Below are 57671 nucleotides of genomic sequence, written 5' to 3'. Positions count from 1 at the left end.
CGCCTATGTGGACAATGGCAATCAGACCGGCAGCACTGGGCATTATTTTGCTGCCACCGGGTGCCGCCGCGTGGCCGATCCCGCGCCCGGCGATCTTGAGGATTTCGCCTATGAGGAAATGACCCCCGCAGAGATTAACGCCGCGATGAAGGCCGGCCAGTTCAGCGTGATTCATCACGTCGCCGCCTGGGGGCTGTGGGGGCTCTATAGGCCCTGACTGTTTCGCGCGCGAAACAGGGCCTAATTTGGGGAATAGAGTCTATTTTTGCGCGGAACGCTCGGCCAGCCAGGCGATCAGATCGTCGGCCAGGTTCTCATCCACCGCCGCGCCCTTGATCGTCAGCCGTCCGCCCTTGGGATTGGTGATGTCATGGCGCACCACATGCAGGCCCGCGTGGATCTGACGGGTAAAATTCGTCTCTGATCCGCGTTTTTGGGTCTGATTTTTAACCTTTGTCTCCGCCTTGGCAGCGGCCGCGATCTCGGACAGGGCGGCGTTGATCCGGTCCAGCTCGTCCAGCGGGGTCTGAGGCGGATCGGCCTGGATATGCGCCGCGATCCGGCGGGCAATCGCGGGGGCTTGATCCAGCTCGCGGGCCAGGATCAGACCGGCGCGTTCACCGATGGATTCAGGGAAATGCAGCACGCCATCCAGATGTTTGACCAACGTCAGAAAGCTGCCGATTTTTGACCGTTTGGCGCGACTTGCGGCATGATAGAGACTGCGTAGCGCGCTGCGCTCGTCGGGGTAAACGCCTTGTTCCACCGCGCGAGCGGCGATGCGGGCGCGTTCATAATAGCTCAGCCCGACACGGATTTCGTTTTCCTCGACCATGGCCAGATAGGCATCGGACGCCTGTTCGGGCTGGCGCAAAAAGGCCAGGATCTGCGGCTGCGCCTCGCCGGTTTCAGCCAGGCGGGTGATCGCGCGCAGACGCCGCCACCCCGAGATCAGCCCATAGCGGCCACCTGGCAGAGGGGCGACCTCGATCGGAGTTTGCTGCCCACGTTGACGGATCGAGGCGATCAGCACCTCCATCTCACCCTCATCCACATTGATCCGGTCGCGCACCAGATAATCGGTGACGATCTGATCCAGCGGCAGCTCCAGCGCCATGCGGCCCTCTTCGCGGGCGCGGCGCAGGGTGTCGGACATTTCCTCGAGCGCGGCGGTGGTGCTGGCATGGCCCGCGACATCGGCAATGGGGGGCGCGCGACGCGGCGGTTCGGGTAGGATCGCAGAGGGCGCCGGCGTATCCAGATAATCGGTTTTCGGGGGCGCAAGGCGTTTGCGTTTGGCCATGGCTCAGGTCTCCTGTCGTGTGCGGGGCAGGGTGGGGCGGTCTGATAAACAGGGCCTAACCCGGCCGAACGCTGCTGTTTCGCGCGCGAAACATTTGAGGCGGGGCTCACTCGGCCGCCTGTTGTTGGGCCAGCTCATCGCGCCGCCAGGCTCCGATCAGCAGGGATTTGAACGCGGCATAGGTGGCATCGAAGGTCTCGCGCCCGCGGGCATAGGTTTCGCGGTTAAAGTCGCGGTAATCGGCCTCGTAGATGCCTTGCACCTGCTCGCCCGCCTGGCCGATCAGAGCGGTGAAATCCTGACGATGCGGAGACAGGGTGGGCCCCAGATAGGCCTGCATCAGCGCGGCCAGCTCGGCCTGTTGGCTGCCATCATAACGCGTGATCACCGCGCGCACCGCGTCCCATTCGAAATTCAGCTCGTCCCGGCCCAGGGCGCGGGCGGCCAGGTTCTCGCCGTCCTCGATGGATTGAAAGGTGGTGTGCAGCATGTCGAAAAACCGGCCCGTGGAATCGAATTCCAGAAACGAGGCCCCCAGCGGCACCAGCAGAATATCGCTGGCCGCCAGCCCGTTGATCGTCAGATAGCCCAGGGCGGGGGGGGTATCGACGAAAATCACGTCATACTGATCCAGAATGCCGTCGGCCTCCAGACTGTCGGTCAGCGCATCCCACAGTTTCCAGCCGCGCCCCTGCATCCGCCAAACGGGGATCTGGAACTCGGCCCAATACAGATTCAGCTGCGCGCCGATCAGATCAATATTGGGCCAATGGGTGGGCTGGATCAGCGACCGGGCGGTGACATCCAAAGCGGCGCTCAGCGTGTCGTCCAGCGGAATGGGGGGCTCGCCCCGGTCCAGCCGGCGCTGATTATCGCTGCGCAGATAGCTGGCGTAATGACGCGCCAGAAGGGGGAAAACGGTCTGCCATTCATCCTCGACCCGCCCGCCGAAAATGGACGTCATGGACCCCTGACTGTCCAGATCAATCACCAGCACCTTATAGCCGTCCAACGCGGCGGACATGGCCAGATGCGCGGCGGTCGAGGTCTTGCCGACCCCGCCCTTGAAATTGGCCACGGCGACCATTTTGGCGGGCTGGCCCTTGGGGCGATAGGGCAGGTAGTTTTTCGCCTTGGACCCTTCGGCGGCGAAATGGGCGCGCAGGCGCAGCACCTCGTCCAGAGTGAACCATTTCGCCCCCCCGGCGGTTTCCGAACGCCCCTGTGGCAGATCGGGCTTCTGTTTCAGCACGCGGCGGAAATGGCCCTGGGCGACGGGGATCAGATAGCGGGTGATCTCCCATGTGGAAAACAGGCGCAGATGGCGGTCGCCGTCGTCCTCTAATCCGCGGCTGGCCAGATCCGAACGCCCGCGGGCACAGGCCTGAGAAATGGCGGCAAACCCTTCGGTGCCGGTAGGATTGCCCAAAGCGGACAAGGCCTGGTCGGGATCAATGTTGAAGTAGGGGGGCAGGGCGGATGTCACTGCGGATGTCATGGCTCGGGCCTCATGTGCGCTCTTTTCCTTAACATACGGGAAAACGTCACACATGGAAGCAAAACCCTCACCTCCCTTGGCTATTTCTTAGCATAATTGCCCCGGTTTTTGCAGGAAAATCAGGCTGGATAGGGGGGAAGAGCAAAAATTTCCTGTTAGGATTCTGTTAGTTTATAGTTACAGGTAAGATGAGATTTGCTTAAGGCCCTGATTTCCAAGATGTTTTGGATTTGATTTTGGCCCGGTGCGACTCTGAAACCCCGAAAAGGCGACTCTGATCCGACGCAGGTGCGACTCTGATCCCCCGATGCGAGGGGCGCTGAGGGCTGGACGCGTTCTGTGGATAACTTTAGGGTGTCACTGAAACCCCGAAAAACGGGGACACGAGCAGAGCAGATAAAATGCGACAGGACAGGCACGCATGACAGGGGCCATGACAGCAGGGCAGGGGGGGCTTTTGCCCGACCGCCACCCAACGGGCGACATGTTCGTCTGCGATATTTTCGAGGCCAGCCCCAAGGACGATCTGGGCTCGATGGAGCATCCGATTTTCTCACTGTCCACGCGGCCGGACCGGCGCATTCTGAACTATGCCCATAATGGGGTGCAGGTGCAGGTCACGCCCTCGGTGCGGGGGCGGGCGACGATCCACGATAAGGACATCCTGATCTATTGCATCAGCCAGCTGGTGGCGGCGCTGAATGCAGGGCGCGAAATCTCTCGGACGCTGCAACTGAAGGCGCATGATCTGCTGGTGGCCACCAATCGCGACACCGGCGGCGACAGCTATGCCCGCCTGCGCGAGGCCTTTGAACGCCTGGCCGGCACGCGCATCACCACCAATCTGGAAACCGGCGGGCAAGAGGTGACCAGCGGTTTCGGCCTGATCGAGCGCTGGGAAATCATCCGCAAATCGCGCGGGGGGCGGATGGTCAGCGTCTCGGTTACCCTGTCGGAATGGCTGTACCGGGCGGTGCTGTCGAAATCGGTGCTGACGCTGAACCGCGCCTATTTCCGCCTGCGCAAACCGCTGGAGCGGCGAATCTACGAATTGGCGCGCAAACATTGCGGCCGCCAGCCCGAATGGCAGGTCAGCCTGGCGACTTTGCACAAGAAGGCCGGATCCACCGCGCCTTTGCGGGTGTTTCGCGCGGCGGTGCGCAAGATCATCGCCGCCGGCACCCTGCCCGATTACGACATGGCCGAGGAACCGGGCGATCTGATCGCCTTTACCCGGCAGGGGCATGTGGTGTCCGGGGCCGGCCCCGCCGAGGGCCCGCAGCTGAGCCCCGCCGCGCTGGAGCGCGCGCGGCAGATGGCGCCGGGCGCGGATGTCTATGCGCTGGAGGCCGAATGGCGCGCCTTCTGGGCCAGCGCCGGGCGGGTGCGCCTGCACGCGCCGGATAAGGCTTTTCTGGCCTGGCTGACCAGCCGCCTCGCGCGTGGGTTGTAAGGCGGGCCCGCCCCGGCTGCACCAAGGTATGGTTTCCCCGACTTTGCCCAACTTTGAAAGACTTGTGCGTTGATAAGGCGGGCAAAGACCTGATAAGATTCGCCTTAGGGGGAATGGGGGTAACGATGCGCAGACACCGTCACAGGATTGACTGCCGCCAAATAAACCGCCGCGCTATCGTGGCTGGCCTGTGTACCAGCATGGCCCTGACAGGAGGAGCCCTGATGACCGATCCCGCCCTGGCCCAGAGCCAACGGCTGCGCCCCGTGTTCGAACTGTCCTGCCCGGACGGGGACAGCGCGATGCAGCAGGCTCTGTGCGGTGCGCTGCAACAGGCGCTGCAACAGGCCGTCCCCCATGCCGTGATCCGGATGGGCGACAGCGTGGCCCCCGTGGCGGGCAGCCTGGCCATCCGGCTGCTGCCCGAACGCGAGACCCGGCACGCCATGGCCGCCCGCCTGTCGTGGAAAACCGATCAGGCCGCAGATTGGGTGATGGGCCCGGATGTGGCGCTGGATTCCGCCGATGTGGCGCTGCGCCCGCATATGATGGAGCAACTGGCCCAGGGGCTGCTGAAAGTTAGCAAACTGCCGCTTCCCGCCGTTTAGGCGGGGGGATCGCGCCGGGGGCTGCATCGCCGTTGCATTTCCCTGGCCTCAATAGAATTAAGACGGAACATCTTACGGAGATTCTCACATGTGTTTCATTTGCGCACAATTGCACCCGACGGACCCGGAATGCTCGTTGACGCCGGATCCCAACGGGGCCACCATTTTTGAAGTCGCCGATGCCATCGCGGGCACCGGCACGGGATATACGATCGGCGTCGGCGATACTTTCTCGGGGAACCTGGGCGCGTCGGGGGATCGCGACTGGGTGGCCGTGACCCTGACGGCCGGCCAGACCTATGAGGTTGCCCTGACCGGGGTCTCTCTGTCTGATCCCTATCTGCGGATCTATGACGATACCGGCACGCTGATCTATTCCAATGATGACGGGGGCGTGGGCTATAACTCGTTCCTGGCCTTCACCGCCAGCTATACCGGCACCTTCTATCTGGCCGCGGGCGCCTATGCGGATGGCTACTCGGGCACCTATGACATGACGATCGTCGAAAGCGTGCCGCCCGCACCGGGCACCCTGGACGAGCTGGCCGACTTCCTGACCGATGGCTACTGGAACGCCAATGGTGCCAGCGGCCGGGCGTTTGACACGTCGGGCTCGAACCAGATCACGGTGAACCTGACCGCCCTGACCGCCGATGGCCAGCAGCTGGCCCGCTGGGCGCTGGAGGCCTGGGAAATGGTCGCCGATATCGAGTTTGTCGAGGTGACCTCGGGCGGCGATATCACCTTTGATGACAATAACAGCGGGGCCTATTCCACCTCGACCCTGTCGGGCGGCACCATCGTGTCCTCGCATGTGAACGTGTCCACGGCCTGGATCGCCGCCTATGGCACCACGATGGACAGCTATTCCTTCCAGACCTATATCCACGAGATCGGCCATGCGCTGGGTCTGGGCCACCAGGGCGGCTATAACGGTGCGGCCACCTATGGCGTGGACGAGGACTTCAGCAATGACAGCTGGCAGATCTCGATCATGTCCTATTTCAGCCAGACCGAGAACACCACGACCAACGCCAACTTTGCCTGGCTGCTGACCACGATGATGGCCGATATCGTGGCGATCCAGAACCTGTATGGCGCGCCGGGGGCCAGCAGCGCCACCGCAGGCGATACCATCTGGGGGGCGAACACCAACCTGGGCAACTATCTGGGCCTGCTGCTGGACAGCGTGATCAGCGGCAACACCTCGGGGATCTACGATGGTGAGGACGTGGCGCTGACCATCTATGACCAGGGCGGCACCGATACGCTGGACCTGACCCCCTCGACCACCAATGACACGGTCCGCATGACCGATGAGCAATTCTCGGACATCCTGGGCGGCACCGGCAACCTGGGGATCGCCCGCGGCACCATCATTGAAAACCTGCTGGCCGGGTCGGGCAACGATCTGATCTTCGGCAACATGGTGGCCAATAATATCTCGGGGAACAATGGCAGCGATACCATCTGGGCCGCGGGCGGCAATGACACCGTTGCAGGCGGCGCCGGCGCGGACGAGCTGGGCGGCGGCGGCGGCGATGACCGCCTGTGGGGCGGCGGCGACAATGACACCCTGTGGGGCGGTCGCGGCAATGACATCCTGGGCGGTGACGCCGGGAACGATTCCATGGGCGCCAATGCCGACAATGACACGCTTTATGGCGGCACCGGCGATGACACCCTGCTGGGCGGCGGCGGCCGTGACCTGATCTTCGGCGATGACGACAATGACAGCCTGTCCGGGTCCTGGGGCCGTGACACGATCAATGGCGGCGCGGGCAATGACTTCCTGGGCGGCGATGAAGGCGCGGACGAGCTGTATGGCGGCACCGGCAACGATACGCTGGGCGGCGGTCTGGCGGGTGACGCGCTCTATGGTGGCGGCGACAATGACGAGATGTACGGCGGCGACGGCGATGACACGCTGGGCGGCGGCAGCGGCTCGGACACGCTGTATGGCGGGGCGGATAACGACCTGCTGATCGGCGGCACCGGCAATGACACGCTGACCGGCGGCGCCGGCGCGGATACCTTTGTCTTTGGCGTGGGCGACGGGCTGGACCTGGTCACCGATTTCGATGCGGGCGAGAACGACCGCCTGCAACTGGACGATGCGCTGTGGGGCGGCGGGCTGACCGCGGCTCAGGTGATTGCCACTTACGGGACCACCACGGCATCGGGCACGGTGTTCGATTTTGGCGGCGGCCAGATCTTCACGGTGCAGGGGGCCAATGACGCAGGCGTTCTGGCCGGGCTGCTGGATATCGTCTAAGCGGCTTTGCAACAGTGAAAACAAGTTGAACCCGGCCCCCGCAAAGGGCCGGGTTTTCCTAAGCGGGACGAGGTGTTATTGGGACATGCGGGGATTTGCGTGACCTGTTGGATCCCTCTGCCGCATGGGCAGGTTTGCAAGATGGCTCTGGTGTTTGCAGAGCCCAAAAACAAAAGGAGCAGGGATGCAGCACCCCTATATCATCCTGACGATGCGCCGCACCGGCGGCACGTCGCTGATGAGCTTTATGAGCGCGATCTCATCCTTTCCGACCCGGCAGCACGAACCTTTGAACGTGGATCGGGTCTGGGGGCAGATCACCCGTGATTTCACCGCCACCCAGGATCAGGCCGCCGCGCGCGCGGCCCTGGCCGAACAGCTGGCGGACCGGCCCAATATCAAACATTGCTTTGAGATCATCCCCGCGCATCTGAATCGCATCCTGATCGAGGAATGCGCCGCCCGCGGCTATCGGTTTTTCGTGCTGACCCGCCGGAACGAGGCCAGCCGGCTGCGCTCGTTGTTTCTGGCGCTGGCCACGCAGGCCTGGGGTCCGGAACAGGCGGCCAGGATCTACCCCGAGATTCGCGCCGGCCGGCAAAAGGCGCAGGCCGTGTCCGTGGAACAGGGCCGCAAGGCGGTGCATCAGGCCGCGATTTCCCTGGGGCAGGTGCTGACGGTGCTGCGCAACCGGCGGATTGATCATGACTGGCTGGTCTTCGAAGAAATCTACAAGGGCGAGACCTCGATTCAGGATCATGCGATCCGTATTGCGGCCCAGCTGGGGGTGCAGGTGGGCCCCGATGACGGCCGATTGCAGGCTTTTGCGTCCGGAGAGGGGCAGAACTCGGGGGCGATCGAGGGATTCGTGCCCGGTATGCCCGACCTGATGAACATGCTGGAGGATCTGGTGCTGGCCTGACCCTGGGCCTGCTTTCCGGATCTGAGGGAGTCAAAAAGGCCGCCCCTGACGGGGCGGCCTTTTGCTATGAAATAGCAAACGCGCGGATCAGATGTTCGGCGCTGCGTTCACCACCCCAAAGACCGAGCCGATCAGCCCCAGGATCGTGCGCGTCGCGCTGAGCGGGCTTTCGGTGGCGATCACGGTATCCTGCGGCTGGATCTGGAATTTGCGCGCAGCAAACAGCCCCTCGGCCGAGGTCAGATCGAAGGTGAACACCATCTGATCCGAGCTGGGCCCGGTGCCGTTATAGCGCACCGCCTTGGCCGGGTATTCGCGCAGCACCAGCACGCCCTTAAGATTGGCCTGGTAATCGGTCAGACCGCCGATCATCGACAGCGATTCCAGCGCGGTGATGGTTTCCTTTTCGAAATAGACCAGCTCTTCGTTGCGGGCGGCGCCCATGGCGGTGAAGTAGCGGTCATCCTCTTCGACGATGATCTTGTCATTGCCGCGCAGGGGAATGTTCTTGCGCGGGTCCTCGAACAGATCTCCGGCGCGGATCTCATAGCTGCGCCCGCCGCGTTGCAGACGCACGATCGGGTTGCGCATGTTCTTGTTGATGCCGCCGCCCTGGGCGATCAGGCTGAGGATCGTATAATTGCGGTCGGGCAGGGGATAGGTGCCGGGGCTTTCGACGCCGGACACCAGATCAACCGAGTTCTGCTTGCCCGCATTCAGCGTCAGCTGCACCTGGGCCTGGGGCACGATCGGCTCCAGCGCGTCCTGGATTTTCTGGCGGGCCTGGCCGGGGGTTTTGCCGCGGACCTGGACCTCGTCCAGATAGGGGACAAAGATGGTGCCGGTGTTGGACACGGTCAGCCCGGTCATGTTCACCGATTTTTCCTGCGCCGAGGCCAGCAGCGAGTTTTCCTGGTTGTCCCAGATCACCAGGTTGATCTGGTCTCCGGTGCGGATGACGGCGCTTTCGGGCCCGCGCGAGGGGCCGATCCAGTGGTAGTGCCCCGCCCAGCCGGTGCTGGGCCATTGTTGCAGCGCCTTGATATTGGCGCGGGTCACGGGCACCACGGCAAAACCGGGGTTGGGCGCATCCTGTTCCTTGAGAATTTCGCTGGTCAGCGCCACACCGCGGGGCGAGCTACAGGCCGAGGGCAGGGCAAGGGCCAGAATAATGGCCGTAAGTTTGAAAAAACGCGTCACGTCTGGGAATCCCGAATGCTTGATCTGAGCACGGTTGTACCCAAGAGCCCGGCCGAAATCAGCCCCGTTTTTTCCCTACACGCCAAAACGCGCCGCTTATCGGGGATTATTGCCTTGGCTGCGGCAAGTGGGGCACAGGTGAATCTTATAACTTAGATTATGGTAATTATTAGATGAACACAAAGTCCGCAGCCCCCAGATCGGACAGGCTTAGCCCTTCCAGCACGATGGTGCCGTCACCCGTGTCGATCAACACGCCGCCGGTGGTGGCGCTAAGGGTCAGGTCGTCGAAATCCCCGGCCGTGCCCAACAGGCGCAGGCGGTCCGTGCCGGGGGTGAAATCGGTGATCCGGTCGGTGCCGTGGTCTGTTTCAAAGAGGAACACATCCGGATTGCTGCCCCCGGTCAGAAGATCATCGCCCGCGCCGCCGCTGAGCGTATCCGCCCCCGCGCCGCCCGACAGGCTGTCATCGCCCAGATCGCCCGACAGGCTGTCATTGCCATTGCCGCCCCAGACCTCGTCCGCGCCGCCCTCGCCCATCAGGCTGTCATCGCCGTAGCCGCCATAGAGCGTATCCCAGCCGTCCCCGCCCCAGATCGTGTCCATCCCGCTACCGCCGCCGATCAGATCCGCGCCGGTCTCGCCATAGGCCAGATCGTGGCCCGCGCCGCCCCAGATCGTGTCATTGCCATCGCCGCCCCACAAGCTGTCACGCCCATTGCCCGCGCCGCCGCCGATTTCATCATCCTGGGCACCCGCCCGGATCAGATCATTGCCGCGCCCGCCCCAGATCGTGTCCTGCCCGCCGTTGCCTTCCAGGGAATCGTCTCCGCTGCTGGCATAGATCGTGTCACTGCCCGCGCCACCCAGAATGATGTCATTGCCCGCGCCGCCGCCCAGAAGATCGGCATCCTCGCCGCCGCTGATCGTGTCATTGCCATCGCCGCCCCAGATCTCGTCGTTGTTTTCGCCGCCCCACAGGCTGTCATTGCCGGCCCCGCCCAGCAGAGTGTCATCGCCCCCCGCCGCATCCACCGTGTCATGCCCGTCGCCCGCGGAGACATGATCGTGGCCCCACCCGGCCTGAATGGAATCGTCGCCGGCGCGCGCGTCGATCTGATCATGCCCGCCGCCCGCGTCGATCGTGTCATTGCCGTCATCGCCGGTCAGCAGGTCATTCTCGCGCGAGCCGGTCAGCGTCTGCCCCCCCGGCGTGCCCAGGATCAGCACCCGGTCGGGACTGCTGAAATAAGAGCCTATATTGGCCAAAGGCTGCCCCGAGGCGGTATAAATCGTCAGGCTATTGTCATGATAGGTGATCACCGCGCCCCAGCGCGTGGGGGTGATCGTCAGCTGGCCCGGATCGCGCAGCATTGGCCAGGCGGACAGGTCCAGCCGGTCATTGTTCGGGTCGAAATCGGTGATCGTGGCGTGATGCCCGCCCGAGGCCAGCACGAACAGATCCGCTCCGCTGCCTCCTGTCATCACGGTATCGCCCCAGCCGGCCACCAGAATATCATCGCCCGCGCGGCCCAGGATCGTGTCATCGCCAGTGGACACCAGCAGATCGTTCCCTGCCCCGCCGCTGCTGCCATCGGTGCGGGTGACGCCCAGGTTATCCAGGGAAATGGTGAATTGAGACAGGCCGGCGGCCTCCTCCGAGGCCACAAAGATCTGGATCTCATCGCCCACCCGCTGCGCGGCGATTTCGCTGACATCCATCAGCTGGTTTGCGCCCCAATGCGCGATGGTCTGCACATGGGCCAGACGGCCATCGGGCAACAGGGTAAAGAGGCTCAGCCCGTCATCGGCCCCGCCAGCGACGATGAAGACCTGCCCCTCGGTTTCCACAACGGCCAGGGACTGCACCCCGCCGAACCGGGTGTGCAGCGTGTCGATGACATGATCGGTGGCGATCAGCTCTCCGGTGCCGGTCACGCGCATAACGCTGAGCGAGCTGCTCTCGGCGCCAGCCAGGATCACCCAGGTGGCGCCATGGACCTGGACCACCTCCATTGCGGTGGGCACGGAAATCCCCAGCCCGTTATTGGCGCCCATCGTATCGGCCGAGGTCAGCGCGCCGGTCTGGGGATTGATGCGAAAGCTGGACACCCCCTGCACGCCCTGATCGGCAGCCAGCAAAAACGTGTTGCCCGAAACGGTGACGGTGGTCATGGCCACGGTGCCTTGCAGCCCTGGCACCGCGCCGCCGGCCTGCTGCACCAGATCGTTGCCATCCGCGGCATAGGTGGTCAGCGCGCCCGTGCCGTCATCGGCGACATAGACGGCCATGCCGGTTTCCAAAGTGACGGCGGCCACGGCGCAGATTGCCTCGGTGCCGCCTGTCATGGTGCCGGTCTGAACACGGGTTTCGATCTGCCCATCGGCGCCCAGACGGACGGCCTGCAAGGTGCCCGCGCCGCCAAAGACCAGAAGATCCTCGGGCCCCGAGCCCAGAAACGCCAAAGACCCGGAAATCAAATCCGGGGCAATTGCGCCATAATAGAGACTATCCTGCCAATCGGCCAGCGCGCCTTCGTCCAGGCCATAGCCCGTCAGCCCGCCGCCCGCGCCCGTTGTCGCATAAAGATAGATGCCAGTGTCCAGCGTCACGATTTGCAGATCTCGCAGATCGCCATCCAGTATCTGTTGTCCCGTTCCCACACGGCCCTGAAATTGCAAAAACATCACCCAACCCCAGTTTAACCACCGGGATCAGGGTGCTTTGGCGGTCAGGCGTGGGCGGTGCGGGAATGGGACGAAACCGAGGCTCTTACGGACAATCCGATTTCAAACTGGCCCGAATTTTAAGAGCCTGCCGCCAGGGCCTGGGCAAATGCGGCCTGCAGATCCAGGGCGGCGGGATCCTCTGAGATTTCAAGTTGGGCGCTGATCGCGCGTTCCGCAGCAAAACAGGCGCGCACATGGGCGCTGACCTGGGTGGCCATGTCCAGCAGGGAAACGGGGGAAAACTCGGTCCAGCCCTGCAGGGTTTTCCAGGGCATCGGATCGGTGATCAATCCGGCCTGCACCCCCATCGCGGCATTGGCGATCTGGGACTGGCTTTCGCGGGTGGTGGCAATGTGCTGACCATCCGCGAGTATCAGACCGGCGGTTTCATGCTGCCAGCGCAATTGGGCCAGGGCATCCCGCGCGCTCAGACGATTGCTTTCCTGTTTCTGGGTGGCGGTAATCAGGGCCGAGAGGTCTATCTGGCTCATTCCTGGGGCTCCTCGCTTGGGGTGGGAAGAACAATGGGGCCGTCATCCTCTACGGTGATTGCCGCGGGAAACAGGGCCTCTTGCGGGGCATCCGGGCCGTGCGGCAGGATCAGCGTAAGATGCAAACGCCCGTCGATGCGCTCGATATCCGAGGCCAGCCAGTCACAGGTTACCGCCTCTTGTGGCAGGGTGGCCCCTTCGGGGATGATGGACAGATCGAAGGCGATGTCATTGATGATCAGGGTATCGCCGGACTTGGCCAGAGTCAGGCTCTGATCATGGCGCATGGGGGTGAAGCGGATCTGCATGGGGATCTCCTTAGAACCAGCGGCCGATGGCCAGGATGTTGACCAGGACATTGCCGGAATGCGCGTCCGAAGACAGGCGTTGGACGGTCAGATAGCTCCAGCCTGTGTTCAGCGGGGCGATTGCAGGCGTCAGCATCAAGGCCCGTGACTTCGGATTCACCACGTTATCAGACATGCGCACATGAGCGGTGCAGTGCGGGACCTGGCTGAAGGCCGATGGCCAGGTCACCGAGAACGTATCCGTACGGTACAAATCCGTGAACTGACCGGCCCCGGCAAATGTGGCAGAGCCCGCGTCGAAATCCTGAACCAGGCAAATCTGCGTGCCATCGGCCAGACGAATATAGCTGCCATTGGCGTTCGAGCCGCTTTCGATCACGGCGCCGGTGGGCTGCCCTCCGGTTTGGCTGACACTGCCCAGTAGATTGCCCAGATGCAGGGCGGTGTGCCCGGCCACCTCCAGCCCGGTTTGGGCTGAGACAGAGCCTGTTGTAGGGTCTACTTCCAGGGCCGAAGTCCAGCTGCTGCCATCGGGGCTGACCTTGACGGAAAACCCGGTATCCCCTGCCAGACCCATCTCTGCGTGGCCGGTCCAGCCGCTTTGGAATAGCAAAGAGGCGGTGTCCGTATCGCTGGCCTTGTTGATGGTCAGCCGATGGTCGCTGCCTTCGTGGGTCAGCAGGCTGGCCGGGGCCGCAACCGCCAGCCGGTTGGTGGGGTCCGAGGTGGTATTCACCCCCAGCCCGGTCAGGTTCTGGGTTTGCCCGCTGGCCCCCACCCAGGCCGATCCGGTCCAGATCCGCAGGTCCGTGCTGCCGGCCAGGGTCGCGCTCCAGCCCGGTTGCGGGGCCAGGAAATGCCAGCCGGATTCTTCACGCAGGGCCAGCATACCGGCCTGTCCGGCCCAGTCTCCGGTGGGCGCGGCCCCCAGCGCGAAAACCTGCCCCGTCACGGGCAGCGCGGGGGGCGTGTTTTCATCGAATGCTTCGACGCTTAGCTGTACCAGCATGTCCAGGCTGCGCAGGGCTTCGTTATGGGTGACGTGTTTTTGGGCCTGGGCGGGCTCCAGATAGGGCAACTCTAGCCGGGGCGAGAGGGGCATGGCGCACTCCTTTGATTGGATTGCGGCAGGTGTAGCGCGCCGGTCCTTCCCGGACGCTGAACAGCGCGCGCGCAAAGCCTGCCCAAGGATAAAGCCACCGCACGTTGCATTGCGTTTCGCGGGCGGCTCTGACAGAACGGGGCGAAGTTTCGAGCGCTGGTCACCAAAGGTGTGAAAATGGCAATTCTGATCGTGGGCGCGGGCCTGTCCGGGGCCGTCATCGGCCGGCAACTGGCCGAGGCCGGGCAGCCCGTCACCATCGTGGATGCGCGCGATCATGTGGGCGGCAATTGCCACACGCAGCGCGATGCGGATACCGGCGTGATGGTCCATGTCTACGGGCCGCATATTTTCCATACCGACGATGCGGGCGTGTGGGACTATGTGAACCGCTTTGCCACGTTCGAGCCCTATAAGAACCGGGTGAAATCCACCGTGGGCGGGCAGGTCTATTCGCTGCCCGTGAACCTGCACACGATCAACCAGTTCTTCGGCACCGCCCTGCGCCCGGAGGAGGCCCGCGCCTTTATTGCTGAGCGGGCCGAGGACATCCCCGACCCGCAGAACTTTGAGGAACAGGCCTTGGCCTTTGTCGGCCGCGAATTGTATGAGGCCTTCTTCAAGGGCTATACGGAAAAACAATGGGGCTGCGATCCGCGTGATCTGCCGGCCTCGATCCTGAAACGCCTGCCGCTGCGGTTCAACTATGACGACAACTATTTTTTCCACAAATACCAGGGCATGCCGCGGGACGGATATACGGCTCTGATTCAGGGGATTCTGGACCATCCGGGCATCACCGTGCAGTTGAACACGGCTTATGATCCGGCGACGGGGGGCGATTGGGACCATGTGTTCTGGTCGGGGCCGCTGGATGGGTATTTCGGGTATGATCTGGGCCGGTTGGGGTATCGGACGCTGAATTTCGAACGCTTCACCGCGCAGGGCGATTACCAGGGCTGTGCTGTGATGAATTACGGCGATCGCGACGTGCCCCACACCCGCATCACCGAGCATAAGCACTTCAGCCCCTGGGAAGAGCACGACGCCAGCGTGCTGTACCGCGAAACCAGCGCCGCTGCCGGGCCGGATGACATCCCCTATTACCCGATCCGCCTGGTCGCCGAAAAAGAGCTGCTAAGCCGCTATGTCGCTCAGGCCCAGGCCACGCCGGGCGTGACCTTCGTGGGGCGCTTGGGCACCTATCGCTATCTGGATATGGATGTCACCATCCGCGAGGCGCTGGACACGGCGCAGACCTGGCTGACGGGCTTGAAAACGGGCACGGATATGCCGGTTTTTGTGCATCCTCCGCTATAAGCGGGGCAGGTGCTTGCACGCTTTTTCGGGCGGTGTTACCTCCTATGGATTATCCCATCTCGAAGAGTTTCCATTGAGCCATCCTTTCATCATCTGGACCATGCGCCGCACCGGGGGCACCAGTCTGGCCACTTTGCTGATGAAACTGTCCGAACATCCGGGCACCCAGCACGAACCGTTCAACGCTGACCGGGCTTTGGGCCATGTTCTGACCGCGTGGCAGCAGGATCGGGATGTGCCTGCCATGCGCGGGGCGATCCGGCAGGCGCTGGCCAGAACGCCGACGATCAAACATTGCTACGAGCTGATGCCGCTCAAGCTGAACCGGGCGTTGCTGCAGGTGTCCAACAACCTGGGCTATCGCCATATCATTCTGGAACGTCAGGACGAGGCGGCGCGCATTCTGTCCCTGGAGCTGGCCAAGATGACCGGCGCCTGGGGCAAAGAGGCCGCGACGGATATTTACGCGCAGATCGCCGCGGGCAACCGTCAGATGGAGCCGATTGATACCTCATCCGCGCTTAGCCATCTGCGCACATGTCGCCAGAAACGCGCGGATCTGCTGGCGCTGTTCGCGGAATACCAGCAAGAGCCTTTCAGCGTTTGTTTCGAAGACATGTACACCGATTACGATCGGGGCCGGGCCAAGCTGCAAGAGCTGCTGGACTTCCTGAGCCTCGATGTCTCGGGCCTGCCCGATTTCGAGGATCAGGTGCGCACGGCCCTGGTGCAGAGCGGGCAGAACTCGGCCCGGATGCAGCACTATGTGCCCAATCTGCACAAGGCCCGCCAGGTGTTGCAGCGCGCGCTGGACGAGGAAAGCCGCTGACCGGGATCAGTCCAGCAGGGCCGCATAGGGCCAGATCTTGCGAATGAACGCATCTCCGAACCGATCCGCACAATATTCATAGGCCCCGCGGTAATGCTCGGCCACGCCCCTAAGCGCCTGGGGGTCGGGGTTGTCGGTCTTGGGCGAGGCATTGGATTTCGCGTTCAGATTGGCATCCTGGCGGCGAATGCCCAGGAAATCGCAAATCGCATCGACATGAGACTGATCGAACAGGGTCTCATAGAATCCATAGTGAATGTCCTCGGCGGGGAACACGCGCTCCAGCTTGGGCAGGATCACATCGTATTTGGTGCGCTTTTCCTGCCAGTCGGCCTTGGCGCTTTTGCCGAAGTTCTGGCGCGCGCGCTCATAGGCCTCGGGGGTGCCAAAGGTATTGCGAACCCCCATCCGCAGCGCCGAATAGCACCGATCTACCGGGTCACGCATCAGGAACACCACCTTGATCCGGTATCCCCGTGCCTCCAGCGCGTCGCGCAGGCGCCGGAACCGGGTTTCCTCCAGGCCCGAATAGGCGGGGGTGATTTCCCCGGTCAGCGATGCGTTCGGATTCTGCGCGACCACCCGGTCGAAATAGGACAGGTAGTGCGGCAGCCCCATGGTGGCCGAGACCGCATCCATCGCCCGTTCGAAGGCCCGGTTGGCCTGGGCGCGGTCCTGCGCGTCCGCCCCGGTCAGGGCCTCGATGGCCTGTGTCAGGGTCTCTAACCGTTCCTGATGGATATTGGCGTTCTCGGCCCGTTCCGACAGGGTGGGAAAGGCGTGGAGTTCCTTGATCGGCCCGATGGCGCAGTCGGGATGGTGGCGCAGAAATTCATGCAGCCAAGTTGTGCCAGCTTTTTGGGCACCCACACCCAACAGAAAAGTCTTTGTCATTCTATATGACTCCCAAAATGAGTCCCAAGCCCGCATCGTTGCGAACCTCTGCCCGTCGGCGGGGGAAAAGCCCCGGAAATCCGCACGGATTTCGCGATATCGGGATTGGTATAAAACGAGAGGGATAGAGGTACAATTGAATTGCACCCCGTCCCCCCGGTCCGGCCCCGCCTGTGTAACGGGCATAAAAGCGGGGCGTTGATGCTGTTGCTCTGGTTTCCAAGAGATGGGACAGCTAGAACGGGACGATAGATATAATAACGGCGTTTTCTTGTGAGCTTTCCTCTGATCTCGATCATTCTGCCTGTGTATAATGTGCAGGATCACGTGGCGGCCTGCATCACCAGCCTGCGGGCGCAGACCTTGACGGATTTTCAGGTGCTGCTGATTGACGATGGTTCAACCGATGACAGCGCGCGCCGTGCCCGTGCCGCCATTGGCGAGGATCCGCGGTTTCAGGTGATTTCTCAGGATAACCGGGGCCTGTCAGGGGCGCGCAATGCCGGTCTGGATCTGGCACAGGGAGAGTATATCGCCTTTCTGGACAGCGATGACCGTTTCGCCCCGCAGTTTCTGGAACATATGCTGCGTGCGCTGACGGGCAGCGGGGCCGATTGGGTGGCCTGCGGGATTCAGTTCTGTTTTCCCGATGGAGCCAGCACGCGGCATTCGGCCATTCACGGGCGGGCGGCGCAGCACAGCTCGGGGCGGGTGACGCGGTTTGATCTGTCCGACTGGGGCCAGGCGATCCGGCATTTCCCCTCGGCTTGGAACAAGCTTTACCGGCGCTCTTTGATCGAGGGGCTGCGCTTCCCTGAAGGCACCTGGTTCGAGGATCACGGGTTTTTCTATCGCGCCGCCGCGCGCACCGATCATATCGTGCATCTGGCGGAACCGCTGTATCTGCAAACCCGAGGCCGCGCCGGACAGATCACCGGCCGTGACGATGACCGGGTGTTCGAACAGTTCGATGTGCTTGAGGATATGCGCGCCCTGATGCAGGGGCACCATTCCGGCGGCCCCGCCGCCTTTGAGAAAATCGCCACCCGGCTGCTGTTCGAACGCTCGACCGCGCTGCGCGATCCCCAGCGGCGCGCGCGCTATGCCCGGGCCTGTGCCGCCTATCTGGAACAGCACGGCCTAAGCTATCGCCCAGATTGGGATCCGCATATCTCGCGCGCCTGGGCGTTGGAAATGGCCGGCGACATCCCGCTAAGCGTGATCATTCCCTGGTCGGGTCAGGCCCTCGATCTGCTGTTGGACAGTCTGCGCGCGCTGGCCGCCCAAGGCGCGCCCGGCCGGGAAGTCCTGATCGTCTGCGATCGTGAAAACCTGGCGGATCAGGCTCGAAAACAGGCTCTGAATCACCTCAATGTGCGGGTTTTGGTGCAGCGCGGGCGCGGCGCGGGGGCGGCGCGTAATGCCGGGCTGGACGCGGCGCAGGGGCGCTATGTCTGCTTTTTGGATGCCGGGGACCGGCTGGCCGAAATGGCGCTGCATGACTGGGTGGATGGCGCGATCGAGGCGCAGGCGGATATGGTGGTCTCGGCCTATCTGCAAGGGATCGGCACGGGCGATACCCATTGCGGTTTTGTCGATGAGGCCTCTGTTTCGCGCGCGAAACTGACCGAGGGGCCCTTTGCCTTTACCCCCAAAGAGGCGCTTTTGCTGGATCCGCAGGTATCGGCCAAACTGTATCGCCGGGCCTTTGTGCAAGACGCAGGCATCCGGTTCGGCACAGGGGCCCTGCCCGGCTGGCAGATGGCGCTCAAGGCGGCTCTGGCGGCGAAAACGGCGCTGTATTTCCCCTGGGCGGGGGCCGAGATTCGCCAACGCCCATTGGCGCGGCACTCCGCCGGGCAGCTGGCGCGGGGCCTGGACCGGCTGGCCCGCAGCCTGACCCCCGATCAGGCCGCGCAATTGCCGCAAGGCTGGTGGCGGCAACTGTTTGCCCGCGCTTTGTGGCAGCAGTGGTCCCGCGCGGCACCTGCACGCGCCCGGCCGGGCAAGGCTGTCTTTGCGGCCAGCGCAGGCTGGGCGGCCTTGTGGCGGGGAAAATCGCGCCATCGCACCCCGCTGGACCCCGGAATGGGCCCCCGGATCGAACAACTGCTTAGCCTGGAGGCTCTGCTCCGGCGGCGCCCGGCTCTGGCTTGCGCCTCGCAGGTGGATGCCGGCCCCGATGATGATCTTTCACAAACTCTGCAAGGAGCGAACATGCTGTCCTTTGCCGTGCAGGAAGGCGCGCGTCTGCGCTACCGGGCGGAATTCTCGGCCCATCCTTATGCCAATATCTCATTTTATGACGCAGAGCGGGAAAATATCCTGTTCCACCTGTCGCTGCGCCACGATGAATCCCGCGCGGTCTGCAACCGGCGCGACGGCGAAACCTGGAAACGCGAGATCGGCCGGGCGGTTCAGCTGCCGGCCGCAGGCGTGACGGTCGATATTCTGTTCACCCCTCCCGTTGTCACCGTGAAGCTGGACGGCCGCCAGGTGTTTCGGTTCGGCAAGGGGCTGCGTCGGCCGTTTCCGCAGACGGGCCGGATTGCCTATATGGATCTGCAAGGCGGGATCACGCCGGGCGGGGTGGATATCGACGATCTGACGCAGGCACCGGACAATCGCCTGTATCTGAACAGCCGGCTGGAACTGCGCGCGCATCTGCGCGACTTGCCCCCCGAAACCGAATTGCACATGCAGGTAAGCGGAACAAAAGAAGCGCTGCCGGTGATCGTGCAGCCTGCCGGGGGCGGTCTGGAGCTGCGCGCCTTGTTGCCGGGCCGTGTCTGGGACACGGTGCCAGCGGATATGCCGCTGGAAATCGCGGTGATGCACGCGGATGGCCGCGCAGCCTGCCCGGCTTTGTCGCTGGACCGCGCCGCGCTGGCGCAGCGTATAGATCAGAGCCTGACCCGGCTGGATCTGCGCAATGATGCCCTGACGGCGATGCAGGTTCTGGAACATATCCGCTTTGCCGGGCTGCGGGCGCAATTGTCCGCTCAGGCGCGGACCCGGCTCAGTACGGTGCAGCGGTTTTTCAAGCTGGATGATTTCCTGCTGGACACGGACGAGAAAGCCCCCGATCTGCCTCCTCCTCCTCCTCCTCCTCCTCCTCCTCCTCCTCCTCCGCCGCCTGCCGACCCCGATCCGGTGGTCGTGGCTCAGGCGCGCTTTGGGCACAGGCTGCACGCGGATCCCGCTCTGGACCCGCTGGACCTGATCCAGAGCCTGACCTCGGATATGCCGCGTGAAAAGCGCCCCTATCTGTATCTGGCGCTGTGCGAATATTTCTGCGATCCGACCCGCGATTTCGAGGCCTTCCATGCGCAATTCCTGGAAGAGGGCTATGGCAATGTTCTGGCCCCTGCCCCCGGTGATGTTTGGAAAAACTCGGCGCTGGTGCCGTTTTTGCTGCTGGAGGGGCGTCACAAGGAACTGCAGGACATCCTGTGGCCTCTGACCGAACCCACCAAGGACTGGATCGTGACGCCCGCCATGGCCTGGGCGCTGCGCCGGGTGATCTGGGACACATCCCTGCCCGATGACACCCGCGAGGCGGTGCTCTATGCGGGGCTGGAACTGATCCGCCAGCAGGCCTGGAACTACTGGGGACGGGCCCATTGCGTGGCGCTGACCGGGGCGGCGGTGCAGGTGGTTTTGCATCGGGATCGCTTTGCCGATTACACGCATTCCACGATTCTACAGGTCCTGCGCGAGGCCTATGGCCTGTCGCGGCAATTCTGGCAGATGCTGGAGGAGGCGCTGGCCGGGGCTCCGATCCCCGAGGCGCTGGCCCCGGCCAAAGCCGCCTTTGATATCGTGGCGCGCGCGGCAAGCACCGGGCAGGCGGATATGCAGACCGAACAGGCGCTGGATCTGTTCACCCGCTACGGCACGGCCGATACGCTGCGCACCCGGCGCGAGGTGCTGGGCCCGGCCGCGCAATATCTGCCCCCGGACAGCCCCCCCGATGCCGCCAGCCTGACTCTGGCCGGGGTGGACCCGCAAGAGGCCGTCCTGCGCCACATGGCCTTTCCCGGCGCGGCGGCGGTGGGGCCGGATCTGGTGGCCCTGTCGGCCCGGACAGTGCCCCAGCTTTACCCCGATGTGCCCCGCGCGCCCTATTATGCGGCGCAATTGCGGGTCAGCCGCAGCATTCAGGCGCTGCTGACGCAAGACGGGCCGATCCAGCCAGCGCAAATCCGGGCTCTGCAAGACGATCTGAAACTTGTGGCCGGGGCGCGGGATCAATTCCTGGGGCTGGGTCTGATTTTGGCTCTGATACGGGGAGTTTTGACCCTTGGCAGCCCCTCAGAGACATATAGCGCGGCCCTGTCCATTCTGGCGGATCTGGTTCAGGCCATCGACCCGCAGGATCATGAGGCCCTGCAACAGGCCCCTGCCCCGCGTCTGGCGCTGATGGCCTTGCGTCAGGTGCCCAAAGCGGATGGGGCCTTGGCGCTGATGGCCGGGCTTTTGCCGCAGACAGAGGACAGCTCTGGCGCCCTGCCCCCCTGCCCCGGCGGCCTGCGGCAATCGGCTCTTTATGATACGATCGTCACGGTGTTTTCCTGTGTGCCGAACCTGACCACCCGCATCCCGCCGATGCGCGCCGGCTGGCTGACCCTGCTCAGCGCGCTGGACATTCCCTATGTGATCGTGGTGGGCAATGGGAACGGCCGGATCGAGGGCGACGTGCTGCATGTGGACGCCCCCGACGATTACGAGGGGCTGCCGCAGAAAACCCTGGCCACGCTGCGCTGGGTGCATGATCACACGCCCTATGCTCATATGCTGAAAATCGACGATGATTGCTTCCTCAATGTCGAGGAATTCTTCCACTCGCTCAGCTATCGCAAGTTTGACTATTACGGCCGGGTGCTGACGCGCAACGCCGGCCAGACCGATCGCGCCTGGCATAACGAAAAATCCACGTCCCTGCGCGGGCGGCTGGAGCTGGATAAATCACCTGAACCCTCCACCTATACCGATGGGGGCTCGGGTTATGTGATCAGCCGCACCGCCATGGCCGCCGCGATTGACGCGATGAACAGCCCCGAGGGGCAATATCTGATCCAGGTTTCGTTCATGGAGGATAAGATGCTGGGCGATCTGCTGGCCCTGCGCGGCATCCGCCCCGCGGACGAGGATTACCGCATCGCCATCCGCCGCCGCACCTGGGGCAAGGCCCGCCCGGTATCGCGCTGGGTGAACAGTTTCGATGCCAGCCCCGCCGCGCCCGTCAAACTGGTGCATCTGGATGCGCATGACACGCAAATTCCGGCGATGGAGACCCTGAAAACCCCGATCCTGACGCCGAAAAAAATCTGGCCCAGCTATCAGGATGTGCAACTGGTTTACCAAAGCAACGCGCTGGAGCTGATCAGCCCTCAGGATCGGCTGGACGCCGCCCGCGAGGCCGAGGTCGCCGTGGTCGCCTGCATGCGCAATGAGATGTTCATGCTGCCGCAATTCCTGGCCCATTACCGCAAGCTGGGCGTGACCAGTTTCATGATCGTGGACAACTGTTCAGATGACGGCACGCTGGAATACCTGCTGGATCAGCCCGACGTGGCGCTGTTTTCCGTGGATACCGATTACAACCTGTCCTACTATGGTGTGGCCTGGCAGCAGGCGATGATGGCGGGGTTCCGTGTGGGCAAATGGTCTTTGGTGGCCGATGCGGATGAATTGCTGGTCTGGCAGGAGAATCAGACCCAAACCTTGCCCGATTTGCTGAAAACCGACGATTTCCAGGGCGTGGATGCGGCGCGGATTTTCATGCTGGATATGTACCCCAAGGGGTCCCTGTCAGAGGCCACATTCGAAACCGACCCCTTTGCCGAGGCCGGCTATGTTGATCGCGAACCCTTCCTGACGAATTGGACGGGGCGGGGGCCGTTCTCTAATATGCCCACCTGGACCAGCGCCCTGCGCCACCGGCTGATTGCCGGATCGCGCACCGATCTGTTCGTGGCGCAGAAAATCGCGCTGTTGAAATATCAGCCGTGGATGCGGGTCTCGGCCGGGCTGCATTTCCTGACCGATGTGCAGCTGTCATCGCGCGAGCTGCTGTTCGCCCATTTCAAATACAACGCCGATTTCCGCCGCAAAGCCCAGGCCGAGGTCGCCCGCGGGCAGCATTTCAACGATGCCGAGGAATACCGCAAATACCTGGCGCTGATTTCCGAAGGGCGCGACGTGATCTATGAGGACGGCCTGTCCGTGCCCTGGACGCAAGCGCCGTTTGTTAAGGCATTGCTGCAGGAATAGGGTCTGAAACAGGCTCTGATCCGGCGTAAACCGCGCGCAATTCATCCAGGTGCTGCGGCATCGACACCGGCGCGCGGGCCCCGGCCCAGTAGGCGGCCAGATCAATCTGCCCCGACAGGATGGCGCGCAGGCGGGCGTGGAAGGCCTCAACATCGCCGGCGCGGAACACCATTTGCGGGCAATGCGCCAATTCCTGCGCCCCGCCCAGATCGCTGGTCAGCAGCGGAATGTGCCGGGCGTGCATTTCAATCGCAACCTGAGGCAGGTTGTCATTCCACAGCACCGGGATGACGCCCAGATCCACGTTCTTCAGCAGATCATCCAGCCCGTCATGGGTATAGCCGTCGGCATAGCTGAGCCCGCCCAGACGCGCCCCCAGATCCGAGAGCCTCTCTAACGTGCCGTCCTTGATATCGCGCGCGGCCACCACCAGGCGGATGCGTTTGGCCAGAGGCTCGGGCAGGGATTCCAGCGCCTCCAGCAGGAAAAAGAACCCCTTATCCCGGCGCATATAGCCCAGATAGGCCATGCTGAACGTGCCATCGGATTGCAGCAGGCTGGGCTTGGGCCGGGTGCGGGTGAAGCAATCGGCCTCGGCCGTGCCAATATACGAGGTCTTCAGCAGATCGCGCCGCACCCCAAAGCGCTCGGCAATATGGCCCACCGCATCCGAGACGCACAGCACCCGGTCGCAATGATCGTTGATCATCTGCACCATCTGGGCGCGGCGCGCGGCAAAAGGCGTGCCGTCGGGGGCGCTGAGCGGGGCCAGACGGCCGGGTTTGGGCAGGGGCTTCCCCCCCCGCCGCAGCAGTTTCAGCCCCATGGCCACGCGCCGGCCCACCTTGATCGTGGGGCGGAACAGAGCCTCGAACGCTGTGGAGCCGGGCCGCAGCCCCGCAGATTTCAGATGATAAGCCAGCCCGTTGGCCAGTTTCAGCTGCTGCGCATTATGCGTATGGGGCAGGCAGTGGACGCATGTGCGCCCCTGATCGAAATCCGTGCAGGTTTCGCGTTCCTGATGCCACAGGTTCACCTGCGGGCAGAACGGATAATAATTGTGCAGAGACAGGATCACGCGGGTATCGGGCCAGATGGATTTCAGATCCAGCGCCTGAACGGGCAGGCCTTCCAGATTGTTGAAATGCACCACGTCATAGGGGCCGGTGGCGTCGATGAAATCATGCAGCGCCCGCAAGGTCGCGTCATCGCGCAGCTGGCTGGCCTGACCAAAGGAATGATGCGCGGGCGACAGCACCCCCGAGTTGACGATCTCATAGCGGCGATGGCGGTCCTGGGCGGGCCCGTGGCGCATCTGTTCCCAGCGCGGCACCCGCCGCAGCAGATCATAGGAAATCCCCGAGGACAGAAAGGTGGCCTTGATCCCGTCCTGCCGGTCCAGTTCCTTCAGGACATTGCGCTGATACTGAGTCACCCCGCCGCCGCGGTTCTCGTCGTCCAGATAGTCGACCCAGTTATAGTAGAGGATCCTCATTTCTTTGGCCTGGGGTCCAGGGCCAGGTGCTGCTCTAGCCGGTGCAGCCTGTCATGAAGACCTGCGTTTTCCTTGGTCATGCGCTGGCGCAGCGCGTGCAGCTCGTTCAGCAACATCCCGGTCATGTGCCAGATCTGGCGGTCGGTTTCCGGTTCGGGCCGGGGCAGATCCGCGCCCAAAGTCCCGACCAGATCGGGCCCGGCGCCGGGGATCAGGGCCTGGAGATTTTCCAACCCCGCAACCGCCTGGCTGCGGACCTGCGCGAAATCTCCGGCGGGCGCACCGGCGTCCTCTTGCTGCCGTTCGTTGAATTTCTGGCTCCGGATCACTGTCCAGTCGATGACATCCTTGGGGATGCCCGCATTCTGCATCATCCGCACCAGCTCCAGGGTGCTGTCATCCATGCGCGGGTTCGGATCGATCAGTGGCAGACTGACCCCGTCATCGGGCAGCTCAACCCCGAAGAGCGACAGGAAATCGCGATAGAGACTGTCATCATGGCGGCTGGCTTCGTCATAAGAGCGCAGGATCAGCGCTTCGGGGCCGAAAATCTCGGCCCAGGGTTTCAGCGCCAGGGCGTAATCATAGTGCACCGGCTCGATCACCTGGGTCACGGCCGTGTTGAAATCCGGCACCCTGACGCCCATTTTCACCAGCTGGTTATACCAGGACCGCAGATGGCTTGCGGGGGGGCGCAGATAGGCGATGACCCGGATCTGCAGATCCTGAGCATAGGTCGTCACGATGGATTTCAGCCGTTCTGCGGCCTCGGGGACATTACCCAGGCGCGCGAATTCCTCGGAGCTGACAATCATCCGGCCAGAGGGGCTGGTGCGGGTTTCGGCGAACAATTCCTGCCACAGGGTTTCAGGGGCAACGGGGTTATCATAGCCATGCATCAGCCGGGTCACCCCTGCCGCCTTATAAAGCGCAAAAGCATAGATCGAGTGTTTGCCCAGATGGCGCCGCTGCGCACCATAGGCCAGATCATGATTGGCCAGGAATTCGGGATTGTTGGACAAAAGCGCCTGAAGCGCCGTCGTGCCGGTCTTGAAATGACCGATATGGAGATAGAGTGTCTTTGTCATCTGCGTACCACCTGCTGATCGTGATCCGCAGGCCTTACCCTACGCTGGCGGCCTGGGCCGAGGCAGACCGGAACCCGCGCCCGGCTTCGACAACGAAAAGGCGCATGTCATGCAATGTCAGGGAAAAGGCCTGGCACGGCAGGGGAATGACCAGGGTATGAAAGGCCTCCTGGATCAGCGGATCGCCCGGTTCGACCGTATGCAGCAGGGTCGAGATCTGGCGGCCCTCGCCTTTTACGTCCAGGCCGTCCTGCCAGTAGGTGTCACCATGGTTTTCCTCAAGCGCCGAGCGGCAAAACGGCGCGCTGTAGAAGGCTCTGGCGCTTTCGGTTTCGAACACGATCCCCAGCACATCGCCGACCTTCAGAGCCCCCTGGCCCAGCCCGATATTGAGGGAAAACCAGCGCGGCTCTTGCGACACCTGGGCCTCCAGGGCCAGCAGCATGTTTGCATCGGTCTGGGCTGTCAGCTCGACGCGGCCGTCTTCATCATCCCAGCTGACATAGATTTCAGGGCTTAAATGTGCATTGTTTTCAATCAGTAGATCGTCTTGATTGGCGCGGCATGTGGAAATGACATCCGCGGTAAAGGTCTCAATAGAATGCGACATGAAAATTTCCCATCTTTTCAGCCGTTACAGCAGGAAAACAAATACAAGGCAAGCTGCTTGGCTTCAAAATGGCTGTGGGCGCAGAATATGCGCGAATTAGGCGCAGGATAGCGGCAGGGCCGCAAAACGACCGTTTGTTGCGCGGATTTCGTGAATACCCGCACCAGTCGGTTGAAGGCCCAGCACAACCCGCCTAAACAGAAATGAATAGAGCCTGTTAATGCGCCAAAGGATTTTTTCTCATGCCCTCTTCCCTGGATTTGCACGCGGCGTCTCCTTTTGGAACCATCCTCTATATCGGGGCCGGTGAGGCACAGGACCTTGGACAGTTTCAGGACCTGAACCCCCAGCAGATCCTCCTGGTCGAGGCCAACCCCGCGCGGGCCAGGGCCCTGGAAAAGCAGGTGGCCGGACAGGCGGGAATCGAGATCCTGTCCGTCGCGGTCGGCGGGTTCACCGGCCAGGGCCGGCTGCGGATTCTGAACATGCCGGAATATTCCAGCCTGCGCCCCTTTACCGGGCTGTCCGATCTGTTCCCCGGCATCCGCGAAACCCGCCAGACAGATGTCGATACCTATATGGCGCACGAGTTGGTTTCCCAGCTGGATCTGCCCGAAGACCGGGCCCATGTGCTGATCCTGGACGCGCCTGGCGTCGAAGAGGTGATCCTGCATTCCCTGATCGCCCATGACCAACTGACCCGATTCGAATATGTGATTCTGCGCGCTGGCATCGAGCCCTTCTATGAAGGCAACAAGGGGTTGGACGCCCTGATTCCGATGGCCACTCAGGCAGGGTTCCGCGCTGTCGGGCGCAGCGAAGAAGACCCGGATTTCCCACAGGCGACGCTGGTCAAGGATCCGCTGACACTGGAAAACCGCGCCTTGCAGGAAAAGCAAACCACCCTTGAGGCCAGGCTGAAAACACTGGAAGGGACACTCAAGACCGCTCAGGCCCGTGCCACAAAGGCCGAGGGCGCCTGGAAAGAGGTTAACGAGAGCCTCAAGGCCAAGACCTCGGAGCTGACTGAGACCACCGACAAGCTGACCGCCGCTCAGGCCCGTGCCACAAAGGCCGAGGGCGCCTGGAAAGAGGTTAACGAGAGCCTCAAGGCCAAGACCTCGGAGCTGAGTGAAACCGCCGACAAACTGACCGCCGCCCAGGCCCGCGCCACCAAGGCCGAGGGCGCCTGGAAAGAGGTTAACGAGAGCCTCAAGGCCAAGACCTCGGAGCTGAGTGAAACCGCCGACAAGCTGACCGCCGCCCAGGCCCGCGCCACCAAGGCCGAGGGCGCCTGGAAAGAGGTTAACGAGAGCCTCAAGGCCAAGACCTCGGAGCTGAGTGAAACCGCCGACAAACTGACCGCCGCCCAGGCCCGCGCCACCAAGGCCGAGGCAGATCTGGCCGCCCAGGCCGAAATCCTCAGCATGACAAAGACCGCGGCCCAGACCGAACAGAACGCGTTGAAAGAACGTCTGGCGCAACGCGAAGAGGCTCTGGAACGCAAGGAGATGGACCTGGGTGTCGCCCTGCGATCGCAATCCGCTTTGCAAATGGATCTGCAAACGCTCCGGAACAATTATGAGACGCTTCGGGCCGAGAAAACCGCGCAGGACAAGCTTCTGCTGCAAGTGACGACCCGGCTGAATGCGGCGTCCAGATACCTGCACATGCTCAATGCCGCGCCCGGCGAGACGGCGACGCCCGAACTGGATTCGCCCGAATCTCAGGAGGATCCCGCGCCCCAGCCAGCAGCCAAACCCACCGGAAAATCCCGCGCCCGCAAAACCAGCGCGCCCCGGAAAAAGCGCGGAGCCACAAAATGACCGACGCGGCGGATCTGAAAGGGCTGGTCGATGATGCCCTGGGCCTGCTGGTGCCCTATTCTCAGGATGCCTTATTGCCCGATCAGGGGGCGACGGCCCCCCTGGAAAGCCTGCTGGCGCAATGTCAGGATTACAGTCAGCGCATCCTGAATGCCCCCCCCGAGCCGATGCGCATGATCCACCATTTTGCCTGTACAGGTGGCACGCTGATGTCACGAGCCCTGGCCAGCCAGCCCAACACGATGGTGCTGAGCGAAGTGGACCCGTTCAGCAGGTGGTTCCGCCCGCCGGGCCAGTTCGCTCCGACCGATCTGATCTTTCTGTCGCGCCTGGACCGCTGCCCACCCGATCAAAAGACGATCACGGCCATGTTCCTGGCCGCCTTGCAAGAGCTTCACAACGCCATGGCACAACAAGCCCGCCATGTTGTCATCCGCGACCACACCCATTCGCATTTTTGCGATGAGGCCCCGGAAAAACGCCCGCTGCTGGGATCCGTGATCCAGCAGGGCTTCGAGACGCGGCAGATCATTACCGTGCGGCACCCGCTGGATTCCTATCTGTCGCTGCGCAAGATGAACAGCGCCACCGGCCCCGTGGCGACTCTGGACGGATACGCCGCGCGATACCTGATGTTTCTGAACAGTTATCCCGGTGTTGATCTGTTCCGCTACGAGGATTTCGTGATCGACCCGGACGGTATCTGCCAGAAAATGTCAGACATCCTTGAGCTGGATTTCAACCCGCATTGGCAAGACACCCTGCCGATCATCCATCTGTCCGGGGACAGCGGCCGCAAGGGTGTTCGCATTTCTCCGCGTGACCGCAGACCCATTGACACCCGCACCCAAAGCGAGCTGGAAAAGGGCAGTTCCTGCTACGAACAGCTGTGCACACAGCTGGGATATGATCCCGATCCGGCCGCATCCGCATATCCTGCGGAATGAAGCGCTCAGTTTGCAGGCACTCTCCCGGCGGAGCGCCGCCTTTTTAAGCCCATGCGACGGGTTTCCGTCTTGTGGCACCTACATCGCTTTGTTAATCGAAGTGCGTAGAGAACGACATGCCGTTACTACTTCTTCACGGCACAAGACATTCAATTGATGGATATGACATGGCTAAAAAGGCATTGATTACTGGCGTTACCGGCCAGGATGGCTCTTACTTGGCAGAATTTCTGCTGGAAAAGGGCTACGAAGTTCACGGAATTAAACGTCGGGCCTCGCTGTTCAACACGCAGCGCGTGGACCACATCTACCAAGATCCCCATGTCAACAATGCCAATTTCAAGCTGCATTACGGCGATCTGACCGACACCTCGAACCTGACCCGCATCCTGCAAGAGGTCCAGCCCGACGAGGTCTATAACCTGGGCGCACAATCCCACGTGGCCGTCAGCTTTGAGGCGCCCGAATATACCGCCGACGTGGATGCGATCGGCACCCTGCGCCTGCTGGAGGCGATCCGCTTCCTGGGGCTGGAGAAAAAGACCAAGTTCTACCAGGCCTCGACCTCGGAACTCTATGGTCTGGTCCAGGAAATCCCGCAGACCGAAACCACCCCGTTCCACCCGCGTTCGCCCTATGCGGTGGCGAAAATGTATGCGTTCTGGATCGCGGTGAACTATCGCGAGGCCTACGGCATGTATGCCTGTAACGGCATCCTCTTTAACCACGAAAGCCCGCGTCGCGGCGAAACCTTCGTGACCCGTAAAATCACCCGCGGCATGGCCAACATCGCCCAGGGGCTGGAGCCGTGCCTGTACATGGGCAACATCGATTCCTTGCGCGACTGGGGCCACGCCAAGGACTATGTCCGCATGCAGTGGATGATGCTGCAGCAGGACAAGCCCGAGGATTTCGTGATCGCCACCGGCGTGCAATATTCCGTGCGTGAATTCATCACCTGGTCGGCCGCCGAACTGGGTGTGACCCTGGAATTCACCGGCACTGGCGTCGATGAAATCGCCACCGTCACCGCGATCGAGGGCGATAACGCGCCCGCGCTGAAAGTGGGCGACGTGGTCATGCGCATTGATCCGCGTTACTTCCGTCCCGCCGAGGTGGAAACCCTGCTGGGCGATCCGGCCAAGGCCAAGAAGGTGCTGGGCTGGGTGCCGGAAATCACCGCGCAGGAAATGTGCGCCGAGATGGTCGCAGACGATCTGAAGGCCGCCAAACGTCACGCCCTGCTCAAAGAGCACGGCATGGATGTGCCGGTTTCCCTGGAAGACGGATAAGCGTGTTCAACGTGGGCCTCAAACAGTACGACCCTCACTTCTCACTCGTCTTTATTCATGTCCCTAAGACGGCGGGTCGGAGTGTCCGTACTGTTTTCCACGATTGGTTTGGCCCGCGTTTCTTCGCTCATTCTTTCAGCCGACAACGGAACTTTGAAAGTAAGGCCAATTATCCCGGCATAGTAGATAAGGTCTTTGTTTATATCGGTCGCACCGAAGCCCTGATAGCCTCTATGCGGCACATCGCGGGCCACTTCGGGCGGATGGTTCAGCCTGCTGAACCCGGTACGGTGCCGCACCCCGGCCGTGACAAACAAAATGACGACATCCATGGGCTCCGGGGTTTGTTTTACAAAAACAACGTATTGAAATTTGAAGTCTATAATTGCGTCAAACAGCGGTTTGGCGCGCCTTCTGAACCGTAAGGACTTAAGTGGATGTCTGGATCATACCAAGCACACGAAATGCGCAAGATTTACGTTGCTGGACATCGCGGCATGGTGGGGGGCGCAATTCTGCGCCGCCTACAGGCCCGTAAAGACGCAGGCGAGGCGATCGAGCTGATCACCCGCACCTCCTCGGAGCTGGATCTGACCGATCAGGTCGCCGTGCGCGATTTTTTCCAGACGGAAAAGCCCGATGTGGTGATCCTGGCCGCGGCCAAGGTGGGCGGCATTTTCGCCAACAACACCTACCCGGCTGAATTCATCTATGAAAACCTGATGATCGAATGCAACGTGATCCATCAGGCCTATGCGGCTGGCGTCAAAACCCTGCTGCAACTGGGATCCAGCTGCATCTATCCCAAGGCTGTGCCGCAGCCCATGAAAGAAGACGCGCTGCTGACCGGCACGCTGGAACCCACGAACGAGCCCTACGCCGTGGCCAAAATCGCCGGCATCAAGCTGTGCGAGAGCTATAACCGGCAATATGGCGTGGATTACCGCTCGGTGATGCCGACCAACCTGTATGGGCCGGGCGATAACTTCCACCCCGAAAACAGCCATGTGCTGCCCGCGCTGATCCGCCGCTTCCACGAGGCCGCGCAAAACGGCACCGAAGAGGTGGTGATCTGGGGCTCGGGCAAGCCGATGCGTGAATTCCTGCACGTGGATGACATGGCCGAGGCCAGCCTTTTCGTGCTGGAACTGGACAAGGACACCTACGAGGCCAACACCGAACCGATGCTAAGCCACATCAACGTGGGCACCGGCACCGACGTGTCGATCCTGGAGCTGGCGCATATGGTGGCCGAGGTGACGGGCTTTAAGGGCAAGATCAGCAACGATCCCTCCAAACCCGACGGCACCATGAAGAAACTGATGGATGTCAGCCGGCTGGCCGATATGGGCTGGAAAGCCAAGGTCGGCCTGCGCGAAGGGCTGGAAGAAACCTATGAGTGGTTCAAGGCGTCTGAAGATTTGCGGATGTAATTCATGAAGGTTCTGGTCCTCGGCTACAGCGTCACGGCTGAAGGCCCTGGCTTTGTGGAAATCGCCGCCCAGAAGCTGGGCAGCGGTTCCGCAATCACCCTGGTCAAGGCCGGGCTGGGCGGGGTGCAGCCCTATCACGCCCGGCATCTGTTCCCGTCTATTCTGCGCCACCACAAACCCGACGCGGTGATCCTGGATCAATCCACCCCCGGCTATCGTGGGTTTCTGCGGGACCGGAAGGAATATTTCCGGTCGCTGCACGCCTTGCTGCGGGATGTTCAGGCCCAGGGCCTGAAATTCGGTTTTCTGGACCTGCCGCGGATCGACGTGGATTTCGCCGATGACTGGGTTGCGGATTATCACGCCCGGCTGGCGGCGGATTATGGCGTGCCGCAGGTGGTGGTGCCCCTGCAAGAGGGCGTGCTGCGCGACGAGGTCCACCCCACCGAAACAGGGCGCGGGATCTTTGCGGATGCGCTGCTGTCCCTGCTGGACCGGCTGGCCCCGCTTAAGGGCCCGGCGGATCGCTTTGCCGATGCCCCGCGCTACGATGCCCTGATGGCCACCGATCTGGTCGGAGACCACATGCCGCGCTATCTGCTGTCACGCGGCGGCTATGATGAAAACATGGTTCTGGTCGGCTCGGGTCTGACGCTGACCCTGCCCTTTGGCGCCCCCTATGTGGTGCGTGGTTTCAGCGGGCTGATGTGGCCCCGTTGCGGCGCGTTTGAAATCCGCCTGGCAGATCAGACAATCCACCATCAGATGTATAACGAGTTTTGTTACTATCCCCGTATGGGGGCCGTCATGTTCGGCGCTCCACACGATTTACAACGCCACACGGCCAGTTGGGCCAGTTTTCACCAGTTGCCTGAACAACCCGACATCCCCTTGCGCAAAGGCACCGTGAACACGATGCCGCGCCTGGGCGCCATTGGCAGCATCTTTATCGAACATCAGGAAGGCACACCCAATGGCTGACGAAAAGATTCTGGTTCTGGGATTCAGTGTTACGGCTGAACGGCCCGGCTTTGTCGGAGTCGCCAAGGAAGAACTGGAGCGCCGCTTCAACGCCGAGGTCGTCAAGGCCGGGCTGGGCGGTTTGCAACCCTATCACTCGCGCTATCTGTTCCCGCAGATCATCGACGAACACGACCCCGACATCCTGATCCTGGATCATGCCACCCCGGCCTTTCGCAACTTCTACAACGACCAGGAAGATTACCGGCTGTCCCTGCTCAGCGTTCTGCGCGAATGCCAGGAACGCGGCATCCGCATGGCCATGATCGATTTCCCCCGGACGGATGTGGATTACAAGAATGACTGGGTCAGCAAATGCCATGATCTGATCTGCGGCATGCTGGATGTCCCCTATCGCCGTGTCGACCTGAAAGAGGGCGTGCTGCGCGACGAGGTCCATACCACGGAATATGGCAGCCGGTTCTATGCCGACATCCTGCTGGAAATGGTGCCCCAGGCCAGAGAGCTGGACATCGACCCCAGCTATTTCGCCGATGTACCCCGATATGATGCCCTGCGCATGGTCGACGCCCTGCCCGGCCGCCCCGTCCACACGGTGGATCGCGGCGGATACCGGACGGACCTGGTGCGCTTGCCCGCCGGGGAAACCGTGAATGTGCGCTTTGATCCGCCGCGTAAATTCTGTGGTTTCACCGCCCTGATGGGGCCGCGTACCGGGGCGTTGGAAATCAAGGCCGGGCCGATCAAACGCCGACAGGTGTCCTATGATCAGTTCTGTTATTATGAGCGAATGGGCGCTTTCGTCGTCAATGAGGGGATTAAAGGGCCCAAAGTGGACGGGATTTCAGTGACACAGAGCTCTGAAATCCCGACAATAGATTTATTGAAAGGCGAAAAGAACACCGATTCCCGGATCGGTGCGATCGGTCACATTTTCACCGAACGCCCCTCGCTTGGACGAAAGGATTCAAAGATGAAGTTTTTGGTTTTTGGCTTTAGCGTCACCGGAGAAGTCCCCGGATATGTCGAAAAATGCGCCGAAATCTGTGCCGACAGCCGTCCTGACTATGAGGTTACGAAAATCGGGATCGGCGGGTTGCAGCCGAACCATGCCCGCCATCTGGTGGATGCGTTCCTGCGCTCGGAAAAACCCGACGCCCTGATCATCGAGTTTTCAACCGCGGCCTATCGCACCCAGAACTCCAACGATTACCGGATCAAGGAACAGCAGGCCACGCTGCAAAGCATTCTGCGGCTGTGCAAGGAAAACAAGGTCCGCCTGGGCGTGCTGGACCTGCCTTTGACCGGCGTGAACCCCGATGACGACTGGGTGGCGGATACGAACCGGGCCATCTGCAAGAAACACCGCGTCCCGCGCGTGGAACTGGATCTGAAACCCGAGCTGCTGTGGGACAATGTCCACCCCACCGACGAGGGCAAAGAGGTCTACGCCAAGGCTCTGCTGGGGCTGCTGGACAAGGTCAACAAAACCAAGCCGCTGTTCCGCGGCCTGACCAAAGCCCGCAAATTCTCGGCCTATGCCATCCCCGAGGTTGACGTCAAAGGCGGGTTCATGCGCGAGTTCTCGCGCCATGGCTATGTTGCGGACATGCTGGCCGTGCCCGAGGGCCAGAATGTCACCGTGACCCTGCCCAAAGAGGTTAAGATGACGGCCCTGATCGTCGGCATTGGCCCCAAAAGCAGCATGATGGTCTTCCAGATCGGAAAGGAAAACCAGATCCTGCAATGCTTTGACCAGTTCTGCTACTACGAACGTGTCGGCGGGCGCTCTTTCACGCCGGTGACCACGGACAAGTTTGTCGTCGCACAATCCGCCAAGCTTCCTGAGACCGAACTTCTGAAAGGGGTCAAGGACACAGGTCCCCGGACCGGAGGCATCACTCACATCCTGTACGAGGAAGAATAGCGTTCTTCCCACGCATTTTACGCCAAACGCATAAGGTTAAATTCATGACCACGATCCATCCCATTCTTCTCTGCGGCGGTTCCGGCACTCGTCTGTGGCCGCTGTCGCGCAAATCCTATCCCAAGCAGTTCGCCAAGCTGATGGGGGACGAAAGCCTGTTCCAGGCCTCGGCCCAGCGTCTGTCCGGGGCCGGTTTTGCCGCCCCCGTTGTGGTGACGGGCGATCCGTTCCGCTTCATCGTGACCGAGCAGCTGGCCCAGGTGGAAATGGCCGCCGCCGGCATCCTGATCGAACCCGAAGGGCGCAACACCGCCCCCGCCGTTCTGGCCGCCGCCCTGTGGCTGGCCAAGACCGACGAGGACGCGCTGATGCTGGTGGCGCCCTCGGATCACGTGATCCCCGATGCCTCTGCCTTCCGGGCGGCGGTGCAGGCCGCAGCCCCGCGGGCGCTGGCCGGCGATCTGGTGACCTTCGGGATCGCCCCCACCCGTCCCGAAACCGGCTATGGCTATCTGGAACTGACCGCCGGGGCCGATGCCAGCGCGTCCGAGCCGCAAAGCCTGGCGCGTTTCGTCGAAAAACCCGATCTGGACAGCGCCACCCAGATGCTGGCCGCGGGCAATTTCCTGTGGAATGCAGGGATTTTCCTGTTCACCGCGAAGGCCGTGATTGCCGCCTATCGCACCCACGCGCCCGCCCTGGTCGACGCGGTTGCCGCCTCGCTGGACAAGGCCGACGCGGATCTGGGCTTTACCCGTCTGGACCCGGGCGCCTGGGCCCAGGCCGAAGACATCTCGATCGACTATGCGATCATGGAAAAAGCCGACAATCTGGCCGTGATGCCCTATGGTGCGGGCTGGTCGGATCTGGGCGGCTGGGATGCCGTCTGGATGGAAAGCGCGCAGGATGACGCCGGCAATGCCTGCTCGGCCGAGGCCACCGCGATTGATTGCACCGATACGCTGCTGCGCTCGGAAACCCCCGGTCAGCAGGTCGTGGGCATCGGGCTGGACAACATGATGGTCGTTGCCATGGGCGATGCGGTCATGGTGGCCCCCAAGGATCAGGCCCAACGGGTCAAGGATGCCGTGGCCGCGCTGAAGGCCAAGGGCGCCAGCCAGGCCGTGCAGCTGCCGCGCGATTACCGCCCCTGGGGCTGGTACGAAAGCCTGGTCGTGGGCGGACGTTTTCAGGTGAAACGCATCGTTGTGACCCCTGGCGCGTCACTGTCGCTGCAATCGCACCATCACCGCTCCGAACATTGGATCGTGGTCGAGGGCACGGCCAAGGTCACCGTGGATGAAACCGTGAAACTGGTGACGGAAAACCAGTCGGTCTATATCCCGCTGGGCGCCGTGCACCGCATGGAAAACCCCGGCAAGGTGCCGATGGTCCTGATCGAAGTGCAAACCGGCTCGTATCTGGGTGAAGACGACATCATCCGCTACGAAGACGTCTATGCGCGCAGCTAACGCCGCGCCCTGAACTTTCACGACACAGGAAACTATCCATGTCTGCTATGAAAATCGCCGTTGCCGGGATCGGCTATGTCGGCCTGTCCAATGCCGTTCTGCTGGCCCAACATAACACTGTCTGCGCACTGGATATCAGCGAGGACCGTGTGGCCAAGCTGAACCAGCGCCAAAGCCCAATCGTGGATGCCGAGCTGGAGGTCTACCTGGCCGAGAAGACGCTGGACCTGACGGCCACCACCGATCCGGCCGTGGCCTTTGACGGGGCCGATTACATTATCGTCGCCACGCCCACCAACTATGACCCTGAAACCAACTTCTTCGACACCTCCAGTGTCGAAGCGGTGATCGAGAAGGCCATCGCGCTGAACCCCACCGCCACGATCGTGATCAAATCCACGATCCCGGTGGGCTATACCCAATCGCTGTGCAAACAGCTGAACACCGATCAGGTGATCTTCAGCCCTGAATTCCTGCGCGAGGGCCGGGCGCTTTATGACAACCTGCATCCCAGCCGGATCATCGTAGGCGAGCAATCCCAGCGCGCCCGCGTCTTTGCCGATCTGCTGCGCCAGGGCGCCATTGCCCAGGACATTGAGGTCCTGTTCACCGATGCCTCCGAGGCCGAGGCGATCAAGCTCTTTGCCAACACCTACCTGGCCATGCGCGTGGCGTTTTTCAACGAACTGGACAGCTACGCCCTGGCGCATGGTCTGGACAGCCGTCAGGTGATCGAAGGCGTGAGCCTGGATCCGCGGATCGGCAACCATTACAACAACCCCTCGTTCGGCTATGGCGGCTATTGCCTGCCCAAGGACACCAAGCAGCTGCTGGCCAACTACTCCGAGGTGCCGCAGAACCTGATCAAGGCCATCGTCGAGGCCAACCGCACCCGCAAGGATTTCATCTCGGAGCAGATCCTGGCGCGCAAACCCGAACGCGTGGGCATTTTTCGCCTGGTGATGAAGCAAGGCTCGGACAACTTCCGCCAAAGCTCGATCCAGGGGGTGATGAAACGCCTGAAGGCCAAGGGGATCGAGATCATCGTCTATGAGCCCGCCATGGCCGAAGAGAGCTTCTATGGCTCGCGCGTGACCCATGATCTGGACGGGTTCAAGGACGAATGCGACGTGATCATCGCCAACCGGCAACACCCCGATCTGGAAGATGTCGCCGCAAAGATCTTTACCCGCGATCTGTTCGGATCAGACTGACCGCCTGCATCCATTCCGAAACGATCAAAGCCGGCCCTTTGCGGGGCCGGCTTTGTGCATTTTCAGTGGTTCCAGTGGGATCAGAGCTTCTCCAGCTCGTCCATGATCGTGTCCACCACGCGCTGACGTTCGCGCACGACGGCCGCTTCATCCGTAAAGGTGGCCTGCAGCGACCGGGCGGTTTCCAGCCAGCTTTTGGCAAACTCCGCGTCCGGCTTGAAGGTCTCGATCTTTTTGGCGGCCTCTTCGGCGGACAGGCCGAACGTGTTGATCATGCTGGTCTCAGGGACCAGGGTCAGCACCTGGTGCTCCTTGTCAGCGTAATAGGTCGGAATGCCGCCCACCACGAAAGCATCGAAGATTTTCTCCGAGATATAGCTCTTCTGGTGGGTGTTCTCAAAGGATGAGGCCACCCGTACCCGCATGTCCAACGCGGCCAGCTTGTCCAGGTGCCAATCGGGCAGCGCCTGGCGCTTAGCGTCGGTCCGCCAGCCCTTGCCCTCGCGCAGCGTACCTTTGGCTCCGACTTTGCGGGCCACCTGAGTGCGATAGGTGCTCAGCCCATAAACCCCGTGTTCGGGGAAGGCCTTGGCGTAATTCTCGCCATCGCGCACCTCGGCATAGAAGGCGGCGGGAATGGCGGCTTTCTCCCAATGTTTCAGCAGGTTGGCCGGTGTGATGTCGCTATGACGCGAGATCAGCAGACCATAGCGCGCCAGGAAATCTTCACTGGTCAGCAGGAAATACGGGATCTTCTCGAAGTCGAAAATCGTCGAGTTGCTGTGATTGAGAAACGTATAAGCCAGGTCGGTCTCGCCGCATTTGGCCTTGCGGTTCCGGCCGACAAAGCCCCCCGACCAGGTGCTGTCCCACAGCGGTTCCTCAGAGATGACGACAACCTTGGTATCGGCGCGTTCCTTGGCCAGTTTCTCAAAGCTTTCGGCGTTTTCGCGGATGTCCAGGTTGAACCCGGTCATCACCATATCGGCCTGCATCATGTCATCGACCAGGGTAATCCGGTCCCCGGCCACGCGCTGGAACGGCGCATAGCTGAGCGGGGTGCGGTTCGAATGGCGGCCGAACAGACAGATCTTGGGGCCCTTGCCGCCATTGACCATCGGCGCGGCCTCGATTGGCTTGGGCTTTGTGCTGGCCTCGGCGCGGACATGGCTGACGACGCGTTGGTAATGCTGCACCACCGGGTGATCGCGGCCCAGAACCTCTTGCGAGAGGATAACAACCTGGCCCAGCGGGGTGTCATCGCTCAACTCGGGCAGGACATCGGCCCCGTCCAGAAGCAGATCGCTGCTACAGGTCCGCAGCAGGAATTGCGCATCCGGAGCCGACGGCGCCCCACCGGGCGGCACCCGCCCCAGCAGACGCTCGCGCAGCGGCGGCAGGGCCTGCCCATTTTTCAGCGCGACGCCCTCGGGGGACAGGCCCTCGGCCTGACCGGCCAGTTTCAGCATCAAGACCTGCACATCATACACGAAGGAATGCGGCCCATAGAGAATCCACAGCTGGCGCATCGCATGGCGCATCTTGGCCAGGTTGGCCGGGTCCTTGGCGATGGCTTCCAGACGGGCAGGCAGCGCTTTGATGGCCTCGGGGGTTTCCTTGCAGAAGACCGCCGCCTCTTGCCACAGCGCCTGGTTGCCGGGCGTGGCATAGGTATCGGCCAGGATGACCGGGATGGATCCGGCGCCCAGGGATTCCCACAGGCGGATCGAGTTCGGCCCCGACCCGGCCGGACACAGCGAGAAGATGCTCTGCGCCAGCGATTCCTTGAACTGATCCGAGGCGGACTGGTTCACCAGTTCGTCTTTCTTCTCGTCTTTCTTGTCGGTCTTCAGAATCTGATGTTCGTAGACGACCTTGTTATAATGCCAGCTGTCGCGCCCGATGATCATGCCGCGCGGGTGATCCTTGAGCAGATCCAGAATCAGCTCACGCGAATTGGTCAGGTAATACTGGTTCGACTTTGCCCCGATAAACGAGAACAGATGCGGCCGCTTGGCCGAGGCATCGGCATCGGTTTCCGCGGTCACCTGCACCGGATACAGCGGGAAGGGCTCCAACGAGATCCCCGAGGTGGTCTGATCCCGGTCATCCTGCGTGGCATGCGTCCAGAAGATGTGCTCGATCCCAGCCTCTTCGAACAGGTACATGAAATCTTTCATCTTGATGTGCTGACACACCGTCACCCGTTTGCTGCCCGCCGGCAACTGGCGGCAAAAATGCTGGAAACCGGCCATATGCACATGGGCATCAAAGGCATTGGTCTGCAGCTTGTCGATCAGGTTGGCCCAGGGATAGGCCACATACACAACCCCATCGGGCACCGCGCCCAGATCCCGCAGCTGGTGATAGGCGTGCTGCTCGGTCACGGCCGGGAACTGCCAGTCGTGATCATAGGCCAGGATATTGTCCTTGAACGAGATGATCTCTTCCAGCGGCTTGGCCGTCTCGGTCGGGATGACACCCTCTGCGACCGTCCGAGGCCCTTTCAGCCGGACCACTTTCTTGGGTTTACTGTCGAATACCCGCATATGGTTATGCTCTAGCATACCACCGCGATCTTCCTCGATGATGGACAGGCGCCCATCTCCATAGCGCGTGGCAAAAACACGGCGGATGACGGCCGCATTGGCCCCCAGGGTCTTCAGGCTTTCCTTGCGCGTTTTCTCGGGGATAACGCTGTCGATCTCGGCCATGTATTTTTCCCGCAGGCGGGCCGAAAGCTGTCCCTCCTGGATGCGGAAACTGCCCAGAACGAATTTAGACTGCACCAACGAGGACCGCTCGGCAAACAGGCGCCACAGGTTCCAGTCGCCCGCCAGTTTCATCGGTCGGATGGTCTGATCAGGCTTGATCGAGGCCCACAGCCAGCGGCGGAAGAACGTGCCCTCTTGCTGCAGGAAATTCCAATGCACCCCGTCGCACAGCCCCGCCTTGATCGCGGCCTTGGGGATCGGATTGTCAGACATCAGCAACGGCGTGTCATCCCGGATCACCGACGTCGCCCCACCAATCCAGGACACTTGTTGCGGTGTGAACTGGCGTTCGACATTGATGACAAAGGCCAACGCCCCCTGCGCCAGCATATCGTCGGCGTTGATCCAGGTCATGAAGCTGTTGGCCGGGATGCGCATGGCGTCGAATCCTTTGCACAGCGCATCATACATCCCCTTGTCGGGGGACGAATCAAACGTGAACTGAATGCCCAGACACTGAATCGGGAACCCTTCCGAGGCCAGGCGGCGCTGCCACCAAAGCAGCCGGTCCAGGGTGCCATCGGTCGATCCGCCATCCTGGATATGATACCGGATAAAGAAATCTCCCGCCTGGGTAGCAACGCTCAAAATGGTGCGATCAATGGTCGAGATACTATCCAAACAAGGGGTAGTAATAAACACGGTATACGACATGTATGGTCCTAGAGATTGGTCTAAATCGTGTGTGCAAGAGAATAGATTATGCTGAGAAATCAGCTATCAGGTCCGCCTATTTTCCTCAAGCCTTTCTGCAGCACAGCATCGCAGTCGTGAACGGATCGCACCTTCTTCGGGCGCTTCATTGCCGATCTGCCTAGCGAATACCCCCGCGGGCCTGGATCTGAACTCAGATCAGAACTCATGGCCGCTGCGCTCGAACCGCCGTCCGGGGCGGGCCAGGCGTTGGGCGACATCGGAAAACGAGCTCCAGGTGCTGCCCAGAAACAGCGGCGCGGCGGTCAGCAGCAACAGATCGGCAAACGCGTATTGAATCTGCCGGGCCGAGCGATCGAACCGATCCCGTTTCAGGAACCGCAGCCGCGCGCCATAGCGCTCGGTCAGCAGGGCATAGGTCTGCTCCAGGTCGGTGGCCACGAAAATGCTGTCGGCCTGACCGGCCTCAACCAGTTGATCCAGCCGCGCGATAAAATGCGACACATGGCTTTTGGCGCGCCATTCGGTCAGTTCCTGGTGCCGGTTTTCAGGCCAGTTTTGCGGGGATTCAAAGCTCAGGTGATCATAGTCCTGCCCGGTGGCCATACGGATATGCACCGCCACCGAGGACGGGTGCGGGACCTGATCCACCAGATCCAGAACCGGCAGGGACGGCACAAGCCTGCGCAGGAAATACTGCTCATCCGCGTCGGTTCTGTGCGGACTGTTGAGCGTATAGGCCGAACGCACATAGACATCCGCGCCGGGCCAGTCGTCCCCCTCGGTCAGGATCGGTTCCTGGAACCGGGATCCCGGCTCGATCTCAAGGTAATTATAGACCCGCGCGCTGCGCGCCTGAAGGCGCCAGGCCGTGTCGCGCTCCTCGATGACCATGCCGGGATAGCGCAACACATCCCCGATCCGCGCCTCGCAATGGTGATCGGGCACCCAGATCACAACCAGCTGCCGCCCTGTGCGCGCGGCAATCGCGGCCCCTGACACCAGCGCCCGCAGCCGGTTGCACAGCCCATGCTGCACATCGACGAACAAACGGGGCCGGTCTGGCGCAGGCCCACCGGCAAAAGGGTCCATGGCTGGGTGCATCTGCAAAAGGCCGCCCCGATCAGGGTTTATTCTTGCTCAATTTCGAACGAGCCGAACGCATCGGAGCCGTGACGCGCCAGGATTTCGAGCCGTAAATCTTGTCCAGTTCCGCCGTCAGATGGGCGATATAGGCTTCACGCTCCTGCAGAACGGCCTGGGTTTCGGCGCTCTGACGGCCATGTTCGGCCTCCGAGGCTTCGCGGGCCTGTTTTTGCTGTTCCAGCGCCTGTTCGGTTGCGTCCAGCATGGTTTTGGTCTGGCTCAACTTGCCCCAGGTCTGATCCAGCTGCCCCTGCAGGTCACGCATCCGCAAGCTATCGTCCAGCAGCACCGCCCCCAGCGCCGAGGCGCTCAGCAGGCGATCTTGCTCGGCTCGTTCCGCTTGCCGGGACAGGGCCTCGTTCGACGATTGCACCATCTGCATTTCCAGCAACCTGTCTTCGGCGCGGCGGAAATCTTCCTGAGACACAGCCACTTCCTGGCGCTGGCCATCCAGGCTCTCGCGCAGAAGATCCCGCTCGACCGTCACATCCGAAAGGGCAACCAGCTGCGCCTCCATATCCTGAATCTGCCGCCCCTGGCTCATGACGCGTTCGTTTAGCGTGTTTTTCTGAGCCTCTGCCTGCGCCAGGCTTGCCTGCAGCAGGTCTCGCTCTTTTGCCACGGCCGCAAGCTGCTCCTCGCTCGGCCCCTTGCGAGAGAGCTGGTCCTCGCGTTCGGACAGCTGCATTTCCAGTGTCCCGCTCTGCGCCTCAAGATCTGCCAGGCTGATGCGCAGCAGTTTGCGTTCGTTTTCCAGGCTCATCACCCGCGCCTCAAGCGCCTCGCGCACGGGCCGCTCTTTCTCGGCGCGGGCCAGGTCGTCCTGATTCATCTGGCTGCGCAGGTCCGACAGCGTTTTCGTCAGCAGATCGCGCTCTGACCGCAGGCTGGTCAATTGCTGTTCCAAAGAGGCCGTGCGTTCCGCCTGGAGCTTGGCGTCGCCCTCCAGCATGCCCTGCACGCGGGCGGACATGTCTCTCAGGCTTTCCTGCAACAGATCGCGCTCGGCGGTCAGACGCTGAAGCTGCCCGCCCATTCCGTCCAGCTCGGCCCTGGTCTGCTTGGTCAGGGCGGCGTTGTCCTGCGCGGCGCGGGTCTCTTGGGCCGTCAGCTGCTCTTGCATTTCCTTCAGGCCCTGACGCAGGATGGCGCTTTCTTGCGCGGCCGTGCCCAGCTGCTTGTTCAGATCGGCCACCGCCTGATCCTGGGCCAGGCTGCGCTGCACGGCCTGAGCCACCAATGCCGGCCCGATTTCCATTCCGGGACCGGCCAGCAGCCCTTCGATCTGGTGCCGCGCGGGCGCGTCGCTGCCTTGCAGGAACACCCCGGCCAGCACTTGCAGGCAGGCATCGGGCGCGCCCTCTTCGGGCATTCCCTCAATCGTGTCGGGCACAGGTTGCGCGACCATTTCGGCCAGCATGTCCAGGCTGGCGCGGTCTCCTGCCAACAGGGAATCCCAGGTCATCAGCCGCACATGGCGCCGGTCCTTGCGGCACGCCGCCAGCAACACATCGGTCCGCGCGGTCCAATCCGCCAGCGCCTGCGCCGGCAAGACACCGCCCGCCATCCGCCGGGCCAGTTCACGCATAGGGGTTTCAACGAGCACCAAGACACGCCCCGTCTCTCGCGCTGCCAAAGCAGTCGGCACATCGGGATGCAACACGCACTCTGTCTTGTCCAACACCTGCGTCAAAAAAGCCGCGACCTGATCACGATCGGCGGCGACAAGAGGCTGCAAGACAAGATGCAATTGCGCTTTTTCGGCAGTCGTCACAAATCCACCCTTTCCCAAAAATCTTCAAGGACCCAATGTTTTAATACGTTCGAAATCTCGGTGTTTCAATTCCATACCTCTTTCGGATAATCCAGTGCTCTTGCCGTGTAGACCGCAAGTTTCTGAGCCTGCCGTGCAAAAAATTCGAAAGGCGCTGTTCAAATGCCCCAAGAAGGCGTTTTTCATCGCCAATGACGCTTCGCCATTGTCCCTCCGACGGCATCTGGGCTATGCCTAACGCCTGAAACGGCGCCGCGCCGCCAGCAGCTTGAAGGAAGAGAAAATGCCGCATTACCGTTCCCGGCGTTCCACCCATGGCCGTAACATGGCAGGGGCCCGCGGCCTTTGGCGCGCCACCGGCATGACTGACAGCGATTTCGGCAAGCCGATCATCGCGGTGGTGAATTCATTCACGCAGTTTGTGCCCGGTCACGTCCACCTGAAAGACCTGGGCCAGATGGTCGCGCGCGAGATTGAAAACGCCGGCGGTGTCGCCAAGGAGTTCAACACCATCGCCGTGGATGATGGCATCGCCATGGGCCATGACGGGATGCTGTATTCGCTGCCCTCGCGCGAGGTGATCGCCGATAGCGTGGAATATATGGTCAACGCGCATTGCGCCGATGCGATGGTCTGTATCTCCAACTGCGATAAGATCACGCCGGGCATGATGATGGCCGCCATGCGCCTGAACATTCCGGTGATCTTCGTGTCGGGCGGGCCGATGGAGGCCGGCAAGATCGACATCGCTGATCTGGAGATGACCAAGATCGACCTGGTGGATGCCATGGTGGCCGCAGCCGACGATAAATTCACCGACGAACAGGTCCAGCATATCGAGGAAAACGCCTGCCCCACCTGTGGGTCCTGCTCGGGCATGTTCACCGCCAATTCCATGAACTGCCTGGCCGAGGCGCTGGGGCTGGCGCTGCCGGGCAATGGCTCGACCCTGGCCACCCACGCGGATCGCAAGAACCTGTTCCTTGAGGCCGGGCGCCGCATCGTGGACATCACCAAGCGCCATTATGAGGGCGAGGAAAAAGGCCTGCTCCCGCGCGAGATCGCCACCTTTGCAGCCTTTGAAAACGCCATGTCGCTGGACATCGCCATGGGCGGGTCCACCAACACCGTGCTGCACCTTCTGGCCATCGCCTATGAGGGCAAGGTCAACTTCACCATGACCGACATGGACCGCCTGTCGCGTCAGGTGCCCTGCCTGTGCAAGGTCGCGCCCAACATCCACAACGTCCATATGGAGGACGTGCACCGCGCTGGCGGCATCTTCTCGATCCTTGGGGAGCTCAGCCGCGCCGGCCTGCTGAACGATGAGGTCAGCACCGTCCATTCCAGCACCATGGGCGAGGCCATCGCCAAATGGGACATCAAGGTCGCCAATAACCCCGAGGCCGAGCAACTGTTCAAGGCCGCCCCCGGCGGCGTGCGCACCACGCAGGCGTTTTCGACCCAGAACCGCTATAAGGAACTGGATACCGACCGTGAAGGCGGCGTGATCCGCGCCAAGGAACACGCCTTCAGCCAGGATGGCGGTCTGGCCGTGCTGTTCGGCAATATCGCGCTGGACGGGTGTATCGTGAAAACCGCCGGGGTGGATGCCTCGATCCTGAAGTTTTCCGGCCCTGCCAAGGTGTTCGAATCCCAGGACGATGCGGTCAGCGGCATCCTGACCGGCAAAGTGACCGAGGGCGAGGTGGTGATCATCCGCTATGAGGGCCCGCAGGGCGGTCCGGGGATGCAGGAAATGCTGTATCCGACGTCTTATCTGAAATCCAAGGGCCTGGGCAAATCCTGCGCGCTGCTGACAGATGGGCGGTTCTCGGGGGGCACCTCGGGCCTGTCGATCGGCCATGCTTCGCCCGAGGCCGCCGAGGGCGGGGCGATCGCGCTGGTGGAAACCGGGGATATGATCGAGATTGACATCCCGAACCGCAGCATCAACCTGGCCGTGGATGACGCCACGCTAGAGGCCCGCCGCGCCGCCAAGGGCCCCCTGCCCTGGGGCCCGGCCGCCCCGCGTCCGCGCGCGGTATCGAAGGCACTGAAGGCCTATGCCGCCTTTGCATCCTCGGCCGCCAAAGGCGCCGTACGCATCCTGCCCGGCGAGGAATAAGCCAAAGCAAACCCCGGCCTCTTGGTCGGGGTTTAGCCTATATAGGGTCGAAATCAGAGCCTATTGAGGATATTTCCGCCGCGCCTTGGCCACGCCCAGTTTCTGCCCGCCAAAGCCTTTCTTTGTCTTGGCAGTGGCAGTCCATTCATAGGTATGCGCCCCGTTGGGCGGGCAGGGGCTTTGATATTTGAAAGCCCCGCGCGGGATTTTCCCATCCTTGGAAATCGCGACCACGCCGCCGCCATGATTGTACCCCGGCACATCCAGATCGACCAAGCGGAACTGAATGAACTTGGTGCCCGCTGGCAGGTCTTTGACGGTAAAGACCGGATTGGCCACCGTGTTGGGCCGCCCGCTGGTACACAGTTTCAGCCCGGACCAGTCAAAGCCAATGCGGAACTCACCCGCCTGTGCGGCCCCGGCGCTCAGCCCCAGACATGGCCCCAGATACAGCGCGGCAATCACGGCAAATGCTCTGATCATGAAAAATCTCCTGAAAACACGTCAGGATCAGCTTAGCCACGGTCCTGATCAAATCAAGGTTTACCGTTCCGATTTCAGCGGGCGTTGCAGCAGCGCGTCCATGGCCTGAGCCAGCGACACCTGCCCCTTTAGCAGGGCCGAAACCATGTGGATCACCGGCAGGTCCATATCCGCGCCCTGCTCGCTGACGGCATGGGCGGTCATCACGCCCTCGACGGTTTTGCCGCCTGTGTCCGCCTCGCCGCGGGCGACGCGGATGCCATGGCTGAAGTTGCGCGATTTTTCCGAGGAACAGGTCAGGATCAGATCGCCAAAGCCCGACAGGCCCAGCAAGGTTTCGGGATGAGCGCCCTGCGCGGCGGCCAGGCGGGTGATTTCCGCAAAGCCGCGCGTCATCAGCGCCGCGCGCGCGCTTTCGCCCAGATCCGCGCCGATCACCATCCCCGCGGCCAGAGCGATCACGTTTTTCAGCGCGCCTCCCAGCTGCGCCCCCACCGGATCATCGCTGAGATAGAGCCGAAATGCGGGCGTGGACAGCTGTTCCTGCAACGCCGCGCCATCCGGCAAATCGGTGGCCAGCGTTAGCGCCGTGGGTTTGCCCCGCGCGATGTCATCGGCAAAGCTGGGCCCGGTCAGCACGGCGGTGCGCACGCCGGGCAGCACATCCGCGATGATCTGCGTGGGCAGCAGGCCGGTGCCGCGCTCAACGCCTTTGCAACAGGCCACCAGAACCGCAGCGCCCAGCCCCGCGCCATGATCGGTCAGAAACCCGCGCAGCGCCTGAGTGGGGATCGACAACAGGATCACCTCGCAGCCCGCCACGGCACCCAGATCGGGCGTGACCAGGATCTCGGACGGCAGCGGCACGACAGGCAAGGCGGGCGCTGTCCGTGTGGCATGCATGGCGGCCATCGCCGCGGGATCACGCCCCCACAGCACCACCGGCGCACCGCGCACGGCCTGCGCCAGGGCCAATGCGGTCCCGAAGGCCCCCGCGCCGATCACCCCCACGCGGGTCATTTCGCGCGTCTCATGTTTGCCTGGTGGACGGCGATCGCCTCTTCCAGGTCGTCGAAATACTGGATGCTTCCTTTGTCCAGAACGATCCCCGCATCGCAGAAATCACGCAGCTGGCCCATATCGTGATTGACCAGAACCGCGCTGGACTCGCGCATGCGCTCGATAAAGACCGCGCGGCTTTTGCGTTTGAAGGCCGCGTCGCCCACGGCCGTGACCTCGTCCACCAGATAGGTGTCAAACCGGATTCCCATCGAGGTGCCAAAGGCCAGGCGCGATTTCATCCCCGAGGAATAGCTGCGCAGGGGCATGTGAAAATGCGGGCCCAACCCGGCGAAGTCGCGCACGAACTCGATCAGCTCTTCGGTGTCCACGCCATAGATGCGGGCAATGAAACGCACGTTCTGCGCGCCGGTCAATTCGCGGTGAAACGAGCCGCCAAACCCGACCGGCCAGGAGATCGACCCGTCCGAGACCACCCGCCCGCTATCGGGGGGCATGGTGCCGGCGATGATCTCCAGCAAGGTGGATTTCCCCGCCCCGTTGCGCCCCAGCAAAGCCAGCGATTTGCCCGTGGGCAGGGTCAGATCCAGATTGTCGATCACCACCTTGCGCTGGCCGCGCACCATGAAGCTCTTGGTCAGGTTCTCAAACCGGATCATGGCGGCCTCAGCTACGGTCGCGAATGCTGTAGTAGATCAGCGCCAGGATCGACCAGAACAAGGTCAGGAACAGCAAGGCCAGCCCCGACAGCACGAAACGGCGCGGAAACTCCGAGGTTTCGGGCAGGGTCGGGCGCACATAGGTGGCCAGATACCGGCTTTGCCGATCGGCCTTGGCGCGGGCCAGTTCCAGCGCGGACAGGGCGGCGCGATAGCTTTCCTCGGCATATTGGCGGTCCACGGTCAGCGCCTCGAATTCGGCGATCAGCTTGGGATAATCCTCGCCCACGGCGCCGGTATCTGTGTTTTCGCTGACAAAGGTTTCGCGTTCGATGCGGATACGATCCTGAATCACCTCGATCCGCCGTTTGGCCTGCGCCAGACGCGGGTCATTCCCCGAGGTGGTCTGCAACAGAAGATCATGTTCGATCAGGGCCTCGGCCAGTTGCTGCTGAAGGTTGTTCATCACCCCCATCCGGCCCTGCAAATCGGCCTCGGGGTCCACGATCTGGGTGCGCGAGCGGAATTGCGTCAGCGCCTCGCGGGCGGTTTTCAGCCGGTCCAGGGCCTCTTGCAGATCCTGCTGAGCATAGCGCAGCGCATCCCCTCGGGCCTGATCGTTCAGCTCGTTGATCATTTCCTGGCTCTGCGCCACGATTTCCGACGCAATCTTCTGGGCCATGTCGCCCGAATAGGCCAGCACCCGAACCTCAATCAGCCCTGTGCCCTGGTCATACGACAGCCGCACGATGCGCTGCCAATAGCCCAGCAGATCCTCGGCGCTCGAGCCCGGCTGCAGCGCGAAAACCGGATCGGTGTCCCAGTGCGCTTCGTAATGGCTGCGCAGATCCAGGGCTGCATTCACGTTCTTGACGATTTCCAGGCTCTGGATGAATTCATACAGGATATCACTATCCCCCGAGGTACTGCCCCCGGCAAATTGCGTCAGCCCCCCCAGCAGATCCGAGGCCGCATTGCCCTCGTCCTGGCGCACGGTAAAGCCGGTGGTCGAACTGTACTGATCTTCGGCGATCAGCCACAGGTAGGACACGGTCACCACAAAGGGCAGCAGCACCATCAGCGCAAAGCTCAGAATCAGCCGGCCGTGCCGTTTGCGCATCTTGGCGGGGCCGGCCATCGGCTTGATACGCACGACGGTTTGCTGTCCACCGCCCTTGTTTGCCCCCTGCCCTGCCTGATCAGGAGCCGGGGTGGCGGCCGGGGTCTGGGAATTATCGCTCATGAAAAAGATGCTCCTACCGGAAGCGTTTTGAATACCTTAATGTCTGTCTACATAAACCCAAATGCATTGACCAGTATAGGAAACCTGCCATGGCATCGCTGCCTTCGTCCCCTCAGACACCAAGCCCGCCTGGCCAGCACCGCAGCTTTGCCCCCTTCCGGGCCATCGCTGCCTTGATATTACGCGAAATGTCCACGCGCTATGGGCGGACACCGGGCGGGTACCTCTGGGCGATCCTGGAACCGCTGGGAGGCATCCTGATTCTGGGGGCCGGTTTTTCCCTGATCATCCGCTCGCCCCCGCTGGGCAACAGCTTTCTGCTGTTCTATGCAACCGGCTTTCTGCCGTTCAACATGTATGTCTCGCTGGGGAACCAGGTCGCCAAGGCGATCAACTTCTCCAAGCCGCTGCTGGCCTATCCCGCCATCAGTTGGATTGATGCCGTCCTGGCCCGGTTCCTGCTGAATGCGCTGACCAATACGCTGGTCACCTATCTGCTTCTGAGCGGGCTGATCCTGGTCACCGATACGCGCACCGTGGTGGAGATCATGCCGATCGTCGGATCCATGGCTCTGACCATGTTGCTGGGGCTGGCGATCGGGACGCTCAATTGCGCGCTGATCGGGCTGTTTCCCACCTGGGAGATGATCTGGTCCATTGCCACCCGGCCGCTGTTTCTGGCGTCTTGCGTGTTCTTTGTCTTCGATGGTCTGCCCCCGGGGGCCCAGACCTATCTGTGGTGGAACCCGCTGGTGCATGTGGTTGGCATGATGCGGCAAGGGTTCTACCCGATGTACAACGCGCAATATGTGTCGCCCGAATACGTTCTGGGGGTCAGCATGGCCCTGTTGCTGCTTGGGCTGCTGCTGATGCGGCGGCACCACCGGACGATCTTGCAGAAGTGATCAACGCGCCGTGTCAGCCCTTTGCGCGCGGGCCTGGATTTCGTCCAGCCCGCGCGTGGTATCCCCGCGCAGCCCGTCCAGCACCGCAAGGCCCAGCAAGGACAGGAACGCGCGGCGCTCGCCCCGATGCGCCCGCGCCTTGAGCAGCCATTTGGGCAAGATCACCATCAGCGCCGGCCAGAACAGCCAGCCCGCCGCCATTTTATACAGCAGCAGCAGGTTGCGGTGATAGAAATAGACCTTCCACAGGGGCACGAACCGGCCGCGCTGCGTATGGGTGCCAAAGGTGGAACAGTCATGTTCGAACCGCACCGAGGGTTCAAAGCCAATCGCGCCGCCTGCCTTGCGCAGACCCAGCGTATAAAGCCCGTCATCGCCATACAGGAACAGCCCGCCATCGGGGTATCCGATCCGCTGCACCCCCGCCCGGCTGATGAAAAACCCCACGAACGAGGTCACATCAATCGCGCGCGCCGGCCCCTCATAGGCGCTGGGATCCAGGTGAAACCCGCTGCGCCCGCCGCCAAACATCGTGCGCAGAAACTCGCGCCCATGCCAGAACGGGTTGCGCGAGGGGCGGTTCATCTCGCAGATCTGCCCATCGGGGAAATAGACCGCGGCCGCGATCCCGTCCCACTGGATGGGCGCCAGATCGTGGAAGGCCGCAAAGGCATCCGGTTCCGGGCGCGCATCGTCATCCATCACCACCAGCCAGTCGGGATCGAACCGCTGCACCGCCAGTTTCATCCCGTTTTCAAAGCCGCCCGCCCCGCCGATATTGCCCGCGCTGGTTTGCACCACCAGCCGCGGATCGTCCTGCGCGGCCAGCCAATCGCCCGTGCCATCGGTGCTGACATTATCCACCACCACCACGGCCTGTAGCAGGGGGCGGGGCTGCGCCAGCAGGCGCGCCAGCGTCGCCTTCAGCTTATCCAGACGGTTATGGGTGACCACCACGGCCACCAGGCGGCCTGCGTTTCCCCATTCACTCTGCTCTGCGTTGCTCATCTGGCCAAACCCCGTCTTTGACGGCCCTCATACGAGGTTTGCCCCCCTCGTTTCAACGGCGTTTTCCCGCGCAGGGCGGCGCGGGATATCTGTTGAACGGTGCGCTGTCCTGTGACACATGCAAAGCCATGGACAATCATCGCCTTTCTGACGAAACGATCGAGGCCACAGCCGCCCGCGTTCTGACCACCGAATCCGAGGCCCTGGCCCTACTGGCCAGCCACCTGCCCGCCGATTTCGCCGCTGTGATCCGCCTGATCCTGGGCACCAGCGGCCGCGTGATCGTCGCCGGCATCGGCAAATCGGGGCATGTGGGGCGCAAGATCTCGGCCACTTTTGCCTCGACCGGGACGCCCTCGTTTTTCGTGCATGCCTCCGAGGCCAGCCACGGCGATCTGGGCATGATCACGCCTGATGACATCTGCATCCTGATTTCGAACAGTGGCGAAACCCAGGAACTGGGCGACATCCTGGCCCATACCCGCCGATTTTCCATTCCGCTGGTGGCCATTTCCTCGCGCGCGGGCAGCACCCTGATGCAGGCGGCCGATTACCAGCTGCTGCTGCCCCCCGCCCCCGAGGCCTGCCCGATGGGCATGGCCCCCACCACATCCACCACGCTGGCGCTGGCGCTTGGCGATGCGCTGGCCGTGGCCCTGATGGAGCAGCGCAATTTCCAGCCCGATCAGTTCCGCACCTTCCATCCGGGCGGCAAGCTGGGCGCGCAGCTGTCCACCGTGGCGCAATTGATGCACGGGGCCGATGCCCTGCCGCTGGTTGAGGCCAATACCCCCATGCCAGAGGCGCTGATCGAGATGACCTCCAAGGGGTTTGGCACCGTCGGCGTGCTGGAGGGCGGCGCGCTGGTCGGGATCGTCTCGGATGGGGATTTGCGGCGCAACATGGCGCATCTGATGGACAGCACCGCTGGCGATGTGGCCACGATGCACCCCGTCACCGTGGCCCCCAGCCTGCTGGCCGCGCAGGCTTTGGCGCTGATGAATGAACGCAAGATCACCACGCTCTTTGTGGTCGATGACACCAACGCCCCCGTGGGCATCCTGCATCTGCATGACCTGCTGCGCGCGGGCGTTGTCTGAAAGGTTCCTGATGAAAACCGTGATCCTGATCCCTGCCCGCTATGCCTCGACCCGTTATCCGGGCAAACCGCTGGCCGAGCTGACCCTGCCCTCGGGCGAGAAGAAATCCCTGATCCGCCTCAGCTGGGAGGCCGCGCAACGCGTCCAAGGCGTGGCCGAGGTGCATGTGGTTACCGATGATGACCGTATTCGCGACCATGCGCAGGGCTTTGGCGCCAGCGTGATCATGACCTCGCCCGAGGCCGAAAACGGCACCGCCCGCTGCGCCGAGGCGCTGGCTGCGGGCGAGGTAGAGGCCGATCTGATCGTCAATCTACAAGGCGACGCGCCCCTGACGCCCGAATGGTTCATCGAGGACCTGATCGCCGCCATGGAACGCGATCCGGCCGCTCAGGTGGCCACGCCCGTACTGCAATGCGACGCGCTGACCTATGGCCATTTCATCGAGGACCGCCAGGCTGGCCGCGTGGGCGGCACCACGGCTGTGTTCAACCGCGCCGGGCACGGGCTGTATTTCTCTAAGGAAGTCATCCCCTATATCGACCCCGATAAAGTGCCCGCCGATGACATCCCCGTCTATCACCACGTGGGCGTCTATGCCTATCGCCCCGACGCCCTGCGCGCCTATACCGGCTGGCCCGAAGGCGCGCTGGAAAAACGCGAGGGGCTGGAACAGCTGCGGTTCCTGGAAAACGGCCACACCGTGGCCTGCGTGCAGGTCGAAGGGCGCGGCCGGGTCTTCTGGGAGCTGAACAACCCCGAGGATGTCGCCCGTATCAACTCGGTTCTGAAGGATCAATAATGGCCATATTAGAGACGAAAACAGTCACTGTCGGCGACATTCCCTTTGGCGGCAGCAATCCCATCGCCCTGATCACCGGCCCCTGCCAGATGGAGGGGCGCGACCACGCCCTGATGATGGCCGAAAAGATCGCCAAGGCCTGCGCGGCCAGCAATACGCGCTTTGTCTATAAATCCAGCTATGACAAGGCGAACCGCTCCTCGATCGGCTCGTCGCGCGGCATCGGCATGGAGGAAGGCCTGCGCATCCTGCAAGAGGTGCGCGACACCTTCGGCTGCCCGGTTATCACCGATGTGCACGAAACCAGCCATTGCGCCCCCGTGGCGCAGGTGGTGGACATCCTGCAAATCCCCGCCTTCCTGTGTCGCCAGACCGATCTGCTGGTCGCTGCCGGCCAGACCGGCAAGCCGATCAACGTCAAGAAGGGCCAGTTCCTGGCACCTTGGGAAATGGGCAATGTCGCCGAAAAAATCGCCAGCACCGGCAATACCCAGATCATGCTGTGCGAGCGCGGCACCTCGTTCGGGTATAACACGCTGGTCAATGATTTCCGCGGCCTGCCCACCATGGCCGAAACCGGCTATCCGGTGATTTTCGACGCCACGCACTCGGTGCAGCAGCCCGGCGGGCGCGGCAACAGTTCGGGGGGCGAGCGTAAATTCGTCGCCGCCCTGGCCCGCGCCGCCTGTGCGGTTGGCGTGTCGGGCCTGTTTATAGAAACCCACCAGGATCCGGATATGGCGCCTTGTGACGGGCCGAACATGATCCAGGTGGATCAGATGGCCGATTTGATAAAAATGTTGCGCGATTTCGATAGCCTGGCCAAAAGCCTCTGATCCGGGAATGCCCCTATGACTGACGACCTGATCCAGATTTCGAACGGCCAGCTGTCGGTGACGGTCAGCGCTCTGGGGGCCGAAATGCAAAGCCTGCAAGACGCAGCCGGCCGCGATTACCTGTGGGATGGGGATGCGCAATACTGGACGGGGCGCGCGCCGATCCTGTTTCCCATCGTCGGCCGCGCGCCAGAGGACCGCATCCGCGTCGGCGATCACAGCGCCGACATGGGCCAGCACGGATTCGCCCGGCGCAGCCGTTTCACCCTGATCCACGCCGATCAGACCGCCTGCACTCATGTTCTGACGCCGGATGAGGCCATCCGCGCCGCCTACCCCCGCGATTTCCGGCTAGAGCTGACCCACAGCCTGGACGGCACCGCCCTGTCCGTCACCGCCACCGTAACGAATACCGGCCCGGCCCCCCTGCCCTTTGGCCTGGGCTTTCATCCGGCGTTTCGCTGGCCTCTGCCCGGCGCGGCAGGCCAGCCCCACCGCGTGACCCTGGACGGAGCCGCAGCCCCTGAAATGGCCCGCCTCGCGGATGGTCTGCTGCCGCCCCAGCGGCATCCCTCGCCCTTTGAAAAGGGCCGTTTGACGCTGGATCAGAGCCTGTTTGACGCCGACGCCATGCTGTTTCCCAATGCTGGTATCCCCGGCCTGACCTATGGGCCCGATCAGGGTCCGCAGATGAAATTCACCTTTGAAAACCTGCCCGATCTGGCCCTGTGGAGCAAACCCGGCGCGCCGTTCCTGTGCATCGAGCCCTGGCACGGCACCGCCGCCCGCACCACCGATGGCCCCGCCATCGAGGACCGCCCCAACACGATCCTGCTGCCCTCTGGTCAGGCGCGGGCGTTCTCGTATCGGGTGACGCTTATCCCACCTGCCTGATCCGCACTCATTGCGCGGGAAATTTCGGCCCGCCTGCCCTGCCCCCTGTTGTTCCCCTGCCCCCCCTGAGATAGCTTGGCCTCAACCAACATGTTTAAAGATTTGATGATACATTGGGATAAATTGCGCCGCTTGCACGACAGGGCGGCCCCTTTGGATATTGCGGCGCTTTTCGCTGCGGATTCTGACCGCGCGGCGCGGTTCTCAAGCTCGTTTGACGGGATGCTGTTCGATTTCAGCAAGACCGCGATCGACACCGCCATTCTGGACGCCCTGCTGACGCTGGCCGAAACTGCCGGCCTGGCCGAAAAACGCGCCGCCATGTTCCATGGCGAAAAAATCAACGAAACCGAAGGGCGCGCCGTGCTGCATACGGCCCTGCGCGCGCCCGAAGGGACGCATATCCGGGTGGATGGCAGCGATGTGATGCCCGAAGTCCTGGCCACCCGCGCGCGCATGGCCGCCTTTGCCGCAGATGTCCGCGAGGGGCGGTTCACCGCGCCCGGCGGCGCCATTACCGATGTGGTTAATATCGGCATTGGCGGGTCAGACCTGGGGCCGGTGATGGGCACGCTGGCGCTGGCGCCTTATTGCGACGGGCCGCGGGTGCATTACGTGTCCAATGTGGATGGGGCGCATGTGCATGACGTGCTGGCGCCGCTTGATCCGCAGACCACGCTGGTGATCGTGGCCTCGAAAACCTTCACCACCGTTGAAACCATGACGAACGCCGATACCGCGCGGCGCTGGATGGCGGGTTCGGTGGATCAGCCCGCCGCGCAATTCGTGGCCCTGTCCACCAGCGCGGAAAAAACCGCTGAATTCGGCATCCCGCCCGAACGTGTCTTTGGCTTTGAGGATTGGGTCGGCGGGCGCTATTCCATGTGGGGGCCGATCGGGCTGGGCCTGATGCTGGCCATCGGGCCGGATGATTTTGACGCTTTCCTGGCCGGCGGCGCATCAATGGATGCGCATTTTCGCAGCGCGCCGCTGGCTGAAAACCTGCCCGTGCTGCTGGCGCTGGTGGGCATCTGGCACCACCAGATCTGCGGTTATCCCACCCGCGCCGTGCTGCCCTATGAACAGCGCCTGACCCGCCTGCCCGCCTATCTGCAACAGCTGGAAATGGAGAGCAACGGCAAGCGCGTCGCCATGGATGGCAGCGCCCTGCAAACGCCCTGCGGCCCCGTTGTCTGGGGCGAGCCGGGCACCAATGGCCAGCACGCCTTTTACCAGTTGATCCACCAGGGCACTTCCGTTGTGCCCTGCGAATTCCTGCTGGGCGCGCGCGGGCATGAACCCGATCTGGCCCATCACCACAGCCTGCTGGCGGCCAATTGCCTGGCCCAGTCCGAGGCGCTGATGCTGGGCCGCTCCTATGAGACTGCCCTGGCCGAGGCCCATGCCGCCGGGCTAAGCGGCCAAAGCGCCGAAACCCTGGCCCATCACCGGACATTTCCGGGCAACCGGCCCTCGACCACCTTGATTTACGATCTGCTGACGCCCTATCGGCTGGGCCAGATCGTGGCGCTTTATGAACACCGGGTCTTTGCCGAGGGCGTGATCCTGGGGCTCAATTCCTTCGATCAATGGGGGGTCGAGCTGGGCAAGGAACTGGCCACCGCCCTGCATCCGATTCTGCAAGGCCAGCCCGAGGCCGCCCAGAAGGCCGCGGGCAAGGACGGCTCGACCCGGCAATTGCTGGACTATATCCGCGACACGCAGGCCCGCACAAAGACCAGCACAAAAGAATGAGCATTTTCCGGCCAACGGACGCGAAAACCCCCGCTCTGGGCTGGATCGCGGCAAATCGGCGGTGGAATCCGGACCGCGAGTTCCGGTAGAATTCCACGTAAATTCATTTTCCAAAGGACTTGATGATGACACGTAAGGTTACGAAGGCGATTTTTCCTGTTGCCGGCCTGGGGACGCGTTTTTTGCCCGCGACGAAATCGGTGCCCAAAGAGATCATGACGCTGGTGGACCGCCCGCTGGTGCAATACGCGATCGACGAGGCCCGCGCCGCCGGGATCGAGGAATTCATCTTTGTCACTTCGCGCGGGAAATCGGCGCTTGAGGATTATTTCGATCAGCGCCCCTATCTGGAAGACGAGCTGCGCAAGAAGAACAAGACCAAGCTGCTGGAGGTTCTGGAAACCACCAATATGGAAAGCGGCGCGGTGGCCTATATCCGCCAGGCTCAGGCGCTGGGTCTGGGACATGCGGTGTGGTGCGCGCGCCGTCTGATCCATGACGAACCCTTCGCGGTGATCCTGCCCGATGACGTGATCGCGGCGGAAAAGCCCTGCCTGCAACAGATGGTCGAGGCCTATCAGGAAACCGGCGGCAGCATGGTCGCCGCGATGGAAGTCCCGCCCGAGAAAGTCTCGGCCTACGGGGTGCTGGACGTGAAGGAAGACATGGGCTCGGTCGTGTCGGTGAACGGCATGGTGGAAAAGCCCCCCGCCGGCACCGAGCCGTCCAACCTGGCGGTGATCGGCCGCTATATCCTGTCGCCCAACGTGCTGAAAACGCTGGATAAAAAGGAAACCGGCGCGGGCGGAGAAATCCAGCTGACCGACGCCATCGCCCGCGAGATCACCCAGGGCCGCGGCGTCTACGGGCTGCGTTTCAACGGCGAGCGTTTCGATTGCGGCTCCAAGGCGGGCTTCTTGCAGGCCACCATCGCCTTCGGCCTCTCACGCGACGACCTGCGCGATGAGCTCATGGACTACCTGCAGGCCGTGACC

General features: G+C 62.4%; 44 protein-coding genes (1 of these 44 running past the window's edge). 25 read left to right on the top strand and 19 right to left on the bottom strand.

Annotated elements, in window-relative coordinates:
- Positions 1-217 carry the end of an NUDIX hydrolase gene (locus ACP15O_RS18490; RefSeq protein WP_425097498.1) on the top strand. The gene continues 320 nt to the left of window position 1, outside the view, so 217 of the gene's 537 nt are visible here — the last part of the coding sequence; the start codon falls outside the window, past its left edge; it ends in the stop codon at positions 215-217.
- Between the two features lie 42 nt (positions 218-259).
- On the opposite strand, the gene ACP15O_RS18485 is transcribed toward ACP15O_RS18490, so the two are convergent.
- Positions 260-1303, bottom strand: coding sequence for a ParB/RepB/Spo0J family partition protein (locus ACP15O_RS18485; protein WP_425097497.1), 1044 nt, complete (start codon positions 1301-1303; stop codon positions 260-262).
- A 106-nt stretch (positions 1304-1409) separates the two neighbouring features.
- Positions 1410-2801 (bottom strand): AAA family ATPase, encoded by a 1392-nt coding sequence (locus ACP15O_RS18480; RefSeq protein WP_425097496.1) that lies wholly within the window; start codon positions 2799-2801, stop codon positions 1410-1412.
- Positions 2802-3222: 421 nt separating this feature from the next.
- Here ACP15O_RS18480 and ACP15O_RS18475 point away from each other — a divergent pair, with 421 nt between their 5' ends.
- The 4 genes from ACP15O_RS18475 to ACP15O_RS18460 all read left to right on the top strand — a co-directional run bounded on the left by ACP15O_RS18475 (position 3223) and on the right by ACP15O_RS18460 (position 8059).
- The gene (locus ACP15O_RS18475; protein ID WP_425097495.1) at positions 3223-4254 is read left to right on the top strand and encodes a replication initiator protein A; all 1032 of its coding nucleotides are present in this window, start codon (positions 3223-3225) and stop codon (positions 4252-4254) included.
- Positions 4255-4478: 224 nt separating this feature from the next.
- Positions 4479-4862 (top strand): hypothetical protein, encoded by a 384-nt coding sequence (locus ACP15O_RS18470; RefSeq protein WP_425097494.1) that lies wholly within the window; start codon positions 4479-4481, stop codon positions 4860-4862.
- Positions 4863-4950: 88 nt separating this feature from the next.
- Complete coding sequence (locus ACP15O_RS18465; protein WP_425097493.1) at positions 4951-7137, top strand: M10 family metallopeptidase C-terminal domain-containing protein; 2187 nt, start codon at positions 4951-4953, stop codon at positions 7135-7137.
- A 184-nt stretch (positions 7138-7321) separates the two neighbouring features.
- Positions 7322-8059, top strand: a complete 738-nt coding sequence (locus tag ACP15O_RS18460) for a hypothetical protein (protein ID WP_425097492.1) — start codon at positions 7322-7324, stop codon at positions 8057-8059.
- 87 nt (positions 8060-8146) lie between these two features.
- On the opposite strand, the gene ACP15O_RS18455 is transcribed toward ACP15O_RS18460, so the two are convergent.
- The 5 genes from ACP15O_RS18455 to ACP15O_RS18435 all read right to left on the bottom strand — a co-directional run bounded on the left by ACP15O_RS18455 (position 8147) and on the right by ACP15O_RS18435 (position 13891).
- A complete protein-coding gene (locus tag ACP15O_RS18455) occupies positions 8147-9259 on the bottom strand; it encodes a polysaccharide biosynthesis/export family protein (protein WP_425097491.1) in 1113 nt (370 codons plus the stop codon).
- Between the two features lie 169 nt (positions 9260-9428).
- Positions 9429-11948, bottom strand: a complete 2520-nt coding sequence (locus ACP15O_RS18450) for a calcium-binding protein (RefSeq protein WP_425097490.1) — start codon at positions 11946-11948, stop codon at positions 9429-9431.
- A gap of 119 nt (positions 11949-12067) precedes the next feature.
- Positions 12068-12481: a DUF4376 domain-containing protein gene (locus ACP15O_RS18445; protein WP_425097489.1), complete on the bottom strand. Its 414-nt coding sequence runs from the start codon at positions 12479-12481 to the stop codon at positions 12068-12070.
- Positions 12478-12789, bottom strand: coding sequence for a hypothetical protein (locus ACP15O_RS18440; protein ID WP_425097487.1), 312 nt, complete (start codon positions 12787-12789; stop codon positions 12478-12480). The genes ACP15O_RS18445 and ACP15O_RS18440 overlap by 4 nt, the downstream gene beginning before the upstream one ends.
- Positions 12790-12799: 10 nt before the next feature.
- Positions 12800-13891: a DUF2793 domain-containing protein gene (locus ACP15O_RS18435; RefSeq protein WP_425097486.1), complete on the bottom strand. Its 1092-nt coding sequence runs from the start codon at positions 13889-13891 to the stop codon at positions 12800-12802.
- A gap of 177 nt (positions 13892-14068) precedes the next feature.
- Between ACP15O_RS18435 and ACP15O_RS18430 the strand changes: the two genes are divergently transcribed.
- Both ACP15O_RS18430 and ACP15O_RS18425 read left to right on the top strand, forming a co-directional pair.
- Entirely contained in the window at positions 14069-15211 is a 1143-nt protein-coding gene (locus ACP15O_RS18430; protein WP_425097485.1) for a UDP-galactopyranose/dTDP-fucopyranose mutase family protein, read from the top strand.
- A gap of 73 nt (positions 15212-15284) precedes the next feature.
- Positions 15285-16040, top strand: a complete 756-nt coding sequence (locus ACP15O_RS18425; RefSeq protein WP_425097484.1) for a hypothetical protein — start codon at positions 15285-15287, stop codon at positions 16038-16040.
- A gap of 6 nt (positions 16041-16046) precedes the next feature.
- Here the strand turns inward: ACP15O_RS18425 and ACP15O_RS18420 are convergent, their stop codons facing one another.
- A complete protein-coding gene (locus ACP15O_RS18420; protein WP_425097483.1) occupies positions 16047-16934 on the bottom strand; it encodes a sulfotransferase in 888 nt (295 codons plus the stop codon).
- 273 nt (positions 16935-17207) lie between these two features.
- Here ACP15O_RS18420 and ACP15O_RS18415 point away from each other — a divergent pair, with 273 nt between their 5' ends.
- Positions 17208-23210, top strand: a complete 6003-nt coding sequence (locus ACP15O_RS18415) for a glycosyltransferase (RefSeq protein WP_425097482.1) — start codon at positions 17208-17210, stop codon at positions 23208-23210.
- Here the strand turns inward: ACP15O_RS18415 and ACP15O_RS18410 are convergent.
- From ACP15O_RS18410 to ACP15O_RS18400, 3 genes are read right to left on the bottom strand one after another with little or no spacing between them, the layout of a single operon-like run.
- Positions 23188-24705 (bottom strand): glycosyltransferase, encoded by a 1518-nt coding sequence (locus tag ACP15O_RS18410; RefSeq protein ID WP_425097481.1) that lies wholly within the window; start codon positions 24703-24705, stop codon positions 23188-23190. The genes ACP15O_RS18415 and ACP15O_RS18410 overlap by 23 nt on opposite strands.
- Entirely contained in the window at positions 24702-25793 is a 1092-nt protein-coding gene (locus tag ACP15O_RS18405; protein WP_425097480.1) for a hypothetical protein, read from the bottom strand. The genes ACP15O_RS18410 and ACP15O_RS18405 overlap by 4 nt, the downstream gene beginning before the upstream one ends.
- Before the next feature lie 34 nt (positions 25794-25827).
- Positions 25828-26403, bottom strand: coding sequence for a hypothetical protein (locus tag ACP15O_RS18400; RefSeq protein WP_425097479.1), 576 nt, complete (start codon positions 26401-26403; stop codon positions 25828-25830).
- A gap of 242 nt (positions 26404-26645) precedes the next feature.
- On the opposite strand from ACP15O_RS18400, the gene ACP15O_RS18395 reads away from it, so the two are divergent.
- The 9 genes from ACP15O_RS18395 to ACP15O_RS18355 all read left to right on the top strand — a co-directional run bounded on the left by ACP15O_RS18395 (position 26646) and on the right by ACP15O_RS18355 (position 37495).
- The gene (locus ACP15O_RS18395) at positions 26646-28229 is read left to right on the top strand and encodes a coiled-coil domain-containing protein (protein ID WP_425097478.1); all 1584 of its coding nucleotides are present in this window, start codon (positions 26646-26648) and stop codon (positions 28227-28229) included.
- Positions 28226-29176: a hypothetical protein gene (locus ACP15O_RS18390; protein WP_425097477.1), complete on the top strand. Its 951-nt coding sequence runs from the start codon at positions 28226-28228 to the stop codon at positions 29174-29176. The genes ACP15O_RS18395 and ACP15O_RS18390 overlap by 4 nt, the downstream gene beginning before the upstream one ends.
- A 167-nt stretch (positions 29177-29343) precedes the next feature.
- On the top strand, positions 29344-30468 hold the full coding sequence (gmd, locus tag ACP15O_RS18385) for a GDP-mannose 4,6-dehydratase (protein ID WP_425097476.1): 1125 nt from the start codon (positions 29344-29346) through the stop codon (positions 30466-30468).
- Positions 30469-30470: 2 nt separating this feature from the next.
- Complete coding sequence (locus ACP15O_RS18380) at positions 30471-30893, top strand: hypothetical protein (protein ID WP_425097475.1); 423 nt, start codon at positions 30471-30473, stop codon at positions 30891-30893.
- Between the two features lie 39 nt (positions 30894-30932).
- Positions 30933-31901: a GDP-L-fucose synthase gene (gene fcl, locus ACP15O_RS18375; RefSeq protein WP_425097474.1), complete on the top strand. Its 969-nt coding sequence runs from the start codon at positions 30933-30935 to the stop codon at positions 31899-31901.
- 3 nt (positions 31902-31904) lie between these two features.
- Complete coding sequence (locus tag ACP15O_RS18370) at positions 31905-32882, top strand: SGNH/GDSL hydrolase family protein (protein WP_425097473.1); 978 nt, start codon at positions 31905-31907, stop codon at positions 32880-32882.
- Entirely contained in the window at positions 32875-34809 is a 1935-nt protein-coding gene (locus tag ACP15O_RS18365) for an SGNH/GDSL hydrolase family protein (protein ID WP_425097472.1), read from the top strand. Before ACP15O_RS18370 ends, ACP15O_RS18365 begins: the two co-directional genes overlap by 8 nt.
- A 44-nt stretch (positions 34810-34853) precedes the next feature.
- Positions 34854-36281, top strand: coding sequence for a mannose-1-phosphate guanylyltransferase/mannose-6-phosphate isomerase (locus tag ACP15O_RS18360; protein ID WP_425097471.1), 1428 nt, complete (start codon positions 34854-34856; stop codon positions 36279-36281).
- 47 nt (positions 36282-36328) lie between these two features.
- Entirely contained in the window at positions 36329-37495 is a 1167-nt protein-coding gene (locus ACP15O_RS18355; RefSeq protein WP_425097504.1) for a nucleotide sugar dehydrogenase, read from the top strand.
- 80 nt (positions 37496-37575) lie between these two features.
- On the opposite strand, the gene ACP15O_RS18350 is transcribed toward ACP15O_RS18355, so the two are convergent.
- The 3 genes from ACP15O_RS18350 to ACP15O_RS18340 all read right to left on the bottom strand — a co-directional run bounded on the left by ACP15O_RS18350 (position 37576) and on the right by ACP15O_RS18340 (position 43657).
- Positions 37576-40857, bottom strand: coding sequence for an exostosin domain-containing protein (locus tag ACP15O_RS18350; protein WP_425097470.1), 3282 nt, complete (start codon positions 40855-40857; stop codon positions 37576-37578).
- A 264-nt stretch (positions 40858-41121) separates the two neighbouring features.
- A complete protein-coding gene (locus ACP15O_RS18345; protein WP_425097468.1) occupies positions 41122-42015 on the bottom strand; it encodes an O-fucosyltransferase family protein in 894 nt (297 codons plus the stop codon).
- Positions 42016-42046: 31 nt separating this feature from the next.
- Complete coding sequence (locus ACP15O_RS18340) at positions 42047-43657, bottom strand: coiled-coil domain-containing protein (RefSeq protein ID WP_425097467.1); 1611 nt, start codon at positions 43655-43657, stop codon at positions 42047-42049.
- A 469-nt stretch (positions 43658-44126) separates the two neighbouring features.
- Between ACP15O_RS18340 and ilvD the strand changes: the two genes are divergently transcribed.
- The gene (ilvD, locus tag ACP15O_RS18335; RefSeq protein ID WP_425097466.1) at positions 44127-45971 is read left to right on the top strand and encodes a dihydroxy-acid dehydratase; all 1845 of its coding nucleotides are present in this window, start codon (positions 44127-44129) and stop codon (positions 45969-45971) included.
- A gap of 60 nt (positions 45972-46031) precedes the next feature.
- Here ilvD and ACP15O_RS18330 read toward each other — a convergent pair whose 3' ends face one another.
- The 4 genes from ACP15O_RS18330 to ACP15O_RS18315 are packed head-to-tail and all read right to left on the bottom strand — an operon-like array spanning position 46032 to position 49376.
- Positions 46032-46454 carry a hypothetical protein gene (locus ACP15O_RS18330; protein ID WP_425097465.1) on the bottom strand — a complete coding sequence of 141 codons (423 nt, stop codon included), beginning with the start codon at positions 46452-46454 and terminating at the stop codon, positions 46032-46034.
- Between the two features lie 60 nt (positions 46455-46514).
- Positions 46515-47474 carry an NAD(P)H-dependent glycerol-3-phosphate dehydrogenase gene (locus ACP15O_RS18325; RefSeq protein WP_425097464.1) on the bottom strand — a complete coding sequence of 320 codons (960 nt, stop codon included), beginning with the start codon at positions 47472-47474 and terminating at the stop codon, positions 46515-46517.
- Positions 47471-48133 (bottom strand): ABC transporter ATP-binding protein, encoded by a 663-nt coding sequence (locus ACP15O_RS18320; protein ID WP_425097463.1) that lies wholly within the window; start codon positions 48131-48133, stop codon positions 47471-47473. The genes ACP15O_RS18325 and ACP15O_RS18320 overlap by 4 nt, the downstream gene beginning before the upstream one ends.
- 7 nt (positions 48134-48140) lie before the next feature.
- Entirely contained in the window at positions 48141-49376 is a 1236-nt protein-coding gene (locus ACP15O_RS18315) for a KpsE/RkpR family capsule polysaccharide export protein (RefSeq protein WP_425097462.1), read from the bottom strand.
- Positions 49377-49465: 89 nt separating this feature from the next.
- Between ACP15O_RS18315 and ACP15O_RS18310 the strand changes: the two genes are divergently transcribed.
- Positions 49466-50281 carry an ABC transporter permease gene (locus ACP15O_RS18310; protein WP_425097461.1) on the top strand — a complete coding sequence of 272 codons (816 nt, stop codon included), beginning with the start codon at positions 49466-49468 and terminating at the stop codon, positions 50279-50281.
- On the opposite strand, the gene ACP15O_RS18305 is transcribed toward ACP15O_RS18310, so the two are convergent.
- A complete protein-coding gene (locus ACP15O_RS18305; RefSeq protein ID WP_425097460.1) occupies positions 50282-51289 on the bottom strand; it encodes a glycosyltransferase family 2 protein in 1008 nt (335 codons plus the stop codon). It lies immediately after the preceding gene.
- Positions 51290-51417: 128 nt separating this feature from the next.
- Here ACP15O_RS18305 and ACP15O_RS18300 point away from each other — a divergent pair, with 128 nt between their 5' ends.
- The 6 genes from ACP15O_RS18300 to galU form a co-directional block, all read left to right on the top strand.
- Positions 51418-52389, top strand: coding sequence for a KpsF/GutQ family sugar-phosphate isomerase (locus ACP15O_RS18300; RefSeq protein ID WP_425097459.1), 972 nt, complete (start codon positions 51418-51420; stop codon positions 52387-52389).
- A gap of 10 nt (positions 52390-52399) precedes the next feature.
- The gene (locus ACP15O_RS18295) at positions 52400-53191 is read left to right on the top strand and encodes a 3-deoxy-manno-octulosonate cytidylyltransferase (protein ID WP_425097458.1); all 792 of its coding nucleotides are present in this window, start codon (positions 52400-52402) and stop codon (positions 53189-53191) included.
- Positions 53191-54027, top strand: a complete 837-nt coding sequence (kdsA, locus tag ACP15O_RS18290) for a 3-deoxy-8-phosphooctulonate synthase (RefSeq protein WP_425097457.1) — start codon at positions 53191-53193, stop codon at positions 54025-54027. The genes ACP15O_RS18295 and kdsA overlap by 1 nt, the downstream gene beginning before the upstream one ends.
- 15 nt (positions 54028-54042) lie before the next feature.
- The gene (locus ACP15O_RS18285; RefSeq protein ID WP_425097456.1) at positions 54043-54921 is read left to right on the top strand and encodes an aldose 1-epimerase family protein; all 879 of its coding nucleotides are present in this window, start codon (positions 54043-54045) and stop codon (positions 54919-54921) included.
- A 105-nt stretch (positions 54922-55026) separates the two neighbouring features.
- Positions 55027-56676, top strand: coding sequence for a glucose-6-phosphate isomerase (pgi, locus tag ACP15O_RS18280; RefSeq protein ID WP_425097455.1), 1650 nt, complete (start codon positions 55027-55029; stop codon positions 56674-56676).
- Between the two features lie 125 nt (positions 56677-56801).
- Positions 56802-57671, top strand: an 870-nt coding sequence (gene galU / locus ACP15O_RS18275; protein WP_425095471.1) for a UTP--glucose-1-phosphate uridylyltransferase GalU, incomplete at its 3' end; no start/stop codon positions are given.

It is taken from the genome of Youngimonas ophiurae (nom. illeg.) (assembly GCF_049803795.1).
Classification (GTDB): Bacteria; Pseudomonadota; Alphaproteobacteria; order Rhodobacterales; family Rhodobacteraceae; genus Thalassobius.
This window is presented reverse-complemented; position numbering and strand designations above follow the sequence as displayed.

Bases quoted from the DNA above. Each gene is read 5' to 3' on its own strand.
- ACP15O_RS18365 (WP_425097472.1), top strand. From the start codon at position 32,875: ATGGCTGACGAAAAGATTCTGGTTCTGGGATTCAGTGTTACGGCTGAA.
- ACP15O_RS18480 (WP_425097496.1), bottom strand. From the start codon at position 2,801: ATGACATCCGCAGTGACATCCGCCCTGCCCCCCTACTTCAACATTGAT.
- ACP15O_RS18370 (WP_425097473.1), top strand. From the start codon at position 31,905: ATGAAGGTTCTGGTCCTCGGCTACAGCGTCACGGCTGAAGGCCCTGGC.
- ACP15O_RS18445 (WP_425097489.1), bottom strand. From the start codon at position 12,481: ATGAGCCAGATAGACCTCTCGGCCCTGATTACCGCCACCCAGAAACAG.
- ACP15O_RS18340 (WP_425097467.1), bottom strand. From the start codon at position 43,657: ATGCGTGAACTGGCCCGGCGGATGGCGGGCGGTGTCTTGCCGGCGCAG.
- kdsA (WP_425097457.1), top strand. From the start codon at position 53,191: ATGGCCATATTAGAGACGAAAACAGTCACTGTCGGCGACATTCCCTTT.
- ACP15O_RS18355 (WP_425097504.1), top strand. From the start codon at position 36,329: ATGAAAATCGCCGTTGCCGGGATCGGCTATGTCGGCCTGTCCAATGCC.
- ACP15O_RS18320 (WP_425097463.1), bottom strand. From the start codon at position 48,133: ATGATCCGGTTTGAGAACCTGACCAAGAGCTTCATGGTGCGCGGCCAG.
- ACP15O_RS18485 (WP_425097497.1), bottom strand. From the start codon at position 1,303: ATGGCCAAACGCAAACGCCTTGCGCCCCCGAAAACCGATTATCTGGAT.
- ACP15O_RS18435 (WP_425097486.1), bottom strand. From the start codon at position 13,891: ATGCCCCTCTCGCCCCGGCTAGAGTTGCCCTATCTGGAGCCCGCCCAG.
- ACP15O_RS18430 (WP_425097485.1), top strand. From the start codon at position 14,069: ATGGCAATTCTGATCGTGGGCGCGGGCCTGTCCGGGGCCGTCATCGGC.
- fcl (WP_425097474.1), top strand. From the start codon at position 30,933: ATGCGCAAGATTTACGTTGCTGGACATCGCGGCATGGTGGGGGGCGCA.
- ilvD (WP_425097466.1), top strand. From the start codon at position 44,127: ATGCCGCATTACCGTTCCCGGCGTTCCACCCATGGCCGTAACATGGCA.
- ACP15O_RS18420 (WP_425097483.1), bottom strand. From the start codon at position 16,934: ATGACAAAGACTTTTCTGTTGGGTGTGGGTGCCCAAAAAGCTGGCACA.
- ACP15O_RS18300 (WP_425097459.1), top strand. From the start codon at position 51,418: ATGGACAATCATCGCCTTTCTGACGAAACGATCGAGGCCACAGCCGCC.
- ACP15O_RS18465 (WP_425097493.1), top strand. From the start codon at position 4,951: ATGTGTTTCATTTGCGCACAATTGCACCCGACGGACCCGGAATGCTCG.
- ACP15O_RS18295 (WP_425097458.1), top strand. From the start codon at position 52,400: ATGAAAACCGTGATCCTGATCCCTGCCCGCTATGCCTCGACCCGTTAT.
- gmd (WP_425097476.1), top strand. From the start codon at position 29,344: ATGGCTAAAAAGGCATTGATTACTGGCGTTACCGGCCAGGATGGCTCT.
- ACP15O_RS18450 (WP_425097490.1), bottom strand. From the start codon at position 11,948: ATGTTTTTGCAATTTCAGGGCCGTGTGGGAACGGGACAACAGATACTG.
- ACP15O_RS18305 (WP_425097460.1), bottom strand. From the start codon at position 51,289: ATGAGCAACGCAGAGCAGAGTGAATGGGGAAACGCAGGCCGCCTGGTG.
- ACP15O_RS18395 (WP_425097478.1), top strand. From the start codon at position 26,646: ATGCCCTCTTCCCTGGATTTGCACGCGGCGTCTCCTTTTGGAACCATC.
- ACP15O_RS18285 (WP_425097456.1), top strand. From the start codon at position 54,043: ATGACTGACGACCTGATCCAGATTTCGAACGGCCAGCTGTCGGTGACG.
- ACP15O_RS18315 (WP_425097462.1), bottom strand. From the start codon at position 49,376: ATGAGCGATAATTCCCAGACCCCGGCCGCCACCCCGGCTCCTGATCAG.
- ACP15O_RS18390 (WP_425097477.1), top strand. From the start codon at position 28,226: ATGACCGACGCGGCGGATCTGAAAGGGCTGGTCGATGATGCCCTGGGC.
- ACP15O_RS18330 (WP_425097465.1), bottom strand. From the start codon at position 46,454: ATGATCAGAGCATTTGCCGTGATTGCCGCGCTGTATCTGGGGCCATGT.
- ACP15O_RS18325 (WP_425097464.1), bottom strand. From the start codon at position 47,474: ATGACCCGCGTGGGGGTGATCGGCGCGGGGGCCTTCGGGACCGCATTG.
- ACP15O_RS18345 (WP_425097468.1), bottom strand. From the start codon at position 42,015: ATGGACCCTTTTGCCGGTGGGCCTGCGCCAGACCGGCCCCGTTTGTTC.
- ACP15O_RS18475 (WP_425097495.1), top strand. From the start codon at position 3,223: ATGACAGGGGCCATGACAGCAGGGCAGGGGGGGCTTTTGCCCGACCGC.
- ACP15O_RS18440 (WP_425097487.1), bottom strand. From the start codon at position 12,789: ATGCAGATCCGCTTCACCCCCATGCGCCATGATCAGAGCCTGACTCTG.
- pgi (WP_425097455.1), top strand. From the start codon at position 55,027: ATGATACATTGGGATAAATTGCGCCGCTTGCACGACAGGGCGGCCCCT.
- ACP15O_RS18400 (WP_425097479.1), bottom strand. From the start codon at position 26,403: ATGTCGCATTCTATTGAGACCTTTACCGCGGATGTCATTTCCACATGC.
- ACP15O_RS18405 (WP_425097480.1), bottom strand. From the start codon at position 25,793: ATGACAAAGACACTCTATCTCCATATCGGTCATTTCAAGACCGGCACG.
- ACP15O_RS18360 (WP_425097471.1), top strand. From the start codon at position 34,854: ATGACCACGATCCATCCCATTCTTCTCTGCGGCGGTTCCGGCACTCGT.
- ACP15O_RS18410 (WP_425097481.1), bottom strand. From the start codon at position 24,705: ATGAGGATCCTCTACTATAACTGGGTCGACTATCTGGACGACGAGAAC.
- ACP15O_RS18460 (WP_425097492.1), top strand. From the start codon at position 7,322: ATGCAGCACCCCTATATCATCCTGACGATGCGCCGCACCGGCGGCACG.
- ACP15O_RS18310 (WP_425097461.1), top strand. From the start codon at position 49,466: ATGGCATCGCTGCCTTCGTCCCCTCAGACACCAAGCCCGCCTGGCCAG.
- ACP15O_RS18470 (WP_425097494.1), top strand. From the start codon at position 4,479: ATGACCGATCCCGCCCTGGCCCAGAGCCAACGGCTGCGCCCCGTGTTC.